The sequence below is a fragment of the Paenibacillus pasadenensis genome (assembly GCF_002864175.1).
In the GTDB taxonomy this organism is placed as follows: domain Bacteria; phylum Bacillota; class Bacilli; order Paenibacillales; family Paenibacillaceae; genus Paenibacillus_O; species Paenibacillus_O pasadenensis.
In genome coordinates this window covers 70001-126026 of record NZ_NFEZ01000004.1, presented here as the reverse complement: position 1 = coordinate 126026, position 56026 = coordinate 70001, and the positions used below count along the sequence as shown (strand labels likewise).

General features: G+C 61.9%; 54 protein-coding genes, 3 tRNA genes and 2 rRNA genes (1 of these 59 only partly in view). 19 read left to right on the top strand and 40 right to left on the bottom strand.

Annotated elements, in window-relative coordinates:
* Positions 1–58: 58 nt before the first annotated feature.
* A complete protein-coding gene (locus B8V81_RS10275; RefSeq protein ID WP_052333657.1) occupies positions 59–607 on the bottom strand; it encodes a DUF2062 domain-containing protein in 549 nt (182 codons plus the stop codon).
* Positions 608–1279: 672 nt separating this feature from the next.
* Here B8V81_RS10275 and B8V81_RS10265 point away from each other — a divergent pair.
* The gene (locus tag B8V81_RS10265; RefSeq protein ID WP_101808312.1) at positions 1280–1765 is read left to right on the top strand and encodes a class I SAM-dependent methyltransferase; all 486 of its coding nucleotides are present in this window, start codon (positions 1280–1282) and stop codon (positions 1763–1765) included.
* A gap of 132 nt (positions 1766–1897) precedes the next feature.
* Here B8V81_RS10265 and B8V81_RS25215 read toward each other — a convergent pair whose 3' ends face one another.
* The 9 genes from B8V81_RS25215 to B8V81_RS10215 form a co-directional block, all read right to left on the bottom strand.
* A complete protein-coding gene (locus tag B8V81_RS25215) occupies positions 1898–2611 on the bottom strand; it encodes a hypothetical protein (protein ID WP_180968418.1) in 714 nt (237 codons plus the stop codon).
* Positions 2612–2617: 6 nt separating this feature from the next.
* Positions 2618–3754 carry an S-layer homology domain-containing protein gene (locus B8V81_RS10250; protein WP_101808309.1) on the bottom strand — a complete coding sequence of 379 codons (1137 nt, stop codon included), beginning with the start codon at positions 3752–3754 and terminating at the stop codon, positions 2618–2620.
* An 86-nt stretch (positions 3755–3840) separates the two neighbouring features.
* Positions 3841–4836 (bottom strand): phosphotransferase, encoded by a 996-nt coding sequence (locus B8V81_RS10245; RefSeq protein WP_240479079.1) that lies wholly within the window; start codon positions 4834–4836, stop codon positions 3841–3843.
* Between the two features lie 32 nt (positions 4837–4868).
* On the bottom strand, positions 4869–5780 hold the full coding sequence (locus B8V81_RS10240; RefSeq protein WP_101808308.1) for a hypothetical protein: 912 nt from the start codon (positions 5778–5780) through the stop codon (positions 4869–4871).
* 171 nt (positions 5781–5951) lie between these two features.
* Complete coding sequence (locus B8V81_RS10235; RefSeq protein ID WP_101808307.1) at positions 5952–7142, bottom strand: acetyl-CoA C-acetyltransferase; 1191 nt, start codon at positions 7140–7142, stop codon at positions 5952–5954.
* A complete protein-coding gene (locus B8V81_RS10230) occupies positions 7142–7798 on the bottom strand; it encodes a 3-oxoacid CoA-transferase subunit B (RefSeq protein WP_028600699.1) in 657 nt (218 codons plus the stop codon). Before B8V81_RS10230 ends, B8V81_RS10235 begins: the two co-directional genes overlap by 1 nt.
* A complete protein-coding gene (locus B8V81_RS10225; protein WP_028600700.1) occupies positions 7795–8520 on the bottom strand; it encodes a CoA transferase subunit A in 726 nt (241 codons plus the stop codon). Before B8V81_RS10225 ends, B8V81_RS10230 begins: the two co-directional genes overlap by 4 nt.
* A gap of 41 nt (positions 8521–8561) precedes the next feature.
* Entirely contained in the window at positions 8562–9347 is a 786-nt protein-coding gene (locus B8V81_RS10220; RefSeq protein WP_028600701.1) for a 3-hydroxybutyrate dehydrogenase, read from the bottom strand.
* A gap of 40 nt (positions 9348–9387) precedes the next feature.
* Positions 9388–10770 carry a GntP family permease gene (locus B8V81_RS10215; RefSeq protein WP_028600702.1) on the bottom strand — a complete coding sequence of 461 codons (1383 nt, stop codon included), beginning with the start codon at positions 10768–10770 and terminating at the stop codon, positions 9388–9390.
* A gap of 137 nt (positions 10771–10907) precedes the next feature.
* Between B8V81_RS10215 and B8V81_RS10210 the strand changes: the two genes are divergently transcribed.
* From B8V81_RS10210 to ahpF, 3 genes are all read left to right on the top strand, one after another.
* Positions 10908–11798, top strand: a complete 891-nt coding sequence (locus B8V81_RS10210; protein WP_028600703.1) for a LysR family transcriptional regulator — start codon at positions 10908–10910, stop codon at positions 11796–11798.
* A 175-nt stretch (positions 11799–11973) separates the two neighbouring features.
* A complete protein-coding gene (gene ahpC / locus B8V81_RS10205; protein ID WP_028600704.1) occupies positions 11974–12537 on the top strand; it encodes an alkyl hydroperoxide reductase subunit C in 564 nt (187 codons plus the stop codon).
* 12 nt (positions 12538–12549) lie between these two features.
* The gene (gene ahpF / locus B8V81_RS10200; RefSeq protein WP_028600705.1) at positions 12550–14079 is read left to right on the top strand and encodes an alkyl hydroperoxide reductase subunit F; all 1530 of its coding nucleotides are present in this window, start codon (positions 12550–12552) and stop codon (positions 14077–14079) included.
* A gap of 66 nt (positions 14080–14145) precedes the next feature.
* Here ahpF and B8V81_RS10195 read toward each other — a convergent pair whose 3' ends face one another.
* From B8V81_RS10195 to B8V81_RS10185, 3 genes are all read right to left on the bottom strand, one after another.
* Positions 14146–14517 carry a VOC family protein gene (locus B8V81_RS10195; RefSeq protein WP_228551218.1) on the bottom strand — a complete coding sequence of 124 codons (372 nt, stop codon included), beginning with the start codon at positions 14515–14517 and terminating at the stop codon, positions 14146–14148.
* Positions 14518–14575: 58 nt separating this feature from the next.
* The gene (locus tag B8V81_RS10190; protein WP_101808306.1) at positions 14576–15028 is read right to left on the bottom strand and encodes a MarR family winged helix-turn-helix transcriptional regulator; all 453 of its coding nucleotides are present in this window, start codon (positions 15026–15028) and stop codon (positions 14576–14578) included.
* A 207-nt stretch (positions 15029–15235) separates the two neighbouring features.
* Positions 15236–17188 carry an elongation factor G gene (locus B8V81_RS10185; RefSeq protein WP_028600708.1) on the bottom strand — a complete coding sequence of 651 codons (1953 nt, stop codon included), beginning with the start codon at positions 17186–17188 and terminating at the stop codon, positions 15236–15238.
* Between the two features lie 180 nt (positions 17189–17368).
* On the opposite strand from B8V81_RS10185, the gene B8V81_RS10180 reads away from it, so the two are divergent.
* Together B8V81_RS10180 and B8V81_RS10175 are read left to right on the top strand one after the other, a co-directional pair.
* Positions 17369–17698, top strand: a complete 330-nt coding sequence (locus B8V81_RS10180) for an ArsR/SmtB family transcription factor (RefSeq protein ID WP_101808305.1) — start codon at positions 17369–17371, stop codon at positions 17696–17698.
* A gap of 178 nt (positions 17699–17876) precedes the next feature.
* Positions 17877–19610 (top strand): SulP family inorganic anion transporter, encoded by a 1734-nt coding sequence (locus B8V81_RS10175; protein WP_101808304.1) that lies wholly within the window; start codon positions 17877–17879, stop codon positions 19608–19610.
* Between the two features lie 46 nt (positions 19611–19656).
* Here the strand turns inward: B8V81_RS10175 and B8V81_RS10170 are convergent, their stop codons facing one another.
* Positions 19657–20364, bottom strand: a complete 708-nt coding sequence (locus B8V81_RS10170; RefSeq protein ID WP_101808303.1) for a DNA alkylation repair protein — start codon at positions 20362–20364, stop codon at positions 19657–19659.
* A gap of 111 nt (positions 20365–20475) precedes the next feature.
* Between B8V81_RS10170 and B8V81_RS10165 the strand changes: the two genes are divergently transcribed.
* Positions 20476–20808: a DUF1904 family protein gene (locus B8V81_RS10165; protein ID WP_028600710.1), complete on the top strand. Its 333-nt coding sequence runs from the start codon at positions 20476–20478 to the stop codon at positions 20806–20808.
* A gap of 24 nt (positions 20809–20832) precedes the next feature.
* On the opposite strand, the gene B8V81_RS10160 is transcribed toward B8V81_RS10165, so the two are convergent.
* Together B8V81_RS10160 and B8V81_RS10155 are read right to left on the bottom strand one after the other, a co-directional pair.
* The gene (locus tag B8V81_RS10160) at positions 20833–21729 is read right to left on the bottom strand and encodes an AraC family transcriptional regulator (protein WP_101808302.1); all 897 of its coding nucleotides are present in this window, start codon (positions 21727–21729) and stop codon (positions 20833–20835) included.
* 239 nt (positions 21730–21968) lie between these two features.
* Positions 21969–22928, bottom strand: coding sequence for a nucleoside hydrolase (locus B8V81_RS10155; RefSeq protein WP_101808301.1), 960 nt, complete (start codon positions 22926–22928; stop codon positions 21969–21971).
* 144 nt (positions 22929–23072) lie between these two features.
* Here B8V81_RS10155 and B8V81_RS10150 point away from each other — a divergent pair, with 144 nt between their 5' ends.
* Positions 23073–23828 carry a helix-turn-helix transcriptional regulator gene (locus B8V81_RS10150; RefSeq protein ID WP_028600712.1) on the top strand — a complete coding sequence of 252 codons (756 nt, stop codon included), beginning with the start codon at positions 23073–23075 and terminating at the stop codon, positions 23826–23828.
* A gap of 79 nt (positions 23829–23907) precedes the next feature.
* Here B8V81_RS10150 and B8V81_RS10145 read toward each other — a convergent pair whose 3' ends face one another.
* The 5 genes from B8V81_RS10145 to B8V81_RS10125 all read right to left on the bottom strand — a co-directional run bounded on the left by B8V81_RS10145 (position 23908) and on the right by B8V81_RS10125 (position 29996).
* Positions 23908–24963, bottom strand: a complete 1056-nt coding sequence (locus B8V81_RS10145; protein WP_028600713.1) for a serine hydrolase domain-containing protein — start codon at positions 24961–24963, stop codon at positions 23908–23910.
* Between the two features lie 383 nt (positions 24964–25346).
* A complete protein-coding gene (locus tag B8V81_RS24770) occupies positions 25347–26306 on the bottom strand; it encodes a cysteine peptidase family C39 domain-containing protein (protein ID WP_028600714.1) in 960 nt (319 codons plus the stop codon).
* Between the two features lie 6 nt (positions 26307–26312).
* Positions 26313–27224, bottom strand: coding sequence for an AraC family transcriptional regulator (locus B8V81_RS10135; protein ID WP_164820125.1), 912 nt, complete (start codon positions 27222–27224; stop codon positions 26313–26315).
* A gap of 465 nt (positions 27225–27689) precedes the next feature.
* The gene (locus B8V81_RS10130; protein ID WP_028600715.1) at positions 27690–28601 is read right to left on the bottom strand and encodes a sulfurtransferase; all 912 of its coding nucleotides are present in this window, start codon (positions 28599–28601) and stop codon (positions 27690–27692) included.
* A gap of 75 nt (positions 28602–28676) precedes the next feature.
* Positions 28677–29996, bottom strand: coding sequence for an MFS transporter (locus B8V81_RS10125; RefSeq protein ID WP_028600716.1), 1320 nt, complete (start codon positions 29994–29996; stop codon positions 28677–28679).
* A gap of 150 nt (positions 29997–30146) precedes the next feature.
* On the opposite strand from B8V81_RS10125, the gene B8V81_RS10120 reads away from it, so the two are divergent.
* The gene (locus B8V81_RS10120) at positions 30147–30653 is read left to right on the top strand and encodes a GNAT family N-acetyltransferase (RefSeq protein ID WP_028600717.1); all 507 of its coding nucleotides are present in this window, start codon (positions 30147–30149) and stop codon (positions 30651–30653) included.
* A gap of 50 nt (positions 30654–30703) precedes the next feature.
* Here the strand turns inward: B8V81_RS10120 and B8V81_RS10115 are convergent, their stop codons facing one another.
* Positions 30704–30997, bottom strand: a complete 294-nt coding sequence (locus B8V81_RS10115) for a hypothetical protein (RefSeq protein WP_028600718.1) — start codon at positions 30995–30997, stop codon at positions 30704–30706.
* Between the two features lie 212 nt (positions 30998–31209).
* Here B8V81_RS10115 and motA point away from each other — a divergent pair, with 212 nt between their 5' ends.
* Both motA and motB read left to right on the top strand, forming a co-directional pair.
* Positions 31210–32013 (top strand): flagellar motor stator protein MotA, encoded by an 804-nt coding sequence (gene motA, locus B8V81_RS10110; RefSeq protein WP_028600719.1) that lies wholly within the window; start codon positions 31210–31212, stop codon positions 32011–32013.
* A complete protein-coding gene (gene motB, locus B8V81_RS10105) occupies positions 31997–32848 on the top strand; it encodes a flagellar motor protein MotB (protein ID WP_028600720.1) in 852 nt (283 codons plus the stop codon). Before motA ends, motB begins: the two co-directional genes overlap by 17 nt.
* A gap of 157 nt (positions 32849–33005) precedes the next feature.
* Here motB and rluF read toward each other — a convergent pair whose 3' ends face one another.
* Together rluF and B8V81_RS10095 are read right to left on the bottom strand one after the other, a co-directional pair.
* Positions 33006–33731 (bottom strand): 23S rRNA pseudouridine(2604) synthase RluF, encoded by a 726-nt coding sequence (rluF, locus tag B8V81_RS10100; RefSeq protein ID WP_101808299.1) that lies wholly within the window; start codon positions 33729–33731, stop codon positions 33006–33008.
* Positions 33732–33805: 74 nt separating this feature from the next.
* Positions 33806–35608, bottom strand: a complete 1803-nt coding sequence (locus B8V81_RS10095; protein WP_146000479.1) for an ATP-binding protein — start codon at positions 35606–35608, stop codon at positions 33806–33808.
* A gap of 487 nt (positions 35609–36095) precedes the next feature.
* Here B8V81_RS10095 and tadA point away from each other — a divergent pair, with 487 nt between their 5' ends.
* On the top strand, positions 36096–36578 hold the full coding sequence (gene tadA / locus B8V81_RS10090; protein WP_028600723.1) for a tRNA adenosine(34) deaminase TadA: 483 nt from the start codon (positions 36096–36098) through the stop codon (positions 36576–36578).
* A 57-nt stretch (positions 36579–36635) separates the two neighbouring features.
* Here tadA and B8V81_RS10085 read toward each other — a convergent pair whose 3' ends face one another.
* The 3 genes from B8V81_RS10085 to B8V81_RS10075 all read right to left on the bottom strand — a co-directional run bounded on the left by B8V81_RS10085 (position 36636) and on the right by B8V81_RS10075 (position 38497).
* A complete protein-coding gene (locus tag B8V81_RS10085; protein WP_028600724.1) occupies positions 36636–36827 on the bottom strand; it encodes an aspartyl-phosphate phosphatase Spo0E family protein in 192 nt (63 codons plus the stop codon).
* 174 nt (positions 36828–37001) lie between these two features.
* Positions 37002–38108: a DUF5808 domain-containing protein gene (locus B8V81_RS10080; RefSeq protein ID WP_028600725.1), complete on the bottom strand. Its 1107-nt coding sequence runs from the start codon at positions 38106–38108 to the stop codon at positions 37002–37004.
* Complete coding sequence (locus tag B8V81_RS10075) at positions 38105–38497, bottom strand: GntR family transcriptional regulator (protein ID WP_028600726.1); 393 nt, start codon at positions 38495–38497, stop codon at positions 38105–38107. The genes B8V81_RS10080 and B8V81_RS10075 overlap by 4 nt, the downstream gene beginning before the upstream one ends.
* Positions 38498–38631: 134 nt before the next feature.
* Between B8V81_RS10075 and B8V81_RS10070 the strand changes: the two genes are divergently transcribed.
* From B8V81_RS10070 to B8V81_RS10040, 7 genes are all read left to right on the top strand, one after another.
* A complete protein-coding gene (locus B8V81_RS10070; RefSeq protein WP_028600727.1) occupies positions 38632–38850 on the top strand; it encodes a hypothetical protein in 219 nt (72 codons plus the stop codon).
* 95 nt (positions 38851–38945) lie between these two features.
* Positions 38946–39022, top strand: a tRNA-Arg gene (locus B8V81_RS10065).
* 256 nt (positions 39023–39278) lie between these two features.
* A complete protein-coding gene (gene abc-f, locus B8V81_RS10060; RefSeq protein ID WP_101808297.1) occupies positions 39279–40757 on the top strand; it encodes a ribosomal protection-like ABC-F family protein in 1479 nt (492 codons plus the stop codon).
* 84 nt (positions 40758–40841) lie between these two features.
* Positions 40842–41219 (top strand): PH domain-containing protein, encoded by a 378-nt coding sequence (locus B8V81_RS10055; RefSeq protein ID WP_028600729.1) that lies wholly within the window; start codon positions 40842–40844, stop codon positions 41217–41219.
* A gap of 84 nt (positions 41220–41303) precedes the next feature.
* Positions 41304–41380, top strand: a tRNA-Pro gene (locus tag B8V81_RS10050).
* A gap of 130 nt (positions 41381–41510) precedes the next feature.
* Entirely contained in the window at positions 41511–42608 is a 1098-nt protein-coding gene (locus tag B8V81_RS10045; protein WP_101808296.1) for an SPFH domain-containing protein, read from the top strand.
* Between the two features lie 6 nt (positions 42609–42614).
* Entirely contained in the window at positions 42615–43718 is a 1104-nt protein-coding gene (locus B8V81_RS10040) for a hypothetical protein (RefSeq protein ID WP_101808295.1), read from the top strand.
* 200 nt (positions 43719–43918) lie between these two features.
* On the opposite strand, the gene B8V81_RS10035 is transcribed toward B8V81_RS10040, so the two are convergent.
* The 13 genes from B8V81_RS10035 to B8V81_RS09980 form a co-directional block, all read right to left on the bottom strand.
* Positions 43919–45004, bottom strand: a complete 1086-nt coding sequence (locus B8V81_RS10035; protein ID WP_146000478.1) for a hypothetical protein — start codon at positions 45002–45004, stop codon at positions 43919–43921.
* Positions 45005–45195: 191 nt separating this feature from the next.
* Positions 45196–45354 (bottom strand): small acid-soluble spore protein P, encoded by a 159-nt coding sequence (locus B8V81_RS10030; protein WP_028600732.1) that lies wholly within the window; start codon positions 45352–45354, stop codon positions 45196–45198.
* Between the two features lie 50 nt (positions 45355–45404).
* Positions 45405–45581 carry a hypothetical protein gene (locus B8V81_RS25210; protein WP_180968417.1) on the bottom strand — a complete coding sequence of 59 codons (177 nt, stop codon included), beginning with the start codon at positions 45579–45581 and terminating at the stop codon, positions 45405–45407.
* A gap of 17 nt (positions 45582–45598) precedes the next feature.
* Positions 45599–45946, bottom strand: a complete 348-nt coding sequence (locus B8V81_RS10025; RefSeq protein ID WP_028600733.1) for a hypothetical protein — start codon at positions 45944–45946, stop codon at positions 45599–45601.
* Positions 45947–46248: 302 nt separating this feature from the next.
* Positions 46249–46337: transfer RNA gene (locus B8V81_RS10020), tRNA-Ser, on the bottom strand.
* Between the two features lie 67 nt (positions 46338–46404).
* Positions 46405–47688 (bottom strand): serine--tRNA ligase, encoded by a 1284-nt coding sequence (gene serS / locus B8V81_RS10015; RefSeq protein WP_101808293.1) that lies wholly within the window; start codon positions 47686–47688, stop codon positions 46405–46407.
* Between the two features lie 80 nt (positions 47689–47768).
* Complete coding sequence (gene pdxT, locus B8V81_RS10010; RefSeq protein ID WP_101808292.1) at positions 47769–48365, bottom strand: pyridoxal 5'-phosphate synthase glutaminase subunit PdxT; 597 nt, start codon at positions 48363–48365, stop codon at positions 47769–47771.
* A 7-nt stretch (positions 48366–48372) separates the two neighbouring features.
* Positions 48373–49257: a pyridoxal 5'-phosphate synthase lyase subunit PdxS gene (pdxS, locus tag B8V81_RS10005; RefSeq protein ID WP_205621437.1), complete on the bottom strand. Its 885-nt coding sequence runs from the start codon at positions 49255–49257 to the stop codon at positions 48373–48375.
* Between the two features lie 94 nt (positions 49258–49351).
* On the bottom strand, positions 49352–50737 hold the full coding sequence (locus tag B8V81_RS10000) for a D-alanyl-D-alanine carboxypeptidase family protein (RefSeq protein ID WP_028600737.1): 1386 nt from the start codon (positions 50735–50737) through the stop codon (positions 49352–49354).
* 176 nt (positions 50738–50913) lie between these two features.
* On the bottom strand, positions 50914–52371 hold the full coding sequence (guaB, locus tag B8V81_RS09995; protein ID WP_028600738.1) for an IMP dehydrogenase: 1458 nt from the start codon (positions 52369–52371) through the stop codon (positions 50914–50916).
* A 150-nt stretch (positions 52372–52521) separates the two neighbouring features.
* The gene (locus B8V81_RS09990) at positions 52522–53808 is read right to left on the bottom strand and encodes a putative glycoside hydrolase (protein ID WP_101808291.1); all 1287 of its coding nucleotides are present in this window, start codon (positions 53806–53808) and stop codon (positions 52522–52524) included.
* A 198-nt stretch (positions 53809–54006) separates the two neighbouring features.
* Positions 54007–54123, bottom strand: a 5S ribosomal RNA gene (gene rrf, locus B8V81_RS09985).
* An 84-nt stretch (positions 54124–54207) separates the two neighbouring features.
* Positions 54208–56026: ribosomal RNA gene (locus B8V81_RS09980) — 23S ribosomal RNA — on the bottom strand; it runs 1123 nt beyond the window's last position.

Here is a 56026-nt window from a genome sequence, read left to right as displayed (position 1 = left end):
ATGCCCTTCGCGATTCCATTCGCCGCCTCGCTTTGCGAGGCGGTTTTTGCGCTTGCCCTCAGGAGGACGGCGAGATGCGCTTGCCTCCGGCGGAGCGCGCCCGCCAGGCCCTCGCCCGGCGCAGCAGCGGCGCGCGGCAGCGCGTCCACAGCAGACGGAAGAGGAGGTAGAGCAGCAGCGCGCCGAGGACGCTGTTCAGCAGGGCGCCGGTCAGGAAGTCCAGCCCGGCCCCGCCGAGCTCGCCCAGGCTCTCGACCGTTTCGTCGTAGCGGAGCTCCTCTGCCGGATCGGCGAGAATGTCCCGAACCTCCGGGTCGGCGGGCTGGCGCAGCCCTCTGCGCACGGCATGTCCCACGGCATAATTGACGTAGAACAGAATCGGCCATAACAGCGTGCCGAAAAGGACGGCGAACATGCCGGCCGCCATATTGCCGCGGCACAGCCGCAGCAGCGCCAGCGCCAGCAGCACGTCCGCGCCGAAGGTCGGGAACCAGCAGGGCAGGAACCCCAGCGCGAAGCCGAGCGCGACGCGATGGGAGCCTTGCCGCTGCCGAAGCAGGCGAAGCGTCTGGTAGACCAATCCTCTCTTGAGCGCCGCAAGCTTCATTCGATCCCCTCCCTTGCTTCGAAATCTCGCCCCATCTTACCAAAAGCAGGCCAAGCGAAGCCAGCCGCAAGCGGCGAATGGTTGCGCACCGGCTACGGCTGGGAGCGCGTACTCTCTTTTCTTCTAGAATAATTTCCCTTATTCTGTCTCAAATGACCATCTCCGATTGTCATATCGGGTAGAACCGACTTCAGGATAAGAGGTGCTGCATGGAATCCGAACCGAACCTAGCGTCATGGGAACAACTCGTCAAGCTGCATCACCATGCACCGGGGTTCCGCCAACCAAGGCGCTTTCTACTCCCTGGTCGGGTCGATGCCCCGGAGTTTCGCCAACCAAGGCACTTTCGACTCCCTGGTCGGGTCGATGCACCGGGTTTCCGCCAACCAAGGCAATTTTAACTCCCTGGTCGGGTCGATACGCCGGGTTTCCGCCAACCAAGGCAATTTTAACTCCCTGGTCGGGTCGATACGCCCGAGTTTCGCCAACCAAGGCACTCTCAACTCCCTGGTTCAGTCGATGCACCGGAGGGCGGCCAACCAAGGCGCTTTCAACTCCCTGGTCGGGTCGATGCACCGGATTTTCGCCAACTAAGGCACTTTCAACTCCCTGGTCGGGTCGATGCACCGGATTTTCGCCAACTAAGGCACTTTCAACTCCCTGGTCGGGTCGATGCCCCGGAGTTTCGCCAACCAAGGCGCTTTCGCTTCCCTGGTCGCGACGAATTGGCCGGAGCGGCTGCTCGACTGCGCAGCCTTCGACCCGACCTGCTTGACCTTCGTCAGCGTGCTCGGCCTCAGCTACTACTTGCCGCAGGAGGCGTTTATCCGTCTGCTGCGGAAGCTGGCGAACCTGCTGCCTGCAGGCAGCGGCCTCGCGTACGACTACCCCGACGAGCTGACCTTCACGCCAAAGGCTGGCGAGCGCGCCCGCAAGCAGGTGATGATGGCGGCGCAGGCCGGCGAGCCGATGGTCTCCTCCTACTCCTCTGCCGAGCTGGAGTCGCTGCTGGAGGAGGCGGGACTGCTCGCGTACGAGCATCTGACGCCTGCTGTCATCGACGCCCGGCTGCTCGCTGCCTGCAACGCTAGCCGGACGGGCGAGCCGCTGGCCGCCTTCGACAACGTCCATTATTGCCTGGCGGTCAAGCGGTCCTGAGTTCTGCCTGATATGCGCCGCAGGCCGATGACGCCCCAACGGCAAAAAAGAGCTGCGGCATCTTGGCAGATGCGGCAGCTCCTTGCGTTGGTCGAGTCTCGCTCATGAAGGGATTGGAGGAGATCTTGTTGGTTATACCGGCGGAATCTGTGGGATCGGTGGGATCGGCGGAATCGGCGGGATCGGTGGAATTGGTGGGATCGGCGGAATCACTGGCGGAACCGTCAGCTCGACTACGCCTGCGCAAGAGGTCTGCTCCAGCACAGCTCCGGAAACATCCTTCCAAGCTCCCGGCTTGAGCGTCACAACGACGGTTTGACCTGATGCAAACGTCGCCTCGGGAAGCTGCACAAGGAAAGTGGAGGTCATGGAATCCCATATTACGAAGCTGGATTGAATCCAGCCCGGAGCCGATTCACCGCCGATGGAGATAGATTCCAGCAAATCAGCGGTATTTGTCAGGGAGGTCGTGTCGGCATGCAGTTCTCCGCTTGCACGAAGGCTCAACTGGCCTACACCGGCATGGAGCGGACCCAAAGTGACCTCAACGGCAGGTTCTGGAATGTAAACCGCCACAGCGTAACGGATAACGCGATTGTCTGCATCGGTGGCCGCCACCAGGATGAGCGGATGCTCTGTGTCGAGGTCAATGTCTTGGCCGGATGCATAATCGACGCCATCGAAAAAGGCTCCCGACGCCGGAGTATACACATTTTCCCCAACTGTGCGGATACGCCATTTCTCTGCGCCTACGCTGCTCGGGTTCACCAGCGTCAGCTTGGCCGTGCCGGGAACGGAACCTGCTGAAACATAGAATTGCGTATGCAGCAGCTGTTCTGCCGCCACACCGATCTACGCGGCCGTCAGCGCGATGTCGCTGAACCGGACGACTGCGCCGGTGGAGGCGTTGACCTCATAGACGCCGATATGCTCGCCCTCATAGACGCCCCGAATATCGGCGCCCGTCTCATATTCGCTGCCGATCTCGGCCGCGGAGGATCCGACCTTCGGCGTCACGAACGGACCTGGCTGATGGACGAAACGCAGGCCGTTGCCCGAGACCGCTTCGTAGACGAGACGCACCGAGCCGGCTACCGTTCCGGATTCCACCGTAAGCCCCGTGATGGCTGGCGCCGGGGTCGGTGTCGGCGACGCGGTTGGCGTCGGTGTTGCCGTCGGTGTCGACGACGCGGTTGGCGTCGGCTGAACGGTCGGCGTTGCCGTCGATGTCGGCTCCGGCGTCGGCCACACGATAGGCGGCGCTGCGCTCGGCGTCGGGCTTGGACTTGGCGAGGCGCTCGGCGTCGGCGTCAGGCTCGGCGAAGGAGTCGGCGTTGGCGTGGCGCCACGCGGAACGTATTGCTCCTTCGCCTCATAAGCGCCCAGCACGAGCAGATCGCGGGTCGCGTTGGAGCCTCCGCCGAATTTTCCGTCCGCGCCGTTGCTCAGCAGCTTCAGCTCCAGGGCGAGCTCGACGTAGCCTTTGGCCCAGTCCGAAACGGTCTGGTCGTCCACGCCGGGAGCCGACTTGGCGTCGTCATCCTTGCCAAGGCCCCTCACCAGGAACGTGGCGAGCTGCTCTTTCGTGACCTTTCCTGCCGGGTCGAACCTTCCGCCGCCATATCCTTCCGCGATGCCCGCGTTCTTGAGGGCCTCGATGTAAGGCAACGCATAGCCGTTTCCCTTGTCGTCCGGCTTGACGTCACTGAAGCTGGACATCTTCAGGCCCGAGTCGACCTTCAGGCCGAAAATCAGCGCAGCGACCTTGGCGAACTGGGCGCGGTTCATTTCGCTCTTCAAGTCGAACGTGTCCTGGCTCACGCCGTTGAACACGCCCGCGCTGAGCAGCGCGTCAATCTTCGCTTTCGTCGCGGCATCGAGATCCTGCAAGTCTTTGAAGTCAGCCGATGTTTTGGCCGCGAGCGCAGTCGTTCCCGGCAAGCTCAGCGCCAGGGCGAGCCCCAGGATCAGACTCCTGCTTTTCCTCATTCAGACTATTCCTCCCTTTTTTAAATCAAATCTTTCAAAGGGATCTATCGGCATAGGCCGGAGGTCTTATAAGAGGCGAGGCGAAATCATTCGCCGCCCCGCATCATCCGCCGCGAGCTCGACGACAGCCGGCCCAGATCCGCGGCGAGCATCCGGACCTGCTCGCGGAGCACGGGCGCTTCATCCGTGCCTTCCCAGAAGCGGCTGACGAAGTGCAGGAATACGTCTACTTTGCGGAGCTGCATCAGCAAAGGCACCGCTTCCATCTCCTCGCGGGACAGCCGGACGACGCCGCTGAAGCCGCGCCAGAACGCTTGCGCCGCCGCCTCTTCCTCCGGATGTCCGACGAGGCCGGAAAGAACGACCGCCGGCTCCATCGCCCGCAAATCCCACGCGCAGAACTCGAAGTCGAGCAGCGCGGCTACCTGCCGGCGATCCGCCTGCCGCAGCAGCAGGTTCGACGCGTTCAGATCTCCGTGCACGAGCTGATGCGGCAGCCGCTCCAGCTCCGCCAGGCGACCGAAGATGTCTCCGCACGCCTCATATAGCGCCCCGAGCTCCGCAGCCAGATGGCGGAAAGGCTCGGGCGGATCGAAGCACAGCTCGCGCAGCGCTTCGTCAGTGCAAAGCGGATAGGCCGCTCTCAGCTCGTAATACGGGCGATACGCCGGAGACAAGCTCGGGCGGACGCCGGCAAGCGCCGCCGACAACAGGCCCGCCGCTTCGCCGAACGACGCCTCGTAGCCCGACTCCTCCTCCGCCGGGGAGTCGCCTTCGATATAGCGGAACAAGCAAGCGAGCTTGGAAGGGTCGTCCTCCGTCTCGGCCACGGTCGCCCCGTTCCGGGCCGGGATCGGCTGCGGCACCTGAAACGGCAAGGAGAGCTCCGCCAGCCGCTTCAGCACCTCGTGCTCGAACTCGATCTTGTCCCGGTCGCGATGCGTCTCGTAGATGCGCAGCACCGCGCGCCCGGCACTGCCTTCAACAAAATACGTGCTGTTGTTCCACCCGCCGCTCCGCCGCCGCAGCGTTCCGCTCCACTCCGGCCACAGCCGGCTCATCCAGGATTCCATCATCCGCATCGTTGTCGCTCCTTCATCCGGTCCGGGAGCCTTCATGCCAGCGGCGGCAGGATCCGGCTGAACGACTGGAAATTCTCCGGGCGGAATCCGGCCAAGCGGCAGAGCCTGAGGTAGCTGTAAGCGTACTTGCCGTAATGCCCATGCCGGCTGTCCGCAAGGGCTTCTTCCCAATAAGACGGCTCCAGCGGATTACGCGCGCCGGCCGCGGCGTTTGAAGCGAATTCCGTCTCTTCCTTTTCGAGCGCATTCGCGTAAGCCAACAGAGCTGTTCTTTTGAAGAAAGACTGCTCCAGAACCGGCCCGTGCTCCTCCAGAGCCTCGGCACGCAAGGCCCGCTTCAGCTCCACGACGGCATGTCCGTGCGTGAGCAGATGGCCGAGCTGCATGTCTCCTCTCTCCATCCGTTCCGGTCTGGAGAAAGCATGGAACAGCTCCAGCACGGATGATGGAGCAAGCTCAGGCTGATTCTCCGCTTCCGGCACCTCGCCGGGTTGAACGATCGTATGGATGCCGTTGATCGTGACATAACCGGGACCGGAGTCGGCAAAGCCCTGCAGCATCGTCGCCATCGCGTCGAACAGCTCTTGCGTCGCCGGAATGCCGGAGCGCTCGATCAAGTCGAGCATGTAGGACGCATAGATGGCATCGTGGCCAAGCGAGTTGTCTTTGCCGCCATTTCGAATCAACAGGCGCAGCAGCTCCGGCCGAAAGCCGATCTTCGGCTCCCCTTCCTCGTCATAGATGCCTTGGTTCCTCTTCTCCTCGACGATCTGATCGAGGTTGCGGCGGACCAAAGGCTCCAGACCCCCGGGCAGAAGCTGCTCGTCCAGCAGCCGGGCCATGGAGAGCACCGCGCACGCCCAGTGGCCGTCCCATAGGTTCGACGAAGCCGACTCAATCATCTTCTGACAGGCCCACCTGCCGTAGAACGCTGACTTTTCCATTTTCCTCCCCCTCCTTAAAGGTTAAGCATAGCGGGAAAGGCGCGATTTGAACATGCCGGCGACTCGTCAAGCAGGGACAGCCAAAAGGCCTGCGCCAGCTGCCCCCTAGGCAGCCGTCACAGACCTCTGTGCTGACCTTCTCATCGACAAGCGTTCGCTGCGGAGCAGAGCCTACAGCGCCTCCACCAGCATGGAGACGCCTTGCCCGCCGCCGATGCAGAGCGAGGCGAGGCCAAGCCGGCCCTCGCGGCGGCGCAGCTCATGCAGCAGCGTGACGAGGATGCGGGCGCCGCTCGCGCCGATCGGATGCCCGAGCGCGATGGCGCCGCCGTTCACGTTGAGCTTCTCCGGCGGCAGCTCGAGCTCGCGGCCGACGGCGATCGCCTGCGCCGCGAACGCCTCGTTCATCTCGAACAAGTCGATGTCGCCCATCGACACTCCCGTCCGCTCCAGCAGCCGGCGCGTCGCGTGCACGGGGCCGAGCCCCATGAAGGCCGGGTCGAGCGCCGCGCTCGCGTAGCCGCGAATGGCGGCGAGCGGCTTCAGGCCGAGCGCGGCCGCCCGCTCCGCCGACATGACGACGAGCGCGGCCGCGCCGTCGTTCAGGCCGGACGCGTTGCCGGCCGTGACAGTGCCGCCCGCGCGGAACGCCGGGCGCAGCCGGCCGAGCGACTCCGCCGTCGTGCCGGCGCGCGGATGCTCGTCGGCGCCGACCGACAGCGGCTCGCCCTTGCGGCGAGGGACGGCCACCGGCACGATCTCCTCGGCGAAGCGGCCGGCCGCGATCGCCGCCTCGGCCTTTTGCTGGCTCCATGCCGCGAACTCGTCCTGCTCCTGGCGGCCGATGCCGTACTTGTCCGCGATGTTCTCGGCCGTCTCCCCCATATGGATGTCGCCCATCGCGCACCAGAGCCCGTCCCGGATCATCGAGTCGACGAGCTTGGCGTCGCCGAGGCGCAGGCCGGTCCGCCCGCCGGGCAGCAGGTAGGGAGACTGGCTCATCGATTCCATGCCGCCGGCCACGACGATCTCGGCGTCGCCGATCCGGATCGCCTGCGCGGCCAGCATGACGGCCTTGAGGCCGGAGCCGCACACCTTGTTGACGGCCGCCGCCGGCACCGAGGACGAATAGCCGTTTTTCAGCCACGCCTGGCGAGCCGGATTTTGTCCCACTCCCGCTTGCAGCACATGGCCGAGGATGACCTCGTCCACCTGCTCCTGGCCGACGCCCGCCCGGGCGAGCGCCTCCCGGATCGCCGCCGCGCCCAGCTCGGGCGCCGGCACCTCGGCGAGCGCCCCCTGAAAGCTGCCGATCGGCGTGCGGACGGCGCTGACGATGACCGCTTCATGCAAGCTCGACATCACGCTCTCCCCCTCTCCAATTCCGCTGCGACCGCGTAGCGGGCCTCGGTATGGTCCCGCACCTGCTCCAGCGTCGCGCCCTCCTGCAGCTCCACGAGCACCATTCCCTGCTCGGTGAAGTCGAATACGGCCAAGTCCGTGATGAGCCGGTCGACGACCCGCTGCCCGGTCAGCGGCAGCGTGCAGGCGGCCTTGACCTTGGACTCTCCGTGCTTGCTCATATGCTCCATGACGACGACGACGCGCCGCGCTCCGTGCACGAGATCCATCGCGCCGCCCATGCCCTTGACCATCTTGCCGGGGATCATCCAGTTGGCGAGGTCGCCCTGCTCCGACACCTCCATGCCGCCGAGGATCGCGAGCTCGACGTGGCCGCCCCGAATCATCGCGAACGACTCCGCGCTGTCGAAATAGGACGCGCCCGGAACGGCCGTCACCGTCTCCTTGCCCGCGTTGATGAGGTCGGGATCGGCCTCGCCCTCCAGCGGGTACGGCCCGATGCCGAGCAGCCCGTTCTCCGACTGCAGCAGCACCTGCATGCGGGCCGGAATATGGTTGGCGACCAGCGTCGGCATGCCGATGCCGAGATTGACGACCATGCCGTCCTGAATCTCCTGCACCGCCCGCATGACGATCGCGCTTCGGCTGCCGCTCATCGGCCTTCCCTCCCTTGGACTTGGACGCCTGCGCCGCGCACGGTCAAGCGCTCGATCCGCTTCTCATAGCCGAAGCCCTGGACAACCCGCTGCACGTAGACGCCCGGCGTATGGATCTCGTCCGGATCGAGCGCGCCTGCCGGCACGATCTCCTCGGCCTCCGCGATCGTGATCCGGCCCGCGGCTGCCGCGAGCGGATTGAAGTTGCGCGACGTCTTGCGGTAGACGAGGTTGCCGAGCGTATCCGCCTTCCACGCCTTGACGAGGGCGAAGTCGCCGACGATGCCTCGTTCGAGCAGGTAGGTCCGGCCGTCGAATTCCTTCTGCTCCTTGCCGTCCGCGACGACCGTGCCGACGCCGGTCGGCGTGTAGAAGCCGGGGATGCCCGCCCCTCCGGCGCGGATGCGCTCCGCGAGCGTCCCTTGCGGGACGAGCTCGACCTCCAGCTCCCCGCTCAGGTACTGGCTCTCGAACGTCTTGTTCTCCCCGACATAGGAGGAGACCATCTTGCGGATCTGCTTCGTCCGCAGCAGCAGCCCGAGCCCCCAGTCGTCGACGCCGCAGTTGTTGCTGACGGCCGTGAGGCCGCTCGTCCCCTGCTCGACCAGCGCCTGGATGAGCGTCTCGGGGATGCCGCATAGGCCGAATCCGCCGACGATCAGCGTCGATCCGTCCGGGATATCGCGCACGGCGTCCGCAGCCGAAGCCCATGTCTTGCTCATAAGTTCCATCCTTTCTGTTGTCGCGCCCCGGCCCTCCCGCTCTACTGCGCGGTGTAGCCGCCGTCGATCAGCAGCGTCGCGCCGGTGACGCCGCGCATCCGGTCCCCGGCGATGAGCGAGGCGAAGTCGGCGATCTCCTCCACGGAGAGCAGCCGCTTCTGCGGAATGAGCGAGTACAGCACGTCCTCCAGCACCCGCTCCAGCGGAACGCCGCGCGTGCGGGACAGGTCCTCGAGCTGCCCGCGCACGAGCGGCGTGTCGACGTAGCCCGGGCAGAGCGCGTTCACCGTGATGTTGTGGGCCGCGCCCTCGAGCGCCGCCACCTTGGTCAGGCCGATCAGGCCGTGCTTGGCGCTGTTGTAGGCCGCTTTGCCGGCGAAGCCGATGACGCCGTTGATCGACGCCATGTTGAGGATGCGGCCGTACTGCTGGCGCTTCATGATCGGGAACGCATGCTTGATGCCGATGAACGCCCCCGTCAGCATGACCCGCAGCATGAAGTCGAATTTCTCCACGGGGAATTCCTCGATCGGAGCGACATGCTGCAGGCCGGCGTTGTTGACGAGGATGTCCAGCCGGCCGTAGGCCGCCTCCGCGCGGGCGATCGCCTGCGCGTACTGGCCTTCGTCGGTGACGTCGCAGGCGAGGCCGAGGCACTCTCCGCCTACGTCCTGGAGCGAGGCGGCCGCCTGCTCCGCCGCCTCCCCGCGGATGTCGGTCAGCACGACCGCCGCTCCCTCCGCCGACAGCTTGCGGGCAATCTCGAGTCCGATGCCGCTGGCCGCGCCCGTGACGAGCGCGACCCTTCCTTTCATCTCCGGCTGCATATGGATTCAGGCCTCCATTCCTCTGATGCGATGAAGCGTTCTAGACGATGACGGTCAGCACCGCGGCGAGCGCGAATACGACGACCGTCTTGATGATCGTGATGGCGAAAATGTCCTTGTACGACTGGCGATGCGTCAGGCCGGTAATCGCGAGCAGCGTGATAACGGCGCCGTTATGCGGCAGCGTGTCCATGCCTCCGGACGCCATCGAGGCGATCCGGTGCAGCAGCTCGGGGCTGATGCCCATCGCGTTCGCCGCATCGAGATACGTCTTGCTCATGACCTCCAGCGCGATCGACAGGCCGCCGGAGGCGGAGCCGGTGATGCCGGCGAGCAGGTTGACCGAGACGGCTTCCGACAGCAGCGGCGCCCCGTTCATGCTGTGGATGCCGTTCTGGATCGCCTGGAAGCCGGGCAGCGTCTTGACGACGTTGCCGAAGCCGACCTCGGAGGCGGTGTTGAAGATCGCCAGCAGCGCGCCCATCGCGCCTGCCGTCAGGCCGGCGGCGAGCTTGCCCTTCACCTGGCGGACGTTGATGCAAAGCGCGGCGATGACGCCGACCGTCAGCGCGATGATGAGCGCCCAGATCGAGGAGACGGACTTGACGTTCGCGATGTTGAACGACTGGAGCAGCTCCTCGTCATACCACGTCGTGACGGTCAGCGCGCCGCGGCTCAGCAGGAAGTTCAGCACCAGCACGAGCGCCAGCGGCAGCAGCGCCAGCCACAGCTTCGGATAGTTCGTCTCCTCCGCCGCCTCGGGCTCGTTCTTGTGGTTGTCGCCGTAGCCCTCGCCGGCGAGCTCGGCCTGCTTGCGGCGGCGCTCCAGCCAGTACAGGCCGGCCGCGAAGATGAGCGCGCCGCCGATGATGCCGACGACCGGAGCCGCATAGGCGTCCGTCCCGAAGTAGGCGGTCGGGATGATGTTCTGGATCTGCGGCGTGCCGGGCAGCGCGTCCATCGTGAACGTGAACGCGCCGAGCGCGATCGTGCCGGGGATGAGCCGTTTCGGGATGTTGCCTTCCCGGAAGATGGCCGCCGCGAACGGATACACGGCAAAAGCGACGACGAACAGCGAGACGCCGCCGTACGTCAGCACGGCGCAGGCGAGGACGACCGCCAGCATCGCCCGCTTGCTGCCGAGCGATCTCACGATCGCGTGGGCGATCGACGAGGCCGCTCCGCTCAGCTCCATCGCCTTGCCGAAGATCGCGCCGAGCAGGAAGACCGGGAAATACGTCTTGATGTAGCTGGCCGCGTTGGTCATGTACACCTCGGTGTAGCTCGGCAGCAGCGCCTTGCCCGAGATGACGACGGCCAGCAGCGTGAAGATCGGCGCGAATACGATGACCGGGAACCCTCGATAGGCGAAAAGCATGAGCAGGCCAAGCGCGAGCAGGATGGCGAAAACTTCTAGGAACATAGACATGGCTCCTCTGCCTCGGGTTGTAAAACGCTTTCATTTCGTTCCGTCTCAGTTTACAACCTGCTCGGCGAAAAGGTAAAATTCAGACATCGAATCATTGCCATTCCATAATTCTATGAATGGAGCTATTCGGCTTGGAACTTAGACATCTTTCCTACCTGCTGGAGATCGCCAAGCAGCAGAACATGACCAAAGCGGCCGAGACGCTCCATCTGTCCCAGCCGACGCTCAGCAAGATCGTCCGCTCGGTGGAGGACGAGCTCGGCGCCCCGGTGTTCGACCGCTCCGGCAAGCAGCTCAAGCTGACGGACTCCGGCGCCGCCGCCATCCGCCAGATCCCCGCCGTGCTGCGCGCCGTGCAGGATCTGCACACCGCCATGGACGACGTCGCGGAGCTCAAGACGGGCAGCATCGCGATCGGCCTGCCTCCCGTCATCGGCTCCGTCTTTTTCCCCCGCGTCATTCCTCCCTTTCAACGGGAATTCCCCAATGTGAGCTTCCAGGTGACCGAGGAGGGCGCGAAGAAGATCGAGTCGCTGCTGCTGAGCGGGGAGCTCGATATCGGGGTCGTCGTCGGCCCTGTGAACGCGCAGGCGTTCCACTCCGTGCCGTTCATCCGGCAGCGGCTCGCGCTGCTCGTGCACGAGGCGCATCCGCTCGCCGGCCGGGAAGCCGCGTCGATCCGGGAGCTTGAGCAGGAGCCGTTCATCCTGTTCTCGTACGGCTTCGCCGTGCGGCAGCTCGTGCTGCGCGCCTGCCAGGCGGCCGGCTACGAGCCGCAGATCCTTCATTCCAGCTCCCAGTGGGACCTCATGGCGGAGATGGTCGCGGCCGGCGTCGGCATCTCGATCGTGCCCGACGTCATCTGCAGCAAGATCACTGACCCGCGCATCCGCTTCGTGCAGCTGGACGATCCCGTCATTCCCTGGCAGCTGGACGTCATCTGGCCGAGGGACAATTACGTGCCCCATTCCGTGCGTTCGTTCATTAAGTTCATTCGATTGTCGGAAGGAATGAAAGAGTGAATCGGAGGCCCCGCAACCGGGAAAGATGACCAAAAGCGTGTCGAGCCGGCCACAATTGGCGGCGGAATGCGATGATTTTTCGAGGAAGCGAGGGATGTCTACTTGACAGTCATTCTCAACAAAATTAATATTAGATTGTAATCATTATAAAAAAACTCCAAGGAGGAACCATATCATGTCCCTGATCGGAACTGAAGTAAAACCTTTTAGCGCGAAAGCGTACCAGAACGGCAATTTCATCGACGTAACGGAGCAGAACTTCAAAGGCAAATGGAGCGTCGTCTGCTTCTACCCGGCCGACTTCACCTTCGTATGCCCGACCGAGCTCGGCGACCTGCAAGACCAATATGAAACGCTGAAATCGCTCGGCGTGGAAGTATATTCCGTCTCGACCGACACGCACTTCACGCACAAGGCTTGGCATGACAGCTCCGAGACGATCGGCAAGATCACGTACATCATGATCGGCGATCCGACGCACACGATCTCCCGCAACTTCGACGTGCTGATCGAAGCGGACGGCCTGGCCGACCGAGGCACGTTCATCATCGATCCGGACGGCGTCATCCAGACGGTCGAGATCAATGCCGGCGGCATCGGCCGCGACGCGAGCGCGCTCGTCAACAAGATCAAAGCCGCTCAATACGTGCGCAACAATCCAGGCGAAGTCTGCCCTGCGAAATGGCAAGAAGGCGGCACGACGCTGAAGCCTAGCCTTGACCTCGTAGGCAAGATCTAAGGGGCATTTCCAATGGTACTTGACGGAGATATCAAGGCACAGCTAGCCCAATACATGGGACTCATGGAAGGCGACGTGCATATCCAGGTCAGCGCGGGCACCGACGCGGTGTCGCAGGACATGCTCGGCCTGATGGACGAGATCGTCGCCATGAGCCCCCGCATCCGGGTGGAAAAAGCGGAGCTGCCGCGCACGCCGAGCTTCAGCGTGAACCGCCCGGGCGAGGATACGGGAATCGTCTTTGCCGGCATCCCGCTCGGCCATGAATTCACGTCCTTCGTGCTGGCGCTGCTGCAAGTCAGCGGCCGCGCGCCGAAGGTCGACCAGAGCGTCATCGATCTGATCAAGGGCATCAAGGGCGAGTACAAGTTCGAGACGTTCGTCAGCCTGAGCTGCCACAACTGTCCGGATGTCGTCCAAGCCCTCAACGTCATGAGCGTGCTCAATCCGGGCATCTCGCATACGATGATCGACGGCGCGGCGTTCAAGGATGAAGCGGAGGAGCGCGGCGTCATGGCCGTGCCGTCCGTCTACCTGAACGGCGAGGCGTTCGGCGGCGGCCGGATGTCGATCGAGGAGATTCTGGCCAAGATCGTCGAAGCTCCGAGCGCGGAGGAATTCAACGGCAAGGAGCCGTTCGACGTGCTCGTCGTCGGCGGCGGCCCGGCCGGCGCAAGCTCCGCGATCTATGCGGCCCGCAAAGGCATCCGCACCGGCATCGTCGCCGAGCGCTTCGGCGGCCAGATCATGGACACGGTCGGCATCGAGAACTTCATCAGCACGAAGTACACCGAAGGTCCGAAGCTGGCCGCGAGCCTCGAGGAGCATGTGAAGGAGTACAACGTCGACATCATGAAGCTTCAACGGGCGGTCCGCCTGGAGAAGAAGGATTATGTCGAGGTCGAGCTCGAGAACGGCGCCGTGCTGCGCAGCAAGACGGTCATCCTGTCGACCGGAGCGCGCTGGCGCAACGTCGGCGTGCCGGGCGAAGCCGAGTTCAAGAACAAGGGCGTGGCGTACTGCCCGCACTGTGACGGACCTCTGTTCGCCGGCAAGGATGTCGCGGTCATCGGCGGAGGCAACTCCGGCGTCGAAGCGGCGATCGACCTGGCCGGCATCGTGAAGCATGTGACCGTGCTGGAGTTCAACACCGAGCTCAAGGCCGACTCCGTGCTGCAGGACCGCCTGTACTCGCTTCCGAACGTCACGGTCATCACGAATGTCGCGACCAAGGAATTCACCGGCACGGACAAGCTCAGCGGAATCACGTTCACCGACCGCGAGACCGGCGAGGACCGCCACATCGAGCTGCAGGGCGTATTCGTGCAGATCGGCCTCGTGCCGAACACCGAATGGCTCGGAGGCGCGGTGGAGCGCAACCGGATGGGCGAGATCATCGTCGACGCGCGCGGCGCGACGTCGCTGCCCGGCGTGTTCGCGGCAGGCGACTGCACGAACAGCCCGTTCAAGCAGATCATCATCTCGATGGGCTCGGGCGCGACCGCGGCGCTCGGCGCGTTCGACTATCTGATCCGCAACTAATAAGAACCGTTTCTCGGCAGAGGGGAGCCTGATCGCTCCTCTCGACCCGGGGAGCGGTTTTTTTCGTCATGCACGATAAAAGGACAGCACCCAACAGACCCCGTTCCGGTCGGAGACGATGGCCAGCAGGCCGTTGAACGGAGCCTCGTACAGCTCCGTGACGATCGCCCCGCCGGAAGCGAGGGCTCCATAGACGCGGCGGAACTCCTCCTCCGTGCCGAGCTTGAGGAAGATCCGGACATAGTCGCCCTTCTGCACCGGCTTCGCCGCTTGAACGTCGGCGAACTTGAGGGCGACTCCATCTACGTGCAGATCCGCGTTCAGGACCGTCTCCCCCTGCCTTCGCAGAATCTCGACCTCTCCTCCAAAGACGCCTTGATAAAATCGGATTTCCTCCGCGCAATTCTCCACGACGACAAACGGAGCTGCAGCCAGCATCGTCATCCTCCTCCTTGGTTTGAAAAAGCCAGGTTCTTCAGCAGGCGGACCTTCGCCTCTACAGCCCGGTCAAGTTGCCGAGCACCGTCTTCAGCAGACGGATGAACGTGGCGTACTCCGCTTCGTCGATGCCTTCGGCGGTCTTGCTGCGAACGCGGTTCAGCGCTTCCTGAACCTGGGGCGCGACCTCTCGTCCCGCCTCCGTCAAATAAAGCAGCTGAAAGCGCTGATCCGCAGGATCCGCTTCCCTTCGGACATACCCTTCCGCCTCGAGCTTGGCGATCGCCTTGGCCGTCGTCGTCTTGTCGACCAGCAGCTTCTCGCTCAAGGCCTTTTGCGTCAACGGCTCCTGCTGCGCGATCGCCATGAGGAACATGTACTGGCCGCTGCCGATGCGATGCGGCGCCAGCTCGGCGGAGATCAGCACCTGCATGTGACGGTAGATCGCCGAGATATAAGGGCCATGCGATTCCGAGCTGTCCTTGCTTTTGAGCGCCCAGGGCTCGCTCATGGCAATTCCCCTTCCCCTCCAGATATGATGCTATTGCAACTAATTGGAGTTTATCTTAGTTAGAATGCTATTGCAACTAATAAATGGGTTTGCTTGTCCTTTGCAGCCGCCGGCAGCGGCAAGCACGCCGTATCGTCTCTCGGACGATGGAAGCCCAAATAGCCGCAGCTCGAATGAGCTGCAGCCTTTTGGGCTGTTTTACGACGATCAAAGCAGATGCATCTTCGCCTCCGCCTCGTCCCAAGGCACGGCGTACCCGCTGCCTTTGGCGCAAAAGATCGAGGAGGACGTATACAGCGGGTCCGCGTCCTTGCGATACCCTTTCCGCTGGATCACCTCCGGCGTATTGTGGCACTCGTCGTAGCCTCCGAATACGCAGCGGATGGCGCCCCGCCCATGCGTGAACGAGGCCAGCTCCGCCGCATAGTTCAGAAATGTCGCCACCGGCGCCCGGCCCGTGACGACCGCATGCGCGTCCGTCGTCTGCGGCGGATCGAACTGCCCGCTGGCGCGCTGGATATCGGACAGCACCCGTCCCAGCTCGTCCAAGCCGACCTTGATCTTGAAGGTGTAAAAAGGCTCCAGCAGCACGTTGTCGGCCTTTTCCAGCCCCTGCCTGAGCGCGCGGAAGGCGGCCTCGCGGAAGTCGCCCCCATGCGTATATTCCTTGTGCGCGGCGGCCCGCAGCAGCGTAATCTTGAGGTCGGCGACCGGCATGCCCGTCAGCAGGCCGCGATGCTCCCGCTCGTAGAGATGCGTCTTCACGAGGTTCTGGTTGCCGACGCTGAATTCGTTCGGATGGCAGACGCTCGCGAACGCGATTCCGCTGCCCCGCTCGCCCGGCTCGAGCCGCAGATGCACTTCCGCATAATGCCGAAGCGGCTCGAAATGCCCGTATCCGGTGACCGCGGCGCGGATCGTCTCCTTGTACAGAATTTCCGGGCTGCCGAACGAGACGTCCATCCCGAACCGCTCCCGCACCACATGCCCCAGCACCTCCAGTTGAATGAGGCCCATCACATGCACATGAATCTCCTGCAGGCTCTCCTCCCAGACGACGTTCAGCGACGGGTCCTCCGCATTCAGCATCCGAAACGCGCTCAGCACGTCCTTGACGTGAAGCGTCTCCGGGAACGCAACCTTCGTCATCAGCGTCGGCGCCATCTCGTAGGCCGGCTCGTCCCTGCAAGCGCCGAGTCCTTGGCCGGCCTCGACGGCGGACAGTCCGGTCACGGCGATCAGCTCGCCCGCCTCCGCCTGCTCAAGCGCATGCGACCGGCTCCCGTTGAACGCCAGCAGGCGCGTCACCTTCTCCTCCTGCCGCTTGCCGCCGCTCTCGTAGGCCAGCTCGTCCCGGACCCGCAGCGTGCCGGCCAGCAGCTTGATGAAGGTCAGCCGCACGCCGCTTGGATCATGACGGATCTTGGTCACGCGTCCGGCGAACGGCGCCTCCTTGTCATAGGCAGCGGTCGTCAAGCCGTGCAGCAGCTCCAGAAATTCGGTTACGCCGATATCCTGCAGCGCGGAGCCGCTCGCGCACGGGAACAGCCTTCCTTCGCGGACGAGTCCGCGCAGAGCCTCCAGCCAGTAGGCCGGGTCGTCCCGGCCTTCCAGGTACGCCTCCAGCAGCGCCTCGTCCCGCTCGGCCATCCGCTCCCGCAGCGGCTCTCCGACGATGCCGTGCGCAAAGCTGTCCATGACCGGTACTGCGTCCGGCGTCAGATGCAGGCGGATCTCGTCCAGCGTCGCTTCCGCGTCGGCGCCGACGCGATCCGTCTTGTTGATGAAAAAGAACGTCGGAACCCGGTGCTTGCGCAGCAGCTGCCATACCGTCTCCGTATGTCCCTGGACTCCCTCCGCCGCGCTGACGATGACGATCGCGTAGTCCATCGCCAGGACGGCCCGCTCCATCTCCGGCGAGAAGTCGACGTGTCCGGGCGTGTCGATCAGATCATAGGCCGAGCCCTTGTACGACAGCTGCGCTTGATCGGCAAACACCGTAATGCCCCGCGCGCGTTCGATCTCGTGGCTGTCCAGATAGGCGTCCTTATGGTCGACCCGTCCGCGCGACCGGATGCTGCCCGCATGGTAAAGCAGCTGCTCCGCAAACGTCGTCTTGCCCGCGTCCACATGGGCAAACAGACCGATGGTCATCCTCATGGCGGCATCCCCCTTCTTTATTCGGTCAGCAGCGGACATGACCGATCATATCCTTATGAAATAAGAATATGCCTTAGGATGGCGAAAGAACAGAGGGGCTTGTCCAGTCTGGAGTGAAGCTGACGCGCTGTCTATGTTATGATAGGGGCAGCGCGGCGATCGACTGAAGGAGCACAGGGCATGAATCAGAGCGTACAGCAGTTTAAGGCTGATTTTTTCAAAGCGCTGGCACATCCGATGCGGATCCGCATTCTGGAGCTGCTGAGCGAAGGAGATAAAAACGTCAATGAGCTGCAGAGCATTCTCGGATCGGAAGGTTCCGCTGTGTCTCAGCAGCTGGCCGTACTGCGCGGCAAGAATGTCGTTTACGGCATGAAGGAGGGCACCACCGTCACCTACACGTTGCGCGACCCGTTGATCAAAGATCTGCTGGCGGTGGCCAGAGAGATTTTTGACAATCATCTGGTCGATGCGATCTCGCTGCTGGAGGATATGCGCAAAGACAGCTGACACAGGAAACAAGAGCCACTGCTGGCCTGGACCGGAGCCTCTTGTTTTTTTTGTTTCATTCTGGAGAGCCGCAATAGGGAAAGGTGTGATATTTCCGGTTGACAGGACATAAAACAGGGAGTAGTGTCCTTTATATATTCAAATATTCAAACATATGAAGAAAAGAAGGTCATACGGCATGAACGGCATCGGGAGATATGCGGGTTATCGAATAGCCGATCTTCGCAAGGATCTCCTATCGGGGCTCATTGTCGGGATCATCGCGATCCCGCTCGGCATGGCTTTTGCCATTGCCTCGGGAGCGAAGCCGGAATATGGCTTGTATACCACCATCATTGCGGGTATTTTAATCTCGCTGTTCGGCGGGTCCAAATTCCAGATCGGCGGACCGACAGGTGCGTTCATACCGATCCTTTTGGCCATAGTAATGCAGTACGGTTATGATAATCTGCTCCTTGCCGGCATGATGGCCGGGCTGATGCTTGTTCTTATGGGCCTGTTTGGGCTGGGGGCCCTGATCAAATTCATTCCGAGGTCCGTGACCGTCGGCTTTACGGCCGGCATCGCCGTTCTGATCTTCAGCGGACAGATTGTCAACGTGCTGGGGCTGACCGGGGTTGCGAAGCATGAGGATTTTTACTCCAACATGAAAGAGATCGGGATCCACATCGGCACGTTGAATGGATTCAGCTTGCTGACCGCGGCGGTGTGCCTGGCTGTCCTTCTGCTTATGCCGAAGCTTGCGCCTAAAGTGCCGGCTTCGCTGCTTGGCCTCATCTTGTCGTCGGTCGTCGCGGCCGTTTTCTATAAAGGCCAGGTCGCTACCATCGGCTCCTCCTACGGCCCGATTCCGGGAACGCTGCCTCAGCTCCACCTGCCAGAAATCACATGGGAGCGGCTCCGCAATCTGCTGCAGCCTGCTTTTGTCATTGCGATGCTTGGCGGCATTGAATCCCTGTTGTCCGCCGTCGTCGCCGACGGCATGACAGGCAGCCGCCACAACAGCAACCGGGAGCTGATCGGCCAGGGGATCGCCAACCTTGCCGCCCCGCTGTTCGGGGGCATTCCTGCCACTGGCGCGATTGCGCGTACAGCGACCAATATCAAATCCGGCGCGGCCTCTCCGTTGTCGGGCGTGATTCATGGATTGGTCGTGCTGCTTGTCCTGGTCCTGTTTGCCCCCTATGCTTCCCATATTCCGCTGGCAAGCATGGCGCCCGTGCTGATGCTGGTGGCCTGGAACATGAGCGAGCGGAAGTCGTTCCGGCACCTGCTGCGCGCCAAAACGGGCGATTCGCTCGTGCTGCTTCTGACCTTCCTGCTTACCGTCTTCACGAGCCTTGCTACGGCCGTGGCGATCGGCTTGTTGGTGGCGGTCATTCTGTTCGCGAAACGCATGAGCGAGGTGCTGAAAGTGGCCAAGGCGCTACCCGACCACGATCACAAGCATGCGAAGGTAAGAGCGAATAGGGTGCGGGAAGGGCATGATTGTCCGCAGATCAATCTGTATACAATTGAAGGCCCGCTTTTTTTTGGAGCAGCGGATAAGTTTGAACAATCGGTGCTCGATTCGCTTCCGGCGCGTCCAGGCATACTGCTGCTGCGCATGGGAAAGGTTCCGTTTATAGACGCCACCGGAGAGGCGAGTCTGGCGAGCTTGATCCAGCATATCGAACGTTTAGGCGGCAAGGTGCTGCTGTCCGGCGTTCAAGAGCAGCCGCTTGAGATAATGAAACGTACCGGTCTGCTGGAGCGGATTCATCCTGCCCACCGATTCGATCATACCGGGGAAGCGATCCAGTATGCCTTGCAGCACCTGAATCTAGAGAAATGCAAGGGCTGCAGGCAGTTTGCGTTTCGGGAATGCGCGGCCTTGTCTAGCGCTGCTGCGCCTGAATCCGATAAGGCTTGACGATGCTGGAACCGCGACCCGCAGCTAGCCCGATCACCCGCTCCCATCAGCAGCGGACATGCTTCCGCTTGAAGCCGATCCGCCCTTTTTCCAGCTGACTTTGAATCTGCTCGGAGGCGTTCAACAGCTTGCGCTTCGCGCCGCTCCCGCCGATATCCACCGGACCGATCTGCTGCGCGATCTCCACCGCCCGCTCATGCAGCGGCACGTAGGACACGCCGACCGTGTACACGAAGTTGTTCATCGAGATCTTCGCCCGCTTGGGCGCGTCGTGAATCGTCCGCTTGGCTTGGTCCAGCAGGCCGGCCAGCTTCTCTTGCGAAAAGGCGGCGTCCGGACGGTTGCCGAGCAGCCAGCAGTAGCAGCTCCAGCCGGCCGACATGCGCAGCTCGTCGCCGCTCGCAATCCAGCGGTCGGCCACCTCCTGCGCGATGTCCGACTCCGCCAGCGTGACCGCGACCACGTAGTCGGACAGCATGTAAAAATAAGCCGCGTCGATCCAGCGCTCGAAATCGGCTGCCGACATGGCGTCGGGATCGGCGATGACGCCGGCGAAGTACATGGCGTCATAGTTGCCGGTCGCGTAGAGCTGCTCGGCGAGCGGCTGGTTCCGCTTGATCTTTCGGTAGAGAGGCTTCATCTCGCCCGTAGCCACGCCGAACAAGGGCTCATGCGCGCCGTTGCCCAGGTACATCTTCTTCAGTCGTTCCTTGCCGAGAGCTTCGAGCTCGTGCAGGACGGTTTCCAGATCCATTGGTTTCAGCTCCTTTGCATGGAAATGAACTGGCGATTCCAGCTATAATAAGGCCGTTCCGCTTATTGTTCGTTCGTTGGTTGCAGTCGATTCGAGAGGAGGCAGGCAGAGATGCCGCAATTGATTTTCAGAGGAATTCCAGCTGAGGGCATACGCGCGATCAGCATCCCTCTCGTAGAGGAGATGGCGGCGATATGCCGATGCGGCACCGATAATTTCACCTTGGAGTGCCTGCATGTCACGGCGATCTTCGACGGGAAATATACCGATTCCTATCCGTTCATCGATGTATGGTGGTTCGAGCGCGGGGACGAGATCCGCGACAAGATGGCCGAGGCGATCGACAGGCATGTCCGCTCGCTCGGCATCCCCGATCTGGAAATTTCCTTCCGGGTCGGCCGGGAGGACAATTTCTACATGAACGGCCGCCGGTACGGCTCCTAAAAAGGAGCCGTACGCGTTCGGCAACTACTTTTTGCGTACCGCGAACCACAGCTCGATGTAGTTGAGGCCGTCCTTCGTCCCGTTCATCTCGAACTCGATTCCGTCCGCCTGCTCATAGCCCGCCGTTGGGAGCCATTCGGTGTAGAAGCGACGGTAAAGCGTCTCGATCGTCTCTCCGAACTGCTCCCACGGATGCGGCTCCGACGGGAAGATCGCCCATGTATGCGCGGGAATCGTCGCCGTGGCGTAGCCGTCCGTATCGCTGGCCTCATCCTTGAAGGCGCAGAGCATGTATGGAAACGTATCGGGCCCGGTTTTCCGGTAGCTGCAGACCGCGTTCACCGCGTATAGATTGGGGCTCACGAAGGACGGCAGCCCGCCTGCACGCTCTTCAAGCCGCTTCGCCTCTCCGTTCGCATGGCTCTGCTCCCACAGCCGGGCCGGCGTTTGGGGCGCTTCCCCGCCTCCATCCGTGCGGAATACGCGTTCCAGGCCGAACACCTCGAACTTTTCCTTCGTCTCGATCCGATAATTCATCGCCTCTGCCCCCTTGATCGTGATGAGGAAGGACAGACGGGGATAGGCTTTGAGCTCCATGCCGCCCTGGCGGGCCATAGCCGGCGTCATTCCATGCAGCGCATGGAACGCCCGCGCGAACGAGACCGGCGAGTCGTACCCGTAGGTCAGCGCGACATCGATGATCTTCGCCGCCCCGCCTTGCTGCAGCTCCAACGCAGCCAGCGTCAGCCGTCTGCGCCGAATGTACTCCGCCAGCGTCACATCCGTAATGAATGAGAACATCCGCTGAAAATGATACGTCGAGCAGCAGGCCCTGCGGGCCGCCTCGCTCAGCTCGATCTCCCCCGTCAGGTTCTCCTCGATGTAGTCCATCGCCCGATTCATCCGCTCCAGCCACTCCATCTTATCCCTCCTCTCTTGATCAAGTATAGGGGCAGCCGAGATCGGCTTCGCAACGATTCGTGCACCAAGAAGTTGCCTCACTTGAGTTCTTTTTGCTCCTGCCACTTCAAAGCAAGCTGTTCCATTTCGCTGACGATGGATTTGCTATCCTCCATTATACGACGTTCCTCGTCCAAGGCATGCGAAAAAACCTTCCGAATCCGCCGGAACGGCGAATCGGAAGGTTGGAATGCCGCGTGCTAGGCTCGCTGGACGGCGCTGAGCGTGCGCTGGCCCGCCGCGTAGTCGTCGAGCTTGGCGTAAAAATCGCGGAAGACGGCATCGCGATCGATGAAATAGGCCGATCGGATCAAATGGCGCGACGAATTGAAGCTCCAGGTGACGTTGTCGGTCAGCAGCGGACTGTGCACGATGTGGCTCCATACCGCCTGGGGCTGCGCCAGAAAGGCGACGGCGGACAGATCCCAGATGACGCGAGAGCGGCCGAAATGGTCGTCGCTGCAGCTTTCATAGCGCTCCGCGAGAAAATCGCCGATCGCTCCGCGGCCGCGTACGCGCTCGTTCACTTCAGGCAGCGTGGTCAGAAGCTGCGAGGCGACGCCCATGCACGGCACCAGGACAAACGGAACGCCGCTGTCCAGAAGCACGCGGACCGCATGGACATCCTGCTGCAGATTGAATTCATTCGCATCCGGCCAGTGCAGCGCATGTCCGCCGAGCCAGACGACGACGATCTTGCGGAGGATCGACGGCTCCAGCAAGATCGCCGAAGCGACGTTCGTGACCGCGCCGATCGCCACGACATACAGCGGCTCGTCATCCGGCATCGCCTGCGCGCGCGCGACGAGATCCCTGGCTGCCGGGCTGTCGACCGGCTCCTCCGCGCCCGGCAAATATCGCTCCGACCCGCGGAACGCGTATCCGTCCGTCGGCAAGCCGAACCGGCTCAGGATGCGCTCGATCTCCTCGTAGCTTTTTTCCATCCCGTCCTTCGGTCCGGAGGAGAGCTCGTTGAAAAACGGCGCCGCGTACACGGCCTCGAGCGATACCTTCTCCGGCGAAAGCAACGCGTACGCCAGCGCGAACTGATCGTCGATCTCATTGAACGTATCGGTATCGAGCACCATCCTCGCCCTGCCCTGCGGAGCCGCCAAGCGCTCCAGCCGGAACGCTTCCTCTACCTTTGGATATCGACTCATGACGGTCCATCGCCTCCCTGTCATTTTGGCTGCCTCTGCTTCACAATGATTCGAACTTGAGCTAATCTTAACGAATCATGCCTCGGTTACCTATACCGATCTGGCTTTAATCTTGCTTGAAGTGGCTAAGGGAGGACGATGCGGGTGATCGCGCAAACGGTGTTTTTATTTCAAGCCGCCCATGAGGCGGGCAGCTCGGTCGGCATGCATCAGCACGGCTGCTGCGAGCTGGTCTACTATGCGAGCGGGAGCGGAACGACCCGCATCCATGACGTCGCCTACCGCTACGGTCCCGGCTCCTTCGCGGTGATCCGTCCCGGAACGCCGCATGACGAGAAGCGCGCGGCCGATACGAGCGTCGTCTGCGTCGGATTCCAGCTGCCGGACCGGCAGCTGCCCGCACCTCAAGAGGGCTTGTACCAAGACGCTCCGGAGCGGCCGCTCGGCCGGCGTCTGGAAGGAATGCTGGACGAACTGGCGGGCAAGCGCGCCCATTACGCGCTGCAGCTTGACCTGGAGCTGAGCTCGCTGCTCATTCAGCTTGTCCGGAAGCAGCGGGACCCGGCGGCAGCCGTGGCGGACAGCGGGCATTGGCTTGCTTTCGCGCTGCATTATATCGACGAGCATTACCGGGAGCCGATCCGCCTCGAGCAGCTGGCCGCGATGTCCGGCTACAGCTATCATCATTTCCGCCATTGCTTCAAGCAGCGGTTCGCCGTCCCTCCGCTTGCCTACGTGCTCGGAAAAAGACTGGACGAGGCGCGCCGGCTGCTCCTGCATGCCGACCTGTCCGTACTGGAAATCGCCCTGCACTGCGGCTTCTCCAGCGACGCGCAGCTGTGCGCGATGTTCAAGCGCAGATTCGGCATGACGCCGGGGCAGTTCCGGCGCAGCGTCTAAGCCCCTGTCCCGCCAGCCGCCGGACAGGGGTGAATCCGTCTTGCCCGGCCGCTAGCAGGGCGATTGACGCTCGGGGCGGCTACGTCGCGTCGAACAGCAGCCGCTCGGCCTCTCGATGCAGCTCCCAGATATCGCAGGTTTGATTTCCGAGGATGATGCTCGTCGTCTCGGCATCCGGATAATAAGCGAGCATGGCGGCGACGCCTGCGTTCGCTCCGTCCTTATACATGCACACGAGCTTCCCTGCCCCGTCATAGACGAAATGGAAGCCATATCCGTTGACGACCGTGCCTCGTCCGTACGACTTGGCAAGGCGGGCCTGCGGCTTCATGATCGCTTCCGTCCTCTCGCGGGAAAGGAGCCTGCCGCCCGCCAGGGCGCGCATGAACGTATCGAGATCGCCGACCGTCGTATAGGCTCCTCCGTCCGATGTGCCGATCGGCGGGAAGGAATAGACGTTTTTCCTCCATTTGACCTGTCCATATTCGTCATACTCGGCCTCATACCCCTCCGCGACGGCGGCGTCGCCTTCGTCCTTGGCCGCGAATGACGTATCGTCCATGCCGCAGGCGCGGAACACATGACGATCGACATAATCGCGGTAGCCCATGCCCGTGGCCTGCTTGATGGCGAGCCCAAGCAGCACGTAAGCGCAGTTGTTGTAGCTGACATCCGTTCCCGCTTTGAATTTCGGCTTCTTGTAGGCGAATTGCGGAATGAAATCGGCGTTATGGCGGATCGAGTAGTTGGGCTTGCTGACGAACAACGCTTCGTAGCTCTCGCCCAGCTCCTCGTCCGCGTCATCGGCGATGCCGGAAGTATGGGTAAGCAGGTGTGCGAGCGTGACGTCCTCCGGAATGCAAGTGCCGGTCAAGTCGACTCGATCCACGATTCGATCGTCGAGGCCGAGCATTCCGCAATCGACCAGCTGCAAAACCGCGACGGCCGTGAACAGCTTCGTGACGGAGGCCGTATCGAATTTCGTACGCATTCCGTTCGGCACTTTGAACCCCCGATGCGCGTAGCCGCAGGCGCGTTCGAAGAGGGTCGCCTCGCCTCCCCTGATGAGGGCGGTTCCTGAAAAATGATGATCATGAACGTACTGCTCAAATAAAGACTCCAGTTTATCCACCATGCGGAATCGGCCCCTTTTTGTTTTTCTCGATTTTACCATTGCCGGAGCCGTCTTCATGTCCAAAATCGGTTATACCCGTTTTGGCTCACTTCCCCTCCCCGCCTCCGCCTCGTCCCAAGGCGCCGCTGCCCTTGGCGCAAAAGGATTCTCGTCGAGAAAGAGCGAGCGTGCACGACGGGGGCGGACGGACATAGGCAAAAACGGCACGGCGGGGGCGGAATGCCCCTGCCGTGCCGTTTCTTCGTACCTTTTTTCTGTCCGACTCCATGCAGCCGATCCAGCTTGCGGAACTGGCACGGCCAGGGCATTCTTGCCCTTAGCAACGCTAGTTCTGTGCTTCTATAAGCCTCCCGTCACGATCGGAATCTCGCTGTTCTTCACTTTTAGTAAGCACGGCTTTCTTGTCCATCATCAAATAAACGCTCTCGGAATTGTAGCTCAAGCTCCCCTAGACATCGTACCGCCTCGCCTAGTGCATGCCAGTCCCCCCGAACGGCTAGGGAATGACAATGACCGAACATTTCGGACTGCATTAATTTCAACTCGGACAGTCTAGCATTTCCAGGTTGAAAAAACTCGCTATAGTTCAATGCCCGCCTTGCACCTACTGGAAAGGCAAAATGCGTTAAGTGACCTTGCAGTCCCGGGTCAATCTTCTCTCCCTTTAAGTGTTGCTGCAAGGCTGTGAAAGCATCGCCCCCTGTTTTCCAGCCCTGTTTCAAAGCGATGTGATCAGCGTCCAAATACACTTCTCGGAAATAAAGTACGGCTTCGTGGTATATTTCATTCGATGTTCGTTGTCGCAGTCGCATAGGCGATGTCCAATAATGATAGACTAGATCGCTTGGATAAAACCGATACTGCAATCGGTTTGTTTTACTCGCTTGGACCAAGTCGCGAACAGGCAGCTTGGCAAAAGGATATCCCGCTGGATCATGCAATCGTAACCACCCGTCCTCCAGCCCAAAAGCCAGCACATAATGGTCGCAGCCATGTAGATCGTGATGATTTGGCATATAGCTAAGAAAACCCATGTCGAGCGGCCCAATCAAGATCGGATGATCCTTAAGCTCCGCGGATAGTTGATCCATCATTCCAACTTCATCCATCCCTGAACGTTCATTGTATGTAAATCCCAAGATGTCCAGTGCCTTGCTGACTCCCAGATGAGGAATTCCATTAGAGAAGAAAATCATATTATCCTCTTCAAACCAAACTGCCCCTAGCCCAACACCAGTCAACACCTCAATTAGGCTCGCCGAAACCTGTTCTCCGATGCTATCAAGCAGCATCGATGTGGAATTTGCATAGCAATACTGACCGTTTCCGACATAGGCAAACATAACCTCTCATCCTTTCTCGATGGGCAGACAAAAATCAAGGATGACAACCGCTCCTTGCAGCTCCGTATGGTATATCTCGAGACAAGGCCGGTTTGCCAATAAGCAATCGCTATCCGGAAGCCACCGCCCGTACATGTAATCTACAACATGTCCAAGCTGAACAATCACTTCCTCCTCGGAGCTTACATCCGTAAGCCTAATCGTATAAACTGCATACAGGCCTCCCGGAACATCCTGAATATCCACCTCCTCATGACCAAAGTTGTCTGTTAGCCCAGCAGGGATGGTATATGCAGCATCATATCTGCAATTTTCGCTCTCCGTAATATCATGGTTGTCATACGTAATTCCGACTTCCATGGATCTTCGCAGATCCAGATTGTTCTGTCTCAGCCACGCTTGGGTTTTGTTAAAGGACTCGACGATCTCCTTGCTGTATATCCCTTTGCTAAACCCGTATCTGTGTCGGACATAAGCCACATGCAGATCCGGCAACCTCTCGATCCTGACTTGCGCTACATTTATTTGTTGGACATCTACGGCTGATACGTCTTCAGAATAACGTTGTGTATCCAAAACTTCTTGCCCGTTCTTGCGGCAAAATTGACTATTCTTGCGATGTTGTCCGTTTTTGCGATAGTCTCGCGCACTTACTCCGAAATGCTCGGAAAACGCCCGTGAAAAAGTGGATAATGACGTAAAGCCGCAGGCAGAGGCGATCTCAGTTATTGATAAATCGCTGCGGTTCACCAAATACTGCGTGCTTTTCTCCATGCGGATTCGCTTCACATACTCGTTGACGTTCTCACCAACAATCGCTTTAAAAATGCGGTGAAAGTGGAAGGGAGAGAACGCTGCTATTCGTGATAAAGAGGCTAAAGAAAGATTCTCTTCCAAATGATTTTCAATATAGTTCATGACCTTATTGATTCTGCTTACATAGTCTCTACGGTTCATATATTCCCTCGCATCATCGTGGCGTAGAACCGCTGTAGAGGTTCTTACGCTGATATTCCTTCGTAAAATAGTAGTTCGTTTACTTGGTTGCGAGCTCCTACCAAACAAAGTTAAATTGCGCGTCTCGTAGAGACCTTTCTTTTAAACCGTATCTATCGATACCGCCAAGCCAGGGGATGCCGGCAACGCCAGCCAACAGCAGGTGGATTGCTCTGGAGGGCGGTCGGACTCTTGCTCTGCACAGAAGGCTGCGACGACCTGACCCAACCGCCGAACTGCGGCTGGTTCCGTGGTTCCTGCAGCTGCTTTCCTCGAATTCTTGTCTGCAAGCTGTTTGCAGAAAAGCCCAAAGAGGGCTGCAACAGGTCCGCCTCACGGCAACCTGTCACAGCCCCCCAATCCGCGTCCGACGCGGTCTATCGACTCTTACTTATCCTCCGTCGCGATCGGATTCCCCTCATACGAGATCCAATCGCTCCAGCTCCCCGCGTACAGCCTTACGTTCCCGTACCCGGCGGCTTGCAGGGCAAGCACGTTCGGGCAGGCGGTCACGCCAGAGCCGCAGTAGACGATCAGCTCGCGGTCCTGCGGGATGCCGTCCAGCGCGGCGGAGAGCGCGTCGCCGCTCTTCCAGCGGCCGTCCTCGTTCAGGACGCCCTTCCAGAAGCGGTTGACCGCCCCCGGGATATGCCCGGCCGCGCGGTCGATCGGCTCCTCGAGCCCCGCATAGCGGCGCGGCTCGCGCGAGTCGATCAGCAGCGGCGCGCTCTCGGCGGCCGCCGAGCCGCTTTCCGCTCCCGCGCCAGCGGCCGAGGACCATGCCTCCGGCTCCGCGGTCCGCGAGGCGGCGCGTACGGCGTCCACGTCCGCCAGCAGCTCCGGCCGCACGCGCGCCCGGAACGCTCCCGGCACGACGACGCGCGTCGCGTCCGTGACCGGATAGCCCGCCGCCTGCCAGGCGGAAAACCCCTGGTCCATCACATAAACCGCGTCATGGCCGAGCCAGCGCAGCAGCCACCACAGGCGCGACGCCATCGCGCCGCCCTGGTCGTCGTAGGCGACGACGCGGCTGTCCGGGCCGATGCCCGCGCGGCGCAGCGCCGCCTCAAGCTCGGCCGGGTCCGGCAGCGGATGGCGGCCGCCATGCTCGCCGACCGGGGCGGACAGATCCCGCTCCAGGTCCAGGTAGACGGCGCCCGGAACATGCGCCGCCTCGTACGCCTCGCGGCCGGACTCGGGCTTGCCGAGCGCGAACCGGCAGTCCGCGATGACGAGATCGGGCTCGTACATGCGGGCGAGCAGCCATTTCATCGAGACGATCGGATTCGGTTGATTCATCGTGCCTCGCCTCCTGCTTGATGAGATTGAGGATCGGACTTGAGCTTGAACGCCGGGTTCAGGCTTCAGCGCTGCTTAAGCCTCCGCCGCCTGCCGCCCGCGCAGCGCCAGCAGCACCAGCAGCAGCACGAGCAGCACCGCCCCCATGACCGCCGTCAGCTGCAGCAGCCGCTGCCAGCCGTGCAGGTCGAACAGCCAGCCGCCCAGCTTGGGGAAGATCGCGCCGCCGAGGCCGCCGCAGGCGACGAGCAGGCTCGTCGTGCGGTCGGTCATGCCCGGCAGCCGCTCGTTGACGTAGATGAGCGCGACCGCGAAGATGCCGGCCATGCAGAAGCCGGCCAGAGCGACGAGCACGAGCGTCCAGGTGAGCGTGCCCGCAGTCGCCAGCAGCACGAGCGCGGCCAGCGTCGAGGCGACGGAGCCGAGCAGATAGACGCGATAGCCCGCCGCTCGCGTGGCGAAGCCGATCAGCAGCCGTCCGGCGACCATCGTCGCCCAGAACAGGCTGAGCACGGCGGAGGCTTCCGCCTCGCCGATGCCCGACCCCTTCGTCATGATGGACGGCAAATAGTTGGCGAACACCATCTCGAGCCCGACATACAGGAAAAAGAACGCCATGCCGACCGCGAGCAGCGGCCACGAGCCGCGGCCGTAGCCGAGCCAGCCGCGGCCGCTGGCGGGCGCTTCTGCCTTGGCGGCCGCCAGCGCGCCGCCAGCCGGCACGGCCGCCGGCCCGTCCAGGCCGGGAGCGACGATCGGCTCGTCCGCCTCGCGCGCGGCCGCGGCAGGCCCGTCCGCAGGCGCAGCCGCTGCCGGCTTCGCCGTCCGCGGCGTATGGGCGACCGCTTCGTCGGCCGGGCCGAACGACAGCGTCATCCAGAGCAGCATCGAGATGCCGGCGAGCGCGGTCAGCACCGGGAAGCTCATCATCCAGATGCCGTCCCGGATGAGCAGCGCCGCCAGGCCCGGCATGGCGAGCGCGCCGGCGCCGAAGGCGACCTCCAGCCAGCCCATGACCGAGGCCTTGCCCCGGGCGAATACGTCCATGATGAGCGCGCCGACGACCGCCTCGGTCATGCCGAAGCCGAAGCCGGCGACCGGCGCGGCGACGAGGATGACGTCCCACGGCGGCAGCATGCTGTAGATCGCCTCGGCCGCCGTGAGGAAGCCGAGCGCCAGCACGAGGCCGCTTCGGCGCCCGATCCGGGACGTGATGGCGGGAGCGGCGAGCACGCCCAGCAAAAAGCCGAGGAATTGATTCGTAATCCATTGGCCGGCCGCTCCGTAGCTGAGGTCATAGTTGGCCATGACCGGCTCCAGCAGCGCCCCTGCGACCACATGGGCCAGGCCGATGACGAAATAGGAGAGACAACCGAGCAGAATCAGTTTGCGCATCGCGGCTCCTTCGATGGATTCGTTGAAGTAGGATGATTCCAGTGCTTCCTATTTTACCATGACCCGGAACCGGAATGGTATAATGGCCCTGTCCGAAGATGGCTATTATGCGAACAAGCGACAGGCGCAAGGCGCCGGAGAGGAGCCCTCATGACCATCGATCCGTTCGATCCCGCCGCCGCGTGGCAGGTCGTCCCCATGACCGAGGCCCATGCCGAGGAGGTATGCCGCTGGCGCTTCGAGCCGCCGTACGACGTGTACAACAACGATCCGTGGGACACGCTGAAGAAGCTCGAGATCGAGTTCGGCGATCCCAAGCTTCGCGAGGAGCAGTATGCGGCCGTCATCGATCCGGACGACGGCGAGCTGATGGGCTACGCCCAGTTTTTCCCGATCGTCGGCGTCACCCGCCTCGGCCTGGCGCTGCGGCCGGACCTGTGCGGCGACGGCATCGGCCCGTCGTTCGTACGGCTGCTCGTGCGGGAGGCGCGCCGCCGCAAGCCCGAGGACGAGATCGACCTCGAGGTGCTGCTGTGGAACGTGCGCGCCCGCCGCGCTTACGAGAAGGCCGGCTTCCGCGTGACCGACCAGTACGAGCGGGGCACGCCGGACGGGCCGAAGCCCTTTTACTGCATGACGTACAAAAAAGGCCGCTGAGCTCCCGGGAGCAGCGGCCTTTCGCTTCCGGCGGCGCCGGCCCTATCGCGTCAGATGAGGCGGACGATGCGGGCTTCCTTGCCGTCGACCATCACTTCGATGACGTGGAACTTCGGCTTGTAGGCGACGACGCCCCCGCCGACATGCAGCACCGGCTCCTCGCCGAGGCCGTAGAACACATCGTCCGCCAGCGCCTCCATCACTTCCCGCTTTTCCTGGTCGCCGAGCTCGCCCCACTCTTCTCCCGTCATCTCGAAAAACGAGTACGAGTCGCGAATCGCGCTCACCGCCTCGGTCAGATCATCCAAAATATCCTTGTATTCCCTCGCATGCCTGACGCCCATCCGTCATCCCTTCCTTCCTTTTCCTTCCGCAGCTTCATGGCTCTATTGTACACGGTTATGCCATCTTCTAACGCAATGTGACTATGGTTCTGCAAAAATTTCTCTAATCTCCCCTCAAGGGGGAGTCGATATATAGGAGAAACGGGACGAAGCAGCGGGAGGGCCTGCCGGCCTGCCGCTCTCCCTCATCTTCAGATTGGACGGGGTGCATTATGGAAAAGTCAACTTTCATCGGTATCGTACTCGGCCTTGCCGCCGTTCTCGTCGGCATGGTGCTCAAGGGAGCGCCGCTCCATAACCTGGCGAATCCGGCCGCCTTCATGATCATCATCGTCGGCACGTTCGCCTCCCTGTTCATCGGCTTCCCGATGAACGAGATCGCCAAATTTCCGACGCTGCTCAAGCTGACGTTCATCAACCCGAAGCTGGTCAGCCGCCAGGACCTCATCACGATGTTCGCGGATTGGGCAAGCATCACGCGCCGCGAAGGCCTGCTCGCCCTGGAGGCGAAGGTCGAGGAGATTGAGGATCCGTTCCTGAAGAACGGCATGCGCATGGTCATCGACGGCAACGATCAGGACTTCGTCCGCGACGTGCTGCTCGAGGACATCAGCGCGATGGAGGAGCGCCACAAAGCCGGCGCCCTGCTGTTCACGCAGGCCGGCACCTACGCGCCGACGCTCGGCGTGCTCGGGGCCGTCGTCGGCCTGATCGCCGCCCTGTCGGACATGAGCGACATGAACAAGCTCGCGCATGCGATCGCAGGCGCCTTCATCGCGACGCTGCTCGGCATTTTCACCGGCTACGTGCTCTGGCATCCGATCGCCAACAAGCTCAAGCGCATCTCCAAGCGCGAATCGCAGGTCAAGCTGATGATGGTCGAAGGTCTGCTCTCGATCCAGTCCGGCGTCTCCACGATCGCCATCAACCAAAAGCTGTCCGTCTACCTCTCGCCTAAAGAGCGCCTCCAAATGCAGGAATCGAAAGAAGGGAAGCTGATTGAGCAAGAAGCATAAGCACGAGGAGCACGAAGAGCATGTGGACGAATCCTGGCTCATCCCTTACGCCGACCTGCTGACGCTGCTGCTGGCGCTGTTCATCGTCCTGTACGCCTCCAGCAGCGTCGACGCCAAGAAGTTCGAGGAGATGAGCCGCGCGTTCAACATCGCTCTGAGCGGCGGCAACGGCGTGCTCGAGAGCTACAAGTCGATCGACAAGGAGGGCATGGTCGCCGACGAGAAGACCAAGGAGCAGAGCTCCAAGGACGCGCAGTCGGAGAGCACGACGACCTCCCAGCAAGTGAATGCCGCGAACCTGGACAAAGCGATGCAGGAGCTCATGCGCCAGGAGCAGGAGGATCTCGAGAAGCTCAAGAAGCAGGTCGACCAGTACATCGAGGACAAGGGCCTGACGACCTCGCTCGAGACGAAGCTCAACCAGTCCCGTCTCATGATCACGATCAGCGACAAAGCGCTGTTCCCGTCCGGCAGCGCCACGATCAAGCCGGAGGCCGAGCAGCTCGGCACGTACATCTCCGGCATCCTGCAGAAGTATCCGAACTACGAGGTGATGGTGTCGGGCCATACGGACAACCAGCCGATCTCCAACGCCCAGTTCCGCTCCAACTGGGATCTGAGCACGATGCGCGCCGTCCGCTTCATGGACGTGCTGCTGCATAACGACAAGCTCGATCCGAAGCGCTTCAGCGCGGTCGGCAACGGCGAGTACGAGCCGGTCGCGAGCAACGACACTGCCGCCGGACGGGCCAAAAACCGCCGCGTCGAGGTGTCGATCATCCGCAACTACGGCCAGCCTTCGGCCGCGCAGATGATTTCCGCCGGCTTCAAATGATCGGCTCGGCAAAAAGCCCCGCTTTTCCTGTCGCACAGGGAAAGCGGGGCTTTTTTGATGCTCGCTTCTCGCGCGTCTTCACGATCGGCGCGGGGAGAATGGCCGGCCGCGCGACCGGTCCGCGACCGGTCCGCGAACGCCGCGGCCAGCTAGCCGGTTACGTGCCGGGACGCCCGGCAGGCGGCGACGGCTCGTAGCTCAGCTCCGAGAACAGCTCCCGCAGCTCCTCGCGGGTCAGATCGCGCCATTTGCCGGACGGCAGGCTGCCGAGCGTGATGTTCATGATGCGCACGCGCTGCAGCCGGCGCACCCGGTAGCCGAAGGCGCTGCACATGCGCCGGATCTGCCGGTTCTTGCCCTCGGTGAGCACGATGCGGAACACCCGCTCGCTGACGCGCGTCACTTGGCAGGGCAGCGTCATGCCGCCAAGGATGCGCACGCCCTCGCTCATTCCTTTGAGGAAGGACGGCGTCACCGGCCGGTCGATCGTGACGATATATTCCTTTTCATGCTTGCCTTCCGCCCGGAGGACGCGGTTGACGATGTCGCCGTCGTTGGTCATGAGGATGAGGCCCTCGGAGTCCTTGTCCAGCCGTCCGATCGGAAAGATCCGCTCCTGATGCCCGACGAAGTCGACGATGTTGCCCTCGACATGCAGCTCCGTCGTCGACGTGATGCCGACCGGCTTGTGCAGGGCGATGTACACATGGCGGCTGTGCGTCGACAGCAGCTCGCCCTTTACCCGCACCTCGTCGCCCGCCTCCACCTGGCTGCCGAGCAGCGCCGTCTCGCCGTTGATCGTGACCTCTCCGCCGCTGACCAGCTTGTCCGCCTCCCGGCGGGAGCAGTAGCCGGTCTCGCTAATCCACTTGTTGATACGCACCTTGCAGACACCCCGTCTTCTACGCGGTCCGGCATCGCCGGCGCCGCTGCTGATGGCTTGATTGTACCATATTTCTACTCCGCTTCACCCTGGTAAGCCGGCAAAAGCACCGTCACCGACGTGCCCTCGCCAAGCTTGCTCGCGATCCGCATGCTTCCCTTATGCGATTGGATGATCCGCTGGCTGACCATGATGCCGAGGCCGGTTCCCGTCTCCTTGGCGGTGAAGAACGGATCGCCGATGCGGGGAATGATGTCCTCGGGTATGCCGACGCCTTCATCGGTGATGCAGATCGCGACCTCCCCTTCATGGGGATGGTCGATGTCGAACGTGACGTTGCCGCCGGCCGGCATCGCTTCGATCGCATTTTTGATGATGTTGATGAACACCTGCTTGAGCTGGTTCTCCTCGCAGGAGACGAGGCATGGCTCGCGGGTGAAGCGGGTGTGGAAGACGGCATTTTTGAGATGGCCCTCGCTGTCGAGCAGCGAGATGACGTCGCCGAGCACGTAGCGCACGTCCTTCACCTGGAACCGCGCCGCCTGCGGCTTGGCCAGGATGAGGAATTCGCCGACGATCAGGTTGATTCGGTCGAGCTCCGCCAGCATGATGTCGTTATGGCGCAGGCTCAGCTTGCCCGTCTCCTGCTGCAGCTGGAGGAAGCCGCGCAGCGTCGTGAGCGGATTGCGGATCTCATGCGCCACGCCGGCCGCGAGCTGGCCTACCGTCGTCAGCTTTTCCGAGCGGAGCAGCAGCTCCTCCATCTGCGAGCGGGAGGAGATGTCGCGCACGACGCTCACAAAGCCCCATGCCTCGCCCTGCGCGTCCCGCAGCGCGTTCAGCGAGCAGCTGACGCGGATATACGTGCCGCAGCGATGCCTCCACTCCTCCTCCGCGGGAGGCAGCAGCTCTCCGCTCACGAGCCGGGCGAGCTCCGCCTCCTCGTAGACGCTGTGCTGCGGATGCACGAGCTCGCGGATGTCCTTGCACAGCGCCTCCTCCTCCGTGTAGCCGAACATCTGGCAGAAGGCGCGGTTCACCTTGAGCAGGCGGAAGTCCAGGCCGATGATGACGATCGAATCGGCCGTATTCTGGATGATCGACTCCAGCTGATCCTTGATCCGCTCGTTCTCTTCGGAAGCCGCCCGCAGCTCCCCGGTATGGCGGAGCAGGTTATGGGACATGACCTTGACGCGCCGCGCGAGCTGCGACAGCTCGTCCCGTCCCTCCGCCTCGAGCGGCGTATCGAAGCGGCCTTCGGCCACGTCGCCGACCTTGCGCACGATCGCGCGCAGCGGACGGAGCACGGAACGGATGATGAGCCAAATGAGGCCCATCAGCACGAGGAATATGCCGGCGGCGCCGATCAGCTCGTTGCGGGCATGGATTCCGGACAGATGGTCGATATCGATGCGCTCCACGGCGAGGCTGATCCGGTAGGGGACGCCGTCCAGCGCGAACGGATAGCTGGTGCGCATGATATCCGTGTCCGGCACCTCGGCTTGCGCCATCGCCTGCGCGCTCTCGCGAAGCAAGCGCTTGCCCGTCTCGTCGTCAAAATAGCCGCTGGTCCCTTCGACCAGCAGCGGAGCGCCGCCGTCCTCCATGCGCCAGATGCCGATTTCGAGAATTTGCGGCTCGTATTGGACGATGAGCGGCAGCAGCTCTTCGGGCGTCCTGCCCGGGCTGGCCGAAGCGCCTTCCGACCGATAGGTCGAAAAGAGCTTCACGGTCTGATCCGCAACGCTTTTCGTGAAGCGCTCGTATTGGCGCGCCAGCTCCTTGCGGATCAGCACGTCGCTGAAAGCGAGATGAAACAGAAGCATGAGGCCGACCAGCAACGAAATGAACAGGGACAGCTTCGTTTTCAACGTCACCGCCGGATACACATCCTTTGTCGTCCGCGTCTCTTTCGATCATACCATAATTATCGAACCGCCCGATATTCGCCGACAGAAGCAAAAGACTCAAAAGCTAGCGGGACTCCAAACGGCCCTTCCATCCCCATGTGGATGATTTATAAACAGAACTATCCCCAGTCCGAGCAAGTTATCCCCATAATTACGGCGTTTTCCACAGGGGAGTCGTGGATAGATGGAAAGAAGATTCAAACAATTTATCGTTATCCACAATCTTGTGCACAACATGTTAACAAAAGAATGTTTGTTCGGGGCATAATTCGACAAATTATGACGATCCCGATTCGCTCTTGCGGCGCTCGTTTCGAGTCTTGGAAAGCTGGAGAAGGCTTTTCCACAATTGTTGTGCATAATCGGGCGGAGTTGCATTGCGGCTGCGGATCAGGCACAATGGAGCCAAACTTTACGCGGCCGCTGGCGGCCGCATCAAGGCAGGGATGAAAGCTTGCAGCATCGAGAAGAAGACGAGCGCTGGATGAGGGAAGCGATCGCCGAGGCCCGCAAGGCCGAAGCGATCGGAGAAGTGCCGATCGGCGCGGTCGTCGTGCGCGGAGGAGAGATCATCGGCCGGGGCTTCAACCGCCGCGAGACCGGGCTCGATCCGACCGCCCATGCCGAAATGCTGGCGATCCGCGAGGCGAGCGAGGCGCTCGGCGCGTGGCGGCTGCTGGAATGCACGCTGTACGTCACGCTGGAGCCTTGCCCGATGTGCGCCGGAGCGATCGTGCAAGGAAGGGTGCCACGCGTCGTCTACGGAACGCCGGATCCGAAGGCCGGCTGCGCCGGCACGCTGATGAACCTGCTGCAGGAGCCGCGCTTCAATCATGAGGCGGCGCTCGTGTCGGGCGTCCTGCAGGAAGAATGCGCCTCTCTGCTGACCGATTTTTTCCGGCGGCTACGCCAAATGAAAAAATCAAGCCCCTCGTAAGCGCAACAAAGGCCTCTGCCGATCCGAGCGACGGAATCCCACCTTCGCTCTCCCCGGTCAGAGGCCTTTTTTCATCTGCTTTTCCAGTCTCTGCTCACGTTGACGCTGCTGGAGTTCCACGATCAAGCCATCCGCTTCCTCGCTGATCGCGAGCACCACCGGATCCGTCAGGCTTCCTTTCGCCTCGGCCGCCTCGTACAGCTTCTTCCTCAGATCCTGCAAGCGCTCCAGCATTTCCTTTTTTTCCATCAATGGCCCAGCTACGCTCCTCGCCTCGGGTCGCCCCTCGTCATGTAGCTCTTATTATACCCCGTATGGCGGAAGCTTGTTTGTAGGAACTTGTCGACGGTTTCCAAGAAAATGAGCGAAATAATCGACAATGGCAGAGGGATTTTCGATCTATTTACCTAATTTATAGGACTTTTATCCCACAACTCTCGGGACCACGATGATCAGAACAATCAGTGCAAGGAGGAACAGCCAAGCAAGCGGATGGGCCCAGTTGAGCGTGAATCCGATGCCGGACCGCTTCTCCACGAACACGGACGCGTCGTTCCGATTCCAGTAAAAGGCGCCGAGCTTCCAGTTGGCGTCCTCGCCGGGAACCGGTGCATCCCGGCGGCCGCGGCCGAGCCGCATCATGCCGAATGCCGAACCGCCGGCGAGCAGCAGCGGCACGAGGCCGATCGCGCCGATCCAGACGCCATCCTGCCCTCCGCTGCCGTACAGCATGAACGCTTGGGTAGCGCCCATGAAGACGAGGATGCCGAGGCCGAGCAGCAGCATGAGCATCGACATGCCGCGGCGGTAGCGGACCTGCTGGTCGCGGTGCTCTTGCGGCGCCCCCGGGGCGAGCCTGAGCCGCGCCGCGCCGATCGTATAGTTCGCGAACAGGAACGCCGCCAGCACGGTGAGCTGCGCGAGATTCAGTCCGAACACCGCCCCCGGAGACTTCGGCTCGATCCGGTCCGGCAAGCCCTGAGCGTTGTAGTGCAGAATGACGGGATCGACGATCCGGTCGTAAAAGAGCGCCGCCGCTCCGGCGGAGATGGCGATGACGAGCAGATGCGGCAGGAACCAAAGCAGCGGATACGCAAGCCGCTGCCGGCTGCGGATCGTCAGGTCGGCCGCCCCCCGGCTCTCCTCCTCCTCCGCCCAGCCCCGCTCCTCCTTGAGCCGCGTCGTCCTGCCGTGGCTGAGCACGAACCAGCCTCCGGCCGCCGCGAGCTGCAGCAGCAGGGCGGCTACCGGCAGCGCGCTCGTCCAGACGCTCAATTCCTCCTCGGACCCGCCGCCGTTCAGCACGGCGAGGGCGGCCGCGATGGCAGCGATGAGCGCCGACAGGCCGAAGACGCCGGAGCGGTAGCTGCGTTTCAAGCGAAGCACCTCGGGATCGCTTTCTCGGCCGGCCGGCAGCGCCACGCCGAACAGGATGTTGCTCGGCGCCAGCGACGGCTGCAGCAGCGTAGCGCCCGTCGTGAGGGCATAAGTCCCCCCCAGCACGAGCCATGCGGCGAGTTCATTCGTCATGATGGATCCTCTCCTTTCAAGCTGCGGTACGCCGAGCGGCATTGCTCGACGAATTCCTCCTCCTCCATGCTGCGGCAGACCGACTCGGCGGCCAAGGAGCGCAGCTGCCGGCTCATCATGGCCCGGAATTCCGGCGTCGCCGGCACGGAACCGAGCGGCTGCACGACTGCGCCCTTCTGGCGATGGATCTGCACGTAGCCTTCCTGCTTGAGCCGCTGGTACGTCTTGTTGACCGTATGCAGATTGATGCTCAGGTCACCGGCGAGGCTGCGCACGGACGGCAGGCTGTCGCCTGAAGTCAGAGAGCCGTCCGCGATGCCCCGTACGATCTCGTCGTACAGCTGGCTATACAGCGGCAGCTCGGACTCGTAGTCGAGCGTGACGATCATCGAGAATCACCCCTCATTCCATTTGTTATATATTAAGTATAACAGATATTCAATGCATACCGCAACCCGTCGTTCTAGCGGCTTGTCCCTCCTCATACAATGGAGCATCGAGCAGAATCGGAAGGAGGAAAGCCGTGACGGATCGGACCAGATCGGGCGGACGCGACCGGCGTCCCGAAGCGGCCGGCAGCTTCGAAGGATGGGTGTATTGCCTGGACAGCGGCCGGCTGCAGCCGGCAGGCGAAGGACATTACGTCTTCCGCACCGGATTCCGCACCTGCGGTGGCGTCGTCTATCCGGTCGCCGTCCGCCGGCGCAGCCTGCGGGGGCCGCATCTCATCCTCTCCTCCTGAAGCCGGCGACGGGGGAGAGAGCGGTGATCGGGGCAGGAGAGGCAGCGCGTTCGGTTGCATCGTCCGGCGGAAGCGTGCTATATTGGTTCTGATGCGCGCCCGTAGCTCAGCAGGATAGAGCAACAGTTTCCTAAACTGCAGGTCGTACGTTCGAATCGTATCGGGCGCGCCATTCACCAATTCAATCGGACGGGAGCTGGAGAGCACATGTAGAATTTCTTGCAGTCGGAAAGTCAGCCCGCGTTTTTCGCGTGGTTCTTTTTGACGGGCAAGAAAGCTGCATTCCTCTTCGGCTACCCGTGTCAGCATGGGAGTCGGCCCTTTATGGAGCCGATTCTTTTTTTCTGCATCTTCATGCGGGCTGCGGGAAGGGGAAGGCACCTTTCTTGCAGCCTATTTTTTATGGATGCAGGAGGGTGAACCATTCGATGTCCTTGATTCAGGTTACGAACCTTACTTTCGCCTACGACGGCAGCTACGATCCCATATTCGAAAAGGCCAGCTTCCAGCTCGACACCGACTGGAAGCTCGGCTTCACCGGCCGCAACGGCCGGGGCAAGACGACCTTCCTCCGGCTGCTGCTCGGAGAGCTCGACTACGCCGGCCAGATTTCCGCGGACGTGGAGTTCGACTACTTCCCGTTCCCCGTCGACCAGCCGTCGGATCAGACGCTGGACGTCATCGACCGGCTCGTCCCGGACTATGCCTTCTGGGAGCTGAAGCGCGAGCTGACGCTGCTGCGGGTGGACGAGGACGCGCTGTATCGGCCGTTCGAGACGCTGTCCAGCGGCGAGCAGACCAAGGTGCTGCTGGCGGCGCTTTTCCTCAAGGACAACCGCTTCCTGCTCATCGACGAGCCGACCAACCATCTCGACGCGGAGGGCCGCCAGCTCGTCAGCGACTATCTCCGATCCAAGAAGGGCTTTATCCTCGTCTCCCATGACCGGGCCTTCCTGGACAACTGCATCGACCACGTCCTCTCCATCCAGAAGAACAAGATCGACGTCCAGAAGGGCAGCTTCTCCTCGTGGTGGGAGAACAAGCAGCGCGAGGACCAGTTCGAGCTCGGAGAGAACGAGAAGCTGCAGAAGGAGATCAAGCGGCTGACCGACGCTTCCCGCCGGACGCGGGAATGGTCGCATGCGGTGGAGAAGAGCAAAAACGGCACGACGAACTCCGGCTCCAAGCTCGACAAGGGCTATGTCGGCCACAAGGCCGCCAAGATGATGAAGCGCTCCCTGACGGCGGAACGGCGGCGGCAGTCGTCCGCGGACGAGAAGGCGAAGCTGCTCAAAAACGTCGAGAGCGCCGACAGCCTGAGCCTGTCGCAGCTGAGCTATCATCGCGACCGGCTCGTCGAGGCCGTCGACCTGTCGATCCGCTACGGCGGCCAGGCGGTGTGCTCCGGCGTGCGCTTCGACATCGGGCAGGGGGACCGCGCCGCCATCACAGGCCGCAACGGGTCCGGCAAGTCGAGCCTGCTGCGGCTCGTCTGCGGCGAGCCCGTGCCCCATGAAGGCGCGCTCCGCATCGGCAGCCAGCTGAAGATCTCCTATGTGTCGCAGGACACCTCCCGTCTGCAGGGCGATCTGACGAGCTACGCCCGCTCCTGGGGCATCGACGAGAGCTTGTTCAAGGCGATCCTGCGCAAGCTCGACTTCGCCCGCACGCAGTTCGACAAGGATATCTCGTCCTACAGCGGCGGCCAGAAGAAGAAGGTGCTGATCGCGCGCAGCCTGTGCGAGCCGGCGCATCTGCATGTGTGGGATGAGCCGCTCAACTTCATCGACGTCATCTCCCGCATGCAGATCGAGGAGCTGCTGCTCGAGCATGAGCCGACGCTGCTGTTCGTCGAGCATGACCGCGAGTTCAGCCGGGCGGTCGCGACGAAAACGATCGAGCTGTAAGCTTTTTTCTCCTTGATCTGGAATATCGAGGCGTCCCTTCCGTTATAAGGAGTAGGAAGCATCAACTTGAGAGGAAGTGGCGGCATGGGGTTGTTTGACGGATTGATGGGCAATGCATCCGAGCTGAATCCGGCCGATGTGCAGCGGGAGTTCCAGCATATGCTCGCCCGCAACGAGCGGGTCGAGAAGGGCTACAAGCTGATCCGCGACATGTTCATCTTCACCGATCGTCGGCTCATTCTGGTCGACAAGCAGGGCCTTACCGGCAAAAAGACGGAGTATCACTCGTATGCGTACAAGAGCATCACGCATTTCTCCATCGAGACTGCCGGTCATTTCGATCTGGACGCGGAGCTGAAATTCTGGGTGTCGGGGAACCCGAGCCCCGTCACCAAGACGTTCAACAAATCGCTCAACATTTACGAGCTGCAGAGCGTGCTGGCCGAATTCGTCTGCAAGTGAACGGAGAGCCTCCTTGGCGGGGCTCTTTTTTCTTTACAGCTTTTTCGCGTTGTGATATTATCATTTATGCTAAATTGATGTTTTCGAGACGTGGCTCAGCTTGGTAGAGCGCTTGCTTCGGGAGCAAGAGGTCGCAGGTTCAAATCCTGTCGTCTCGACCATATTTCTTCGATACCGCCCCGCTGTCGCCGACAGCGGGGCTTTTTGCATCCTTTTTCCGCCAGGCGTCGTATGTTCCGGACCGGAAGTTTATAATAGAACCATAGACTCAGCATAGAAAGGCGGACGGATATGGGCATTTTCGACTTTCTCAAAGGGCAATTCATCGAGGTCATCGAGTGGCTGGACGGCACGGGAGACATGGTCTACCGCTTCCCCGTCTACGACAATGCGATCAAAATGGGCGCGAAGCTCGTCGTACGCGAATCCCAGGCCGCGATCTTCGTCAACGAAGGCCAGATCGCCGATGTGTTCGGTCCCGGCACCTACACGCTGAGCACGCAGAACCTGCCGGTGCTGACGGCGCTGCGCTCGTGGAAATACGGCTTCAACTCGCCGTTCAAGGCGGATGTCTACTTCGTCAGCACGCGCAATTTCACCCAGCTCAAGTGGGGCACGACGAATCCGGTGCTGATGCGCGACGCCGAGTTCGGCATGGTGCGCCTGCGCGGCTACGGCACATATGCGCTGCGCGTCGGCGATCCGGCGCTGTTCCTGAAGGAGATCTTCGGCACGCAGGCGAGCTTCTCGGCCGAGTCGATCGCCGGCTACCTCAAGTCGCTCATCGTCTCCGGCGTCAGCGACCTGCTCGGCGAATCCCGCATTCCCGCGATCGACCTCGCCGCCTCCTATGACGAGCTCGGCCAGACGGCCGCCGCGAAGCTGCAGCCCCGCTTCGCCGCCATGGGCCTCAGCCTGACGGCGCTCACGGTCGAGAACCTGTCTCTCCCCGAGGAGGTGGAAAAGGCCGTCGACCGCCGCTCGTCGATGGGCGTCGTCGGCAATCTCGACACCTACCTCAAGTACCAGTCCGCCGAAGCGGTGCGCGAAGCGGCGAACAACCCCGGCGGCGACGCGGGAGCCGGCATCGGCCTCGGCGCCGGCATGGCGATGGGCCAGGCGCTCGGACGGGCGCTCGCCGGACAGGGCGAGCCCGCAGCCGCGGACAACGCGGCGGCCTCCCCGCCAGGCGCAGCCGGAGCGGCCGCGCGCAGCGACGGCCCGCCGTCCGGCGGCCAGCCCGCACGCGGCGGCGAAGCGCCGGCAGGCGGCGCGCCTGCGGACCGCTCCGCCGCCCCGGAGGCGCCGGCCAAGAAGTTCTGCTCCGAATGCGGGCAGCCGCTCGCTCCCGGCGCGAAGTTCTGCTCGAACTGCGGGACCAAGGTGTAGCGCGCCATGGAGGAGCAAGCCATCGCCAAGGACGCGATCCGCTTCCCCTGCTCGAGCTGCGGCGGTCCGATGCTGTTCGACGCCGACACGCAGCAGCTCAAATGCGCCTACTGCGGACGACTGCAGGACATCGAGGCGGACGGTTCGGCGCCGATCGAGCATGCGCTGGACGGCGACGAGGGCGGCGCCTTGACGGACTGGGGCCTCGAGCAGGTCGCGGTGCGCTGCGGCAGCTGCGGCGGCGAGAGCTTGATCCCGGCGCAGCAGACGGCGGCGATCTGTCCGTTCTGCGGCTCGCCCAAGGTGCTCCCGCATGCGCAGGAGCAGCTGATCCGCCCCGAGTCGCTCATTCCCTTCCGCATCGACCGGGACGACGCGGCCGCATCCTTCCGCGCCTGGAAGAAGAAGCGCTGGTTCCTGCCGAACGCCTTCAAAAAAGAAAACACGGCGGTCCAGCTCTCTGGCATCTACATTCCCTACTGGACCTACGACGCCGACACCGCCTCCTCCTACAGCGCGCGGCGCGGCGACTACCATTACCGCCCGGTGACGCGGACGCGGGTCGTCGACGGCAAGACGCAGACGTATACGGAGATGGAGCGCTACACGGTATGGAGGTCGGTCAGCGGCCATTACGACCGCTTCTTCAACGACGTGCTCATTCCCGCATCCGGCCATTATGACGCGCAGCTGCTCGACCGGCTCGGCAACTTCCGGCTGGACGGCCTGCTCGGCTACAAGCCCGACTACTTGAGCGGGTACATCGCCGAGCGCTATTCGGTCGGCCGCGACCAGGGCTGGGAGCGGGCCCGCCGGCGCATCGACGCCATGCTGGAGGACGACATCCGCTCGGAGATCGGCGGCGACGAGATCAGCGGCCTGACCATCGGCACCCAGGTGGCGGGCCGCACCTACAAGCATCTGCTGCTCCCGGTCTGGAACGCCGCCTATACGTACCGCGGCAAGCCGTTCCGCTTCATGGTCAACGGCCAGACCGGCCTCGTCTCCGGCGAGGCGCCGCGCAGCCCGTGGAAGATCGGCTTTTTCACGCTCGCCTGCCTGGCGGTCGCTGCCGCCATCGCGTGGATCGTCATGCAGCAGCAAGGTTAGCTCCGGTTCGAATCGTATCCGGCCTCTTCGTTCCCATTCGGCGCAGCTGCGCCGATCCGCATCCGCTGCGGACCGCAAAAAAGCGCCCGCCCTCTCCGGAGGGCAGGCGCTTCTTTGTGCTTTATTGGGCCAAGGAAGGCTCCGGTTTCGGCTGAACGAACCGGCAACGAACCGGCACCCGCGGATGGCCGATGCCGCTATCAGCGGGTTGGAGGGGCCGCCGCGCCGAGCGCTTCGGCGAGCTTGTCGACCGGCTGCGCGTCCGCCGGAATCTCCTGCGTGAACGCGGCCGGCTCATTCAGCTTGCTGTACGTCGTCGCGCCGCTCAGAACGGCCTTGAACGAGGCCGCGCCCTGCGGATCCGTGTAGGAGACGTTCAGGTCCAGGCTCTGGTAAGCCAGCTTGCCGTCCTTGATCGCTCCGATGAGCTTGACCTGCTCCAGCTTGAGCTGCTCGCGCAGCTGCTTGGACAGCTCGGAGTTCGGATCGGCCAGCTCCTTGCGGCTCGCCTCGGCCTCGGCCCTGTCCAGGCCGAGCGCCTGCAGATAGGCTTCGTTCGCCAGCACGACGTCGAGCACCGCCGGCAGCGCCTGCTCGGCCACGACGGCCATCGCCTGCTCGCCGCTCGCGCCGTCCGCCTGGAACTGCACGATAGAGTCCGCCTCCAGCCCTTGGGGCAGATTCGCTTCCTCCGGCTTCAGGCTCTTGAAGTAGGTCTTCTCCTCGAACGGCTTCATGAAAGCCGCTCCCGCCTCCAGCATGAGCCGCTGCTGGACCGACGGATCGAGCTTCTGCATCGGCTCGCCCTTCTCGCTGGCGAGCTTGTCGGCATCAATGACGACGTACTTGCCGGCCAGCTCCGACGGGATGAGATCCGGCACCTGGATGTATACCTTGTCGCCCGTCATGATCATCGGCAGCGTCAGCTCCATCGGCGCCGACGGCAGCGTCAGCTTGACGGTCGCGTCTGTCCGCATCGGCTCCCGCTGGTAGATGCCGTCCATCTGAATCGTCATCCCCTTGGCCAGCTCCGCCATCAAGCCCGACAGATCCGGCTGGCCCTCCGGCTTCGCCGGCTCATCGGCGGCCGGCTGCGGCAGCTGAAGCTCCTTGAACGTCGCGGTCGACTGGAACGCGTACGAGCCAGCCGCGCTCAGCTCGGCAAGCGCCTGCTCCAGCTCCGCCTTCGGCGAAGCCTCTTCCCCCGTGCAGCCGGCGACCGCGAGCAGCGCGGCAGCGCCGAGCCCGGCAGCGGCAAGCTTCAAGGGGCGTGTCATGAACTTCAATGCATTTCCTCCTCTATCTCATTCCCATGCTCGTGAACCGACTCTCTGTATTCTACCATCGCCCGCGGCCGTTGAATAAGAGCGAGAACAAGACGGCCTGCTTTTCGCGATACGAATAACGTCCAGTATAGCAAATAAAGCCGCTCCCCTCAAAAGGGAAACGGCTCCAATCCGATCGCGGGGGCCGTCGATCAGCCGCCTTCCGGATTATGATGATCGACATGATTCCGGTTTTTGACCTTCTTGCTGCCGGAAAGAGGCTGCTGCGGCTGTCCATGATCATGCCCCTGGCGGGAGGCCTTGCGGTCCTCGTCGGGGTTCGGGACAGGAATGCTGTCAGGCTTGCTCATGCGCGCGTCTCCTCCTTTCATGCATCGTAAATGGAATCAAACCGAGCGGCTCAGCTCAGCGGATGATCCAGGTCGGTTTCGTTTTCATGGTTCAGATGGTCCTGGTGGCGCCGATCCTCGGTCTGCCGCTGAAGCTGGTTCGCCTGATGAGCGTTGACCGGCTCCTGCTCCAGATCCTTCACGACGTTCTGCAGGTTCTTGTCCACGGCGCTTTTATTTTTGGTCATCGCTCGCTCTCCTCCCGCTACGCTTTGGTCAGGCGATGCAGAGCCTGCGCGCATTCATGCAGATGGCGGCGATAGTCTGCCACCTGCTGCTGCACGAGCTCCTTGCGCTCGTCGATCGTCTTTTTGGCTTCGTCCACATCAATGAGGCTGATCTCCACCTCGCGGCTGTCCACATAGGTCACCTTGAAGTCGTACGAATACATCTGATGCCCGGCCCCGTAAATCGTAACGCGGAGCGAGCGGTCATCCGCCTCGTCCTCGAACACCTCGCAGCGATCGGTCTCGTTCAAGACCGTCGGCAGCGTCTCCCGCCAGGCCTGCGCCAGCCGGGCCTGATCCAGCTTCAGCTCGTCAACTTTGCTCATGGTCGCCTTCCACCTCCATTCCCTAGGGTGCGACCGGATCAAGGTTTCTATGCTTGGCGGGTGCTGGAACCGCCGCTCCATTTACGCAAAAAACCGATCCCTCTTCAGGGATCGGTCGATTTTTCCGTATGGCGGAGAGAGTGGGATTCGCTCCGTCGCACAGCGCCTAACCGGCGCTGATCATGCTCCTATCACGCCTGGGCCTACAAACACGATGTGTTTGCTTTACGGCCCGTTCTCGAATCCCACCTCGCCCTACGCAAAAAACCGATCCCTCTTCAGGGATCGGTGGATGTTCCGTATGGCGGAGAGAGTGGGATTCGAACCCACGTGGGCTTGCACCCTAACGGTTTTCAAGACCGCCCCGTTATGACCGCTTCGGTATCTCTCCTCAAGGCAGTTACCCGAGCATTGTACCATAGGGCACTTGTCTCAGGCAACCGGCCCCGAACGGAAAGCTAGCCGCGCGGACCGATCTTCTCGATGCCGCCCATGTAAGGACGGAGCACCTCCGGCACGACGATCGTGCCGTCCGCCTGCTGGTAGTTCTCCAGCACGGCTGCGACCGTACGGCCGACCGCGAGGCCCGAGCCGTTGAGCGTATGCACGAACTCCGGCTTGCTCTTGGCGTCGCGGCGGAACCGGATGCCGGCCCGGCGCGCCTGGAAGTCCTCGCAGTTGGAGCACGACGAGATCTCGCGGTACGTGCCGGCGCTCGGCAGCCACACCTCCAGATCGTACGTCTTCGCCGCGGAAAAGCCCATGTCGCCCGTGCACAGCTGCAGCACGCGATAAGGCAGGCCGAGCAGCTGCAGGACGCGCTCGGCGTTTTGCGTCATCGACTCCAGCTCGTCGTACGATTCCTCGGGCTTGGCGAGCTTGACCAGCTCGACCTTATTGAACTGATGCTGGCGGATCAGCCCGCGCGTATCGCGTCCGGCTGCTCCCGCCTCGCTGCGGAAGCAGGCGCTGAACGCGACGAAGCGTTTCGGCAGCTCCTCGGCCGTCAGAATCTCCTCGCGGTGGAGGTTCGTCACCGATACCTCCGCCGTCGGAATGAGGTAGTAGTCACTGTCCGTCAGCTTGAACAGATCCTCCTCGAACTTCGGCAGCTGGCCGGTGCCCACGAGGCTGTCGCGATTGACGATCTGCGGCGGCAGCACTTCGGAATAGCCGTGCTGGTCGCTGTGCAGATCCATCATGAAGTTGAGCAGCGCGCGCTCAAGCCGCGCCCCGAGACCCGTGTAGAACACGAAGCGGGAGCCCGTCACCTTGGCGGCGCGCTCGAAGTCGAGCAGCCCCAGGCTCTCGGCGAGATCCCAGTGAGCCTTCGGCTCGAAGTCCAGCGCTGTCGGCTCCCCATGACGGCGGATCTCGACGTTGTCTTCCTCGCCTCCGCCGACCGGCACCGATTCATGCGGCAGGTTCGGCACGGCCAGCACGATCGCTTCCATCTCCTCGTCGAGAACGCGCAGCTCTTCGTCCAGCTCCTTGATCCGGTCGCCGACCTCGCGCATCTCGATGATCAGCGCTTCGGCGTCGCCGCCGCTTTTCTTGAGCTTGGCCACTTCCTGGGACACCGTGTTGCGGCGGGCCTTGAGCGTTTCGCCTTCCTGGATGATCGAGCGGCGCTTGGCATCCAGCTCGGGGAAGGCGCTGATCAGCTCCAGCGGCTTTTTGCGGTCGTTCAAGGCCTGAGCGACGCGGTCGTATTCGTTGCGAAGCAGTTTGAGATCCAGCACGAGACGTCTCACCTTTCTTTATGGGGAAATAACGGAAGGAAGGGCGGACGGTCAGCCCGTTCGCCCTGTCGCTTCCTTTGTTATGCTTGCGTCTTGGCCGCTGCCGCCTCACGCACCATGTCCGCGAAGTAGGCATGCAGCCGGTAATCGTCGGTCAGCTCCGGATGGAACGACGCTGCGAGCAGCGAGCCTTCGCGGGCCGCGACGATTTCGTCTTTGTACACCGAAAGCACGTCCACGCCAGAGCCGACGCGGCCGATCAGCGGCGCGCGGATGAATACGGCGCGAATCGGCTCGTCGATGCCCTTGATGTCGAGCTCCGTCTCGAAGCTTTCCCGCTGACGGCCGAAGGCGTTACGGACGACCGTCATGTCCATGAGGCCGAGATGGGCCTCCTCGCCGCCTTCGATTTCCTTGGCGAGGACGATCAGCCCCGCGCAGGTGCCGAACAAGGGCTTGCCCTGGGCATGGAACTGCCGGATCGCCTCGATGAAGCCGTACTTGCGCATCAGCTTGCCGATCGTCGTGCTCTCGCCGCCAGGAATGACCAGTCCGTCCAGCGTCTCCAGCTCTTCCGGACGCTTGACCGGAACGGCTACCGCTCCGGCGGACTGAAGGCTGCGGATATGCTCGGCCACAGCGCCTTGCAGCGCCAGGACGCCAATTTTAGGGGCCATGAAGCGATTACCAGCCGCGGTCGGACATGCGCTCATGCGACGCCAGCTTGGAGATCTCGATGCCTTTCATCGGCGCGCCCAGGTTTTTGGACACTTCCGCGATCAGCTTGTAGTCGGTGTAGTGAGTCGTCGCCTCGACGATCGCGCGGGCGAAGCGCTCCGGATTGTCGGACTTGAAGATGCCGGAGCCGACGAAGACGCCGTCTGCGCCCAGATGCATCATGAGGGCGGCATCGGATGGCGTCGCTACGCCGCCAGCGGCGAAGTTGACGACCGGCAGCTTGCCCGTCTCATGCACGTTCAGCAGCAGCTCGTACGGCACGCCGAGATTTTTCGCTTCCGCGTACAGCTCGTCCTTGGACAGGCTTTGCACCTTGCGGATCTGGCCCGTGATCAGGCGCATATGACGCACGGCTTCGACGATGTTGCCCGTTCCCGGCTCGCCCTTCGTGCGCATCATGGACGCGCCTTCCTGGATGCGGCGAAGCGCCTCGCCCAGATCCTTGGCGCCGCATACGAACGGCACGGTGAATTCGCGCTTGTCGATGTGGAACACCTCATCGGCAGGCGTGAGCACTTCGCTCTCGTCGATGTAGTCCGCTCCCAGCGCTTCCAGCACGCGCGCCTCGACGTAGTGACCGATACGGGCTTTGGCCATGACCGGGATGGAGACGACCTTCATGACTTCCTCAAGGACGGTCGGATCCGCCATGCGGGCGACGCCGCCGGCCGCGCGGATATCGGAAGGCACGCGCTCAAGCGCCATGACCGCCGTAGCGCCGGCCGCCTCCGCGATTTTCGCTTGCTCCGCATTCATGACGTCCATGATGACGCCGCCTTTTTGCATTTCTGCCATGCCGCGCTTGACGCGCGATGTACCTGTCTCCAACATTCCCATTTCCTCCTATAGTCTGATCAATCCGAGCGGATTATCCGAGCATGATTATCCCAAATTCTATCATCATTCCCCTTGGCGGGACAACATCTTAAAACAAATTCACGATGCCTTTGAACAAGCCGGAGAAGAACTCTCCGATGCCGCGCATCATGAGCGAGAACCAGCCCGCCTTCTCGACGTCCTCAGTCGCGACCAGATTGAGCTGCTTCGTCACGACCGAGCCGGACTCCGGATCCTTGAACTCGTACGTGACGGTGCCGATCTTCTGTCCGACCTTGACCGGCGCGACGAGCTCTCCGTCCGCCGGCAGGCTCGTCGAGGATACGACCGCCTGCGGCGTCGAGCCCTTCTTGACCATGAGCGAGAAATCCGATTCGGTCGCGATCGCTACGGTCTTGCTCTTGCCTTTGGCTAGTTTAACCGTTTCGGCCGATTCTACGACGGACTTGGGCTGCACGATCGTCTTGCGCTCCAGGTTGGTGAACGCCCAGTCGTAAAGCTTGCGCGTCTCGAGGAACCGCTTGCCCTTGTTCTTGGTGCCGTATACGACGCTGATCAGACGCGTGTCGCCGCGCTTGACGGTGCCGGTGAAGCAATAGCCGGCCGCGCTCAGGTAGCCCGTCTTCATGCCGTCCACTCCGTCATACGTATACTGGGCAAAGTTCGCATTGCCCTTGTTGCCCTCGAGCATCCAGTCGTTGTTGATCATCGGCTTGTCGTCCCGCTCGCGGAACTTGATGGAAGGAATCTTGGAATAGTCCAGAAACTCCGGATGCTCCTTGAGGATCGTCATCGCCAGCTTGGCCGTGTCCTTGGCTGCGATCAGAGTCGTATCGAGCAGGCCGGTCGAGCTGGTGAAGGTCGCCGTCGTCAGTCCGATCTCCTGCGCCGTGGCGTTCATCATCTCCACGAAGCCCGCCTCGCTGCCGCCGAGCTGCGTCGCCAGCGCGACCGTAGCATCGTTGGCCGAAGCGACGGACATCGCCGTATAAAGCTCCTTGACCGTATGCGTATCGCCTTCGGCCAGGTAGATCTGCGAGCCGTCTGCCGGCGTGCTTGCCGCTTCCTTGCTGACGGAAACCTCCTGCTCCCAGCTGAGCTTGCCTTCCTTGATCGCCTTGAGCACCATGTACTCGGTCATCATCTTGGTCATGCTCGCCGGCGGGAGCGGCTTGTCGATGTTGTAGCTGTACAGCAGCTGCCCCGTGTCCGCGTCGATGACGATCGCGGCGCTCACCGCCAGATCAAGCGGATTCGAGCTCGGGTTCTTGTCCGGATAGCTTGGAATCGTTGCAGGCGCGGTGGCTGCGGGCGCATCGGCTGCGGACGCCGCGTTCGTTGCCGTATTGGTAGTCGCTGCCGCATAGGCAGCTGGAATCGTCGAAGTCGCCGCGCAGGATCCTGCGAGCAGGGAGGCCGCCATGATAGCGGAGATGACCGGCTTTGCGAGCGCCGGAGCCAATCTTGCTTTCAACGTTTATTCTCTCCTTCACATGGGTTTGTCCAGCCCTTATTGTACCATACCGTCAACGAGACAGGGGATGTTTTTGCTTCGCCCTACGGCCCCTCGATCCCGCAAGACGCAAAAAAACAGGCCGCGCTGGCGGCCTGCCGTTGTAGAAGAAGCGGTTCCGGCGAGCTTCCTCTCGCTTAGAGCGAGTAGTTCGGAGCTTCCTTGGTGATCTGGACATCATGCGGATGGCTCTCGCGCAGACCGGCGCCCGTGATGCGGATGAACGACGTGTCGTTCTTCAGCTCCTCGATCGTCGCCGTACCGCAATAGCCCATGCCCGCGCGCAGGCCGCCGATCAGCTGATGGACCGTATCGGCCAGAGGTCCCTTGTACGGGAGACGCCCTTCGATGCCTTCCGGCACGAGCTTGTTCTCGTTCTCTTGGAAATAGCGGTCCTTGCTGCCTTCCTTCATCGCGCCGAGCGAGCCCATGCCGCGATAGACCTTGAACCGGCGGCCTTGATAAATCTCCGATTCGCCCGGGCTTTCTTCCGTTCCGGCGAACAGGCTGCCGATCATGATCGCGCTCGCTCCAGCGGCGATCGCCTTGGTGATGTCGCCGGAATATTTGATGCCGCCGTCTGCGATGACCGGCACTCCATATTCGCGGGCAACCGTCGCGCAGTCATAGATCGCCGTGATCTGCGGCACGCCGATGCCGGCGATGACGCGGGTCGTGCAGATCGAGCCGGGTCCGATGCCGACCTTGACGACAGAGGCGCCTGCTTCGATCAGGTCGCGCGTCGCCTCGCCGGTCGCCACGTTGCCCGCGATGATCGTCAGCTCCGGATATTGGCCTCTGAGCGTGCGGACCATCTCGATGATATTGATATGATGACCGTGCGCGGAGTCTACGACCAGCACGTCGATCCCCGCCTTGACGAGGGCTTCTGCGCGCTCCAGCGAATCCTTGGATACGCCGATCGCGGCTCCGCAGAGCAGCCGTCCTTGCTTGTCCTTTGCCGCTTTCGGGAACTGGATCGCCTTTTCGATGTCTTTGATCGTGATGAGGCCCTTGAGCGTGTTCGTCTCGTCGACGAGCGGCAGCTTCTCGATCTTATGCTTCTGCAGCAGCACCTCGGCCTCCTGCAGCGTCGTGCCGACCGGAGCGGTGACCAGCTCCTCGCGCGTCATGACGTCGCTGATCTTCATGGAGTAATCGTGTACGAATCGAAGGTCGCGGTTCGTCAGGATGCCGACCAGCTTGCCTGCATCATCGACGATAGGAACGCCCGAGATCCGGTATTTGCCCATAAGCTCCTCGGCGTCATAGACATGATGCTCCGGCGTCAGGGAGAACGGATTGGTGATGACGCCGCTCTCGGACCGCTTGACCCGATCGACCTCTTCCGCCTGCTGGGCCACGCTCATGTTCTTATGAATGATGCCGATGCCGCCCTCGCGAGCCAGCGCGATCGCGAGCGCCGCCTCCGTCACGGTGTCCATGCCCGCGCTGATGAGCGGAATGTTGAGCTTGACCGACTCGCTTAGTCGCGTACCGATCTCCACTTCCCGAGGAAGCACTTCCGAGCGGCGGGGGACAAGCAGAACATCGTCGAAGGTAAGGCCTTCCTTAGCGAATTTCGTTTCCCACACGAATGATTTCCTCCTAATTCTTATGGCTTGCCGAATATATTATTGACCATCTTAGCAGAGGGGTCTAGGGCTGTCAAGGCAAGGAAAATCCTGCTTTCATAAGGATTTTCAAGCCTTTCCGGCACCGATTCGGACCGTTTTCGCGAGCCTTTAGGAGGAGGCTCCGGCCGGCTTGGCCGGCATCGGATACAGGCATTTCGGACTCCAGAGCAGATACTCCTTGACGCCCGCATCCTCCGCTGCGCGAATCTGCTCCCGCAGCTCCGCCTCTCCGTACACCCGGTGCGGATGAAGCCAGGTCGCCGTAAAGCTCTGCAGCCAAGGACGGATCGCAGCCGGCTGCGTCCCTCCTTGCAGCAGATGGCGGTTGCGCGCCGAAGCATCCGTCATCGCTTTATGAATGACTTCGAATGGACTCAGGTCCGGCTCTGCGATGCCGTACATCCCCGGCGAATAGTGGGAAGGATACACCATCGGCGAGATCGAGTCCACGCGCGAAGCGACGGTGCGCCAGGACTGGCCGATGCCCATATCGTCCGGGGAAGAGGTCACGAGTCCAAAAACATCGGCCGAAACCTTCGCTCCTGTGCGATGGATCGCATCCGCGGCTTGTCCGAGAAAAGCGCCGATCGCCTCGCTCTTCGCTCCCGCGCCGGCTCCGTAGTCGAGCTTCGCCTCCGTCGCAGCGCCGTTGGCGGGGAAGCGGACATAGTCGAACTGAATTTCGTCGAATCCAAGCTCGGCCGCTTCCTTGGCGATAGCGATGTTGTAGCTCCATACTTCCTTGCGGTGAGGATTGATCCAAGCCTTGCGCTTCGCGTCCCGCCACACTTTCCCGTTCTTCTGGTGAATCGCCCAATCGGGCACTTTGCTCGCCAGCAGCGCGTCCTTGAATACGACCTGCCGCCCGATGACATACACGCCGGCTCGATGGAGCTGCTCGACCAATGCTTTCGGATCGTCGATCAACGGCCTGCTGTCGGTGCCCAGCCGCTTCGCCAGCTTGACCTGGGAAGCATAGGTCATCAAGCCGTAGTCATCCTTGATGTCGATGACCATCGCATTCAGCTCGGTGCGGGCGACCAGCTCCATCAAACGCCCCATCGCCCGTCTGCTGCCTGCGGCGTAGCCGGACACATAGATGCCTCTTACCGGCTCTTCCCGCTTTGTCGCAGAAGCTCGGGCCGGCGTCTCGACCGCTGCCGCCAGCTCTACGTCCGCCGGGGGCGAAGCTCGCCAGACGCCAGGCAACGAAGAAGATACGGCCGCACCTGGAGCTTTCCGTTCCAGAGCGGACGGCACGCTCTTTGGCTGGCTCTGCTCTCTCTCAGGACTGGTTCCCTCCAGCCCCCCTTGCGAGCAGCTGGCCATCAGCAGCGATGCTGCAGCGGCGGCTGCCAGTCCAATCTCCCGGCCTTTCCTGCGGCCCTTTTGCATGACGCTCCCTCCTTGAACCCATCGGTGAACGTAGTATGGACTTTATTCCCTTTAAAAACCCCATTGCTCCAGCTCCAGAAAATGATGGCAACAAGTTCAGGTCGGAACGAAGGCATGCTTGGTTCGTCCCGTTCCGGTTTATGCCCCAAATGCAAAAAGCCGCCGCATCCGAAGATGCGGCGGCTCGTGATTGCAAGTGCTTGGCGACGTCCTACTCTCCCAGGACCCTGCGGTCCAAGTACCATCGGCGCTGGAAGGCTTAACGGTCGTGTTCGGGATGGGTACGCGTGGTTCCCTTCCGCCATCGCCACCAAACGTCCTGCTTGCTCAAGGCGTAGGCTTGCGCCCTGAAAACTGGATCGAACGAAATGCCGTGCTGACCGGCTGTTCTTGCTTGAATAGGATAAGCCCTCGACCGATTAGTACTCGTCAGCTGCACACGTTGCCGCGCTTCCACCTCGAGCCTATCGACCTGGTCGTCTTCCAGGGGTCTTACATACTGGGAAATCTCATCTTGAGGGGGGCTTCGCGCTTAGATGCTTTCAGCGCTTATCCCGTCCGTACGTAGCTACCCAGCGGTGCTCCTGGCGGAACAACTGGTACACCAGCGGTACGTCCATCCCGGTCCTCTCGTACTAAGGACAGCTCCTCTCAAATTTCCTACGCCCACGACAGATAGGGACCGAACTGTCTCACGACGTTCTGAACCCAGCTCGCGTACCGCTTTAATGGGCGAACAGCCCAACCCTTGGGACCTACTTCAGCCCCAGGATGCGATGAGCCGACATCGAGGTGCCAAACCTCCCCGTCGATGTGGACTCTTGGGGGAGATAAGCCTGTTATCCCCAGGGTAGCTTTTATCCGTTGAGCGATGGCCCTTCCATTCGGTACCACCGGATCACTAAGCCCGACTTTCGTCCCTGCTCGACTTGTTGGTCTCGCAGTCAAGCTCCCTTATGCCTTTGCACGCTTCGAATGATTTCCAACCATTCTGAGGGAACCTTTGGGCGCCTCCGTTACATTTTAGGAGGCGACCGCCCCAGTCAAACTGCCCGCCTGACACGGTCCCTTCACCGGCTTCACGGTGACAGGTTAGAACTCCGATACGATCAGGGTGGTATCCCAACGGCGCCTCCACCGAAGCTGGCGCTCCGGCTTCCTAGGCTCCCACCTATCCTGTACAGATCGTACCAAAGTCCAATATCAAGCTGCAGTAAAGCTCCATGGGGTCTTTCCGTCTTGTCGCGGGTAACCTGCATCTTCACAGGTAGTAAAATTTCACCGGATCTCTCGTTGAGACAGCGCCCAAGTCGTTACGCCATTCGTGCGGGTCAGAATTTACCTGACAAGGAATTTCGCTACCTTAGGACCGTTATAGTTACGGCCGCCGTTTACTGGGGCTTCGGTTCACAGCTTCGGGTTGCCCCTAACCGCTCCCCTTAACCTTCCAGCACCGGGCAGGCGTCAGCCCGTATACTTCGCCTTACGGCTTCGCACAGACCTGTGTTTTTGCTAAACAGTCGCTTGGGCCTTTTCACTGCGGCCCCCTCGGGCTATTCACCCTACCGAGGCACCCCTTCTCCCGAAGTTACGGGGTCATGTTGCCGAGTTCCTTAACGAGAGTTACTCCGCGCGCCTTAGCATGCTCTGCTCGCCTACCTGTGTCGGTTTGCGGTACGGGCACCTTCGCCTGGCTAGAAGCTTTTCTTGGCAGCTGGAGATCATGACCTTCGGTACTGTAAGTTTCCCTCCCCATCACAGCCCAGCCTTACGGTTTGCGGATTTGCCAACAAACCAGCCTCACTGCTTGGACGGACACATCCATCGGTCCGCGTCACTACCCTTCTGCGTCACTCCATTGCTCATAACGGCTTACGGTGGTACAGGAATATCAACCTGTTGTCCTTCGACTACGCCTTTCGGCCTCGCCTTAGGTCCCGACTTACCCTGAGCGGACGAACCTTCCTCAGGAACCCTTAGGCTTACGGCGGATCAGATTCTCACTGATCTTTTCGTTACTCATACCGGCATTCTCACTTGTGTACCGTCCACCAGTCCTTGCGGTCTGACTTCAACCTATACACAACGCTCCCCTACCCAATGCTGCCAAGCTTGCGCTTGCAGCTTTGCCATAGCTTCGGTGGTGTGTTTAGCCCCGTTACATTTTCGGCGCAGAGTCACTCGACCAGTGAGCTATTACGCACTCTTTAAATGGTGG

What these genes read in the sequence shown, in the direction of transcription:
- B8V81_RS10275 (WP_052333657.1), bottom strand. Translation starts at nt 607, where the DNA reads ATGAAGCTTGCGGCGCTCAAGAGAGGATTGGTCTACCAGACGCTTCGC.
- B8V81_RS10265 (WP_101808312.1), top strand. Translation starts at nt 1,280, where the DNA reads ATGCCCCGGAGTTTCGCCAACCAAGGCGCTTTCGCTTCCCTGGTCGCG.
- B8V81_RS10250 (WP_101808309.1), bottom strand. Translation starts at nt 3,754, where the DNA reads ATGAGGAAAAGCAGGAGTCTGATCCTGGGGCTCGCCCTGGCGCTGAGC.
- B8V81_RS10245 (WP_240479079.1), bottom strand. Translation starts at nt 4,836, where the DNA reads ATGCGGATGATGGAATCCTGGATGAGCCGGCTGTGGCCGGAGTGGAGC.
- B8V81_RS10240 (WP_101808308.1), bottom strand. Translation starts at nt 5,780, where the DNA reads ATGGAAAAGTCAGCGTTCTACGGCAGGTGGGCCTGTCAGAAGATGATT.
- B8V81_RS10235 (WP_101808307.1), bottom strand. Translation starts at nt 7,142, where the DNA reads ATGTCGAGCTTGCATGAAGCGGTCATCGTCAGCGCCGTCCGCACGCCG.
- B8V81_RS10230 (WP_028600699.1), bottom strand. Translation starts at nt 7,798, where the DNA reads ATGAGCGGCAGCCGAAGCGCGATCGTCATGCGGGCGGTGCAGGAGATT.
- B8V81_RS10225 (WP_028600700.1), bottom strand. Translation starts at nt 8,520, where the DNA reads ATGAGCAAGACATGGGCTTCGGCTGCGGACGCCGTGCGCGATATCCCG.
- B8V81_RS10220 (WP_028600701.1), bottom strand. Translation starts at nt 9,347, where the DNA reads ATGCAGCCGGAGATGAAAGGAAGGGTCGCGCTCGTCACGGGCGCGGCC.
- B8V81_RS10215 (WP_028600702.1), bottom strand. Translation starts at nt 10,770, where the DNA reads ATGTTCCTAGAAGTTTTCGCCATCCTGCTCGCGCTTGGCCTGCTCATG.
- ahpC (WP_028600704.1), top strand. Translation starts at nt 11,974, where the DNA reads ATGTCCCTGATCGGAACTGAAGTAAAACCTTTTAGCGCGAAAGCGTAC.
- ahpF (WP_028600705.1), top strand. Translation starts at nt 12,550, where the DNA reads ATGGTACTTGACGGAGATATCAAGGCACAGCTAGCCCAATACATGGGA.
- B8V81_RS10195 (WP_228551218.1), bottom strand. Translation starts at nt 14,517, where the DNA reads ATGCTGGCTGCAGCTCCGTTTGTCGTCGTGGAGAATTGCGCGGAGGAA.
- B8V81_RS10190 (WP_101808306.1), bottom strand. Translation starts at nt 15,028, where the DNA reads ATGAGCGAGCCCTGGGCGCTCAAAAGCAAGGACAGCTCGGAATCGCAT.
- B8V81_RS10185 (WP_028600708.1), bottom strand. Translation starts at nt 17,188, where the DNA reads ATGAGGATGACCATCGGTCTGTTTGCCCATGTGGACGCGGGCAAGACG.
- B8V81_RS10180 (WP_101808305.1), top strand. Translation starts at nt 17,369, where the DNA reads ATGAATCAGAGCGTACAGCAGTTTAAGGCTGATTTTTTCAAAGCGCTG.
- B8V81_RS10175 (WP_101808304.1), top strand. Translation starts at nt 17,877, where the DNA reads ATGAACGGCATCGGGAGATATGCGGGTTATCGAATAGCCGATCTTCGC.
- B8V81_RS10170 (WP_101808303.1), bottom strand. Translation starts at nt 20,364, where the DNA reads ATGGATCTGGAAACCGTCCTGCACGAGCTCGAAGCTCTCGGCAAGGAA.
- B8V81_RS10165 (WP_028600710.1), top strand. Translation starts at nt 20,476, where the DNA reads ATGCCGCAATTGATTTTCAGAGGAATTCCAGCTGAGGGCATACGCGCG.
- B8V81_RS10160 (WP_101808302.1), bottom strand. Translation starts at nt 21,729, where the DNA reads ATGGAGTGGCTGGAGCGGATGAATCGGGCGATGGACTACATCGAGGAG.
- B8V81_RS10155 (WP_101808301.1), bottom strand. Translation starts at nt 22,928, where the DNA reads ATGAGTCGATATCCAAAGGTAGAGGAAGCGTTCCGGCTGGAGCGCTTG.
- B8V81_RS10145 (WP_028600713.1), bottom strand. Translation starts at nt 24,963, where the DNA reads ATGGTGGATAAACTGGAGTCTTTATTTGAGCAGTACGTTCATGATCAT.
- B8V81_RS24770 (WP_028600714.1), bottom strand. Translation starts at nt 26,306, where the DNA reads ATGTTTGCCTATGTCGGAAACGGTCAGTATTGCTATGCAAATTCCACA.
- B8V81_RS10135 (WP_164820125.1), bottom strand. Translation starts at nt 27,224, where the DNA reads ATGAACTATATTGAAAATCATTTGGAAGAGAATCTTTCTTTAGCCTCT.
- B8V81_RS10130 (WP_028600715.1), bottom strand. Translation starts at nt 28,601, where the DNA reads ATGAATCAACCGAATCCGATCGTCTCGATGAAATGGCTGCTCGCCCGC.
- B8V81_RS10125 (WP_028600716.1), bottom strand. Translation starts at nt 29,996, where the DNA reads ATGCGCAAACTGATTCTGCTCGGTTGTCTCTCCTATTTCGTCATCGGC.
- B8V81_RS10120 (WP_028600717.1), top strand. Translation starts at nt 30,147, where the DNA reads ATGACCATCGATCCGTTCGATCCCGCCGCCGCGTGGCAGGTCGTCCCC.
- B8V81_RS10115 (WP_028600718.1), bottom strand. Translation starts at nt 30,997, where the DNA reads ATGGGCGTCAGGCATGCGAGGGAATACAAGGATATTTTGGATGATCTG.
- motA (WP_028600719.1), top strand. Translation starts at nt 31,210, where the DNA reads ATGGAAAAGTCAACTTTCATCGGTATCGTACTCGGCCTTGCCGCCGTT.
- B8V81_RS10085 (WP_028600724.1), bottom strand. Translation starts at nt 36,827, where the DNA reads ATGGAAAAAAAGGAAATGCTGGAGCGCTTGCAGGATCTGAGGAAGAAG.
- B8V81_RS10080 (WP_028600725.1), bottom strand. Translation starts at nt 38,108, where the DNA reads ATGACGAATGAACTCGCCGCATGGCTCGTGCTGGGGGGGACTTATGCC.
- B8V81_RS10075 (WP_028600726.1), bottom strand. Translation starts at nt 38,497, where the DNA reads ATGATCGTCACGCTCGACTACGAGTCCGAGCTGCCGCTGTATAGCCAG.
- abc-f (WP_101808297.1), top strand. Translation starts at nt 39,279, where the DNA reads ATGTCCTTGATTCAGGTTACGAACCTTACTTTCGCCTACGACGGCAGC.
- B8V81_RS10055 (WP_028600729.1), top strand. Translation starts at nt 40,842, where the DNA reads ATGGGGTTGTTTGACGGATTGATGGGCAATGCATCCGAGCTGAATCCG.
- B8V81_RS10045 (WP_101808296.1), top strand. Translation starts at nt 41,511, where the DNA reads ATGGGCATTTTCGACTTTCTCAAAGGGCAATTCATCGAGGTCATCGAG.
- B8V81_RS10040 (WP_101808295.1), top strand. Translation starts at nt 42,615, where the DNA reads ATGGAGGAGCAAGCCATCGCCAAGGACGCGATCCGCTTCCCCTGCTCG.
- B8V81_RS10030 (WP_028600732.1), bottom strand. Translation starts at nt 45,354, where the DNA reads ATGAGCAAGCCTGACAGCATTCCTGTCCCGAACCCCGACGAGGACCGC.
- B8V81_RS25210 (WP_180968417.1), bottom strand. Translation starts at nt 45,581, where the DNA reads ATGACCAAAAATAAAAGCGCCGTGGACAAGAACCTGCAGAACGTCGTG.
- B8V81_RS10025 (WP_028600733.1), bottom strand. Translation starts at nt 45,946, where the DNA reads ATGAGCAAAGTTGACGAGCTGAAGCTGGATCAGGCCCGGCTGGCGCAG.
- pdxT (WP_101808292.1), bottom strand. Translation starts at nt 48,365, where the DNA reads ATGGCCCCTAAAATTGGCGTCCTGGCGCTGCAAGGCGCTGTGGCCGAG.
- pdxS (WP_205621437.1), bottom strand. Translation starts at nt 49,257, where the DNA reads ATGTTGGAGACAGGTACATCGCGCGTCAAGCGCGGCATGGCAGAAATG.
- B8V81_RS09990 (WP_101808291.1), bottom strand. Translation starts at nt 53,808, where the DNA reads ATGCAAAAGGGCCGCAGGAAAGGCCGGGAGATTGGACTGGCAGCCGCC.